This window comes from Nonomuraea sp. WAC 01424 (assembly GCF_003947315.1).
GTDB classification, from domain to species: Bacteria; Actinomycetota; Actinomycetes; order Streptosporangiales; family Streptosporangiaceae; genus Nonomuraea; species Nonomuraea spiralis.
This window is the reverse complement of the sequence record NZ_QHHZ01000020.1, coordinates 173,014-230,684: the sequence shown is the minus strand read 5'-3', so window position 1 is coordinate 230,684 and position 57,671 is coordinate 173,014. Positions and strand designations below refer to the sequence as shown.

Genomic DNA, 57,671 nt, shown 5'->3' with positions numbered 1-57,671 from the left:
TCGACAACCCGAGGCCGGTGCCGCCGGCGTCGCGGTTGCGGGAGTCGTCGAGGCGGGTGAAGCGCTGGAAGACGACCTCGCGCTGGTCCGGCTCGATGCCCCCGCCGTCGTCCAGCACCTCCAGTACGGCCTGCCCGTCCTCCTCCCGGACCGTCACGACCACCCGCGTCTCGGCGTGCCGCTCGGCGTTGTCCAGCAGGTTCGTCAGCAGGCGGGTGAGCTGCAGCCGGTCGCCCATGACGACCACGCCCTCCTGCGGGTCGGTGACCACGCGCTTGGTACGGGCCCTGGTGGTCTCGGCGACGACCACGCCGTCCAGGTCCACCCGCTCGTGGTCGCTCGGGGCGCCGGCGTCCAGCCTGGTCAGGGCGAGCAGGTCGGTGACGATGGCCTGCAACCGGTCGAGGCTGGCCAGCACGTGGGTGCTGGTCTCGGCCCAGTCGGTCTCCTCAGGGTGCAGCATCGCCTCCTCGACCTGCGCGCGCATGGCGGTGATCGGGCTGCGCAGGTCGTGCGACGCGTCGCCGGCGAATCTTCGTTGCTGCTCCATCGCGGCCTCCTGGCGGGCCCGCGCGGTCTCCAGCCGTTCCAGGGTCCGGTTGGCGGTCTCGGCCAGGGCCCTGATCTCGTCGTCGGTGTCCGGTACGGGCACGCGCAGCCCTCCGCCGTCGGCGGTGATCTCGGCGAGCCTCCTGGTGATGCTGCTGACCGGCGCGAGCGTCCTGGCCACGACCCGCGACACCCCGAACCACGTCAGCGCGACCAGCAGCGCCGACACCCCGGCCTGGAACAACATCACCTGCGGGCTGACGAACCAGGGAACCGCCGGGTCGAAGGCGTAGATGATCCAGGTGCCCTCCGGCTGGAACGCGCGCAGAGCGACCACGAGCTCGCACCGGCCGGGGAAGGCGGGCAGGTCGCAGCTCTTGCTGACGTAGTTGGCCTGGTCCTGCTGCGGCAGGCGGTCCGTCTGGCGGGGCGCGGCGGTCAGGTTCGGCGTCCAGGAGACGGCCCGCCCGAGGGGGTCGACCACCTGGATGCCGTCGAGCCCGCCGTCCTCCAGTACGCGGGGAAGCTGGTTGCGCTTGACCATGAGGAGCACGCGCAGGGCCTTCCCGGACACCTCGCCGGCGCGCACGTCGGTGATGTCGTCGTGGATGCCGAACAACACGAAGCCGCTGACGACGATGTTCAGCAGCAACATGGTGATGCCGGCGAGCAGTGCCAGCCGCGTGCGCAGCGATCGGCGCAACCGTGTTCTCACCCGTCTCCCCCCGGAATCAGAAGAACACGGTTGGGGCACCAGGCCCTAACTTAGGGAGATTCCTCGATAAATACGGTTACGCCGGGACGAGTCGCCCTGCTACTTCTCCACCGCCTTCAGCACGGCGTCCGCGATCGACCGCGGGTCGACCCCGAAGTGCCCGCGTACGGCCTCCCGCGTGTCGGAGAGCCCGAACCCGTCGGTGCCGAGAGAGGTCCACGGCCGGTCGATCCACGGGCTGATCTGGTCGGGCACCGCCCGCATCCAGTCGCTGACCGCGATCACCGGCCCATCCGTCCCGGCCAGCGCCTGCCGCAGGTACGGCACCCCGTCCGTGGACATGGCCTCGCGCCGCAGCTCGCTCCACGAGGTGACCGACCAGACGTCCACGCCGACCCCGTACTCGTCGGCGAGCAGCCGCTGGGCCTCCAGCGCCCAGTGGATGGCGGTGCCGCTGGCCAGCAGGTGCGCCGCGCCGCCGCCGGCGGAGTAGCGGTAGATGCCCTTGAGGATGCCCTCCTCGACACCCTCGGGCATCGCGGGCTGGGGCAGCGGCTCGTTGTAGAGGGTGAGGTAGTAGAACACGTCCTCGCCTACCTCGCCGTACATGCGCCTGAGCCCGTCGCGGACGATGACGCCGACCTCGTAGGCGAAGGCCGGGTCGTAGGCCAGGCAGGCGGGGTTGGCGGAGGCCAGGAGCTGGGAGTGGCCGTCGGCGTGCTGGAGGCCCTCACCGGTCATCGTGGTGCGGCCGGCCGTCTCGCCGATCAGGAATCCGCGGCCGAGCTGGTCGGCCAGGGCCCACATCTGGTCGCCGGTCCGCTGCCAGCCGAACATCGAGTAGAAGATGTAGAACGGGATCATCGGCTCGCCGTGGGTGGCGTAGCTGCTGGCCGCCGCGGTGAAGGAGGCCATCGACCCGGCCTCGGTGATGCCCTCGATGAGGATCTGCCCGTCCACCGCCTCCTTGTACGACAGCAGCAGCTCCCGGTCGACGGCCTCGTACCGCTGGCCGAGCGGCGAGTAGATCTTCGCCGTCGGGAACAGCGACTCCATGCCGAACGTCCTGGCCTCGTCGGGCACGATCGGCACCCAGCGCCGCCCGGTCTCCGGCTCCTTCATCAGGTCCTTGACCAGCCGGACGAACGCCATCGTGGTGGCCACCGGCTGCGTCGAGCCCTTCGCCAGGGCCGCGAACGGCCGCGCGCCGGCCACGGGCAGCGGCCGGCGGGCGACCGTGCGGCGGGGGATCGGGCCGCCCAGCTCCTCGCGGCGCTCGGCGACGTACCGGGCCTCGGGCGAGCCGGCCCCCGGGTGCGCGTACGGCGGCAGCTCCCCGGCCAGCGCCGAGTCGGGCACGGGCAGCCCGAGCCGGTCGCGCATGACGCGGAACTCGTCGAGGGTGAGCTTCTTCATCTGGTGGTTGGCGTTGCGCGCCTCGATGCCCGCCCCGAGCGTCCAGCCCTTGACCGTCTGGACGAGGACCACGGTGGGCCCGCCCCGATGCCGGAGCGCCCGCTGGTAGGCGGCGTAGACCTTGCGCGGCTCGTGCCCGGCCCGCGAGCCGCCGACGACGCGCCGCAGGTCCTCGTCGGAGTACGGCACGTCGAGCCCCTGGAACAGGTGCTCCCTGATGTAGGCCCCGCTGGATGCGGCGAACGTCTGGAACTGGCCGTCGGGCACCTCGCCGAGCCTGGCCACCAGCTCGTCGGAGCCGAGCAGCGGGTCCCACTCCGCGCCCCAGAGCGCCTTGACGACGTTCCAGCCCGCGCCCCGGAAGACGCTCTCCAGCTCCTGGACGATGCGGGTGTTGCCGCGTACCGGGCCGTCGAGGCGCTGCAGGTTACAGTTGATCACGAAGGTGAGGTTGTCCAGCCCCTCCCTGGCGGCCAGCGTCAGCGCCGCCGTCGACTCCGGCTCGTCCATCTCGCCGTCGCCGAGGAAGGCCCAGACATGGCTGTGCGAGGTGTCCTTGATGCCGCGGTTGTGCAGGTAGCGGTTGAAGCGCGCCTGGTAGACCGCGTTGAGCGGGCCGATGCCCATCGACACGGTCGGGAACTGCCAGAAGCCGGACATCGCCCTGGGGTGCGGGTAGGACGGCAGGCCGCCCAGGGTCTCGCGCCGGAACAGGTCGAGCTGCTCCTCGCTCAGGCGCCCTTCGAGGAACGCCCGCGCGTAGATGCCGGGGGAGGCGTGCCCCTGGAAGAAGACCTGGTCGTCGGCACCGTGGAAGAAGTGGTTGAAACCGACCTCGTACAGCCAGGCGGCGGAGGCGTAGGTGGCCAGGTGGCCGCCGAGGTTCAGCTTGCTGCCCCGGCTGACCATGACGGCGGCGTTCCACCGGTCGTAGGCCGCGATGCGTTCTTCGAGCTCCAGGTCGCCCGGGTAGGCGGGCTCCTCGGCGGTGGGGACCGTGTTGAGATAGCGCGTGCTCGTGGCGAGCCGTCTCAGCAGGTATTCGACCCGATCGGGACCGGCCGCCCGGCGGACGGCCTCAAGCGATTCGAGCCATTCGGCGGTCTCCTGAGGATCCAGATCTTTCTCCATGTTTCCATTAAACACCATATGATCGATCATCCGATGAAAGGATTATCTGTGGAGCCCGTGGTCCGGTCGCCGTTGCGCGAAGAGATCAGGAAAGTGCTGCTCGACGGCCTGATCAGCGGCCGCTGGGAGCCCGGCGAGCGCATCGTCGAACGCCGCCTGGCCGCCGAGCTCCAGGTGAGCCAGGCCCCCGTACGCGAGGCGCTGCGCGAGCTGGAAACCCTCAGGCTGGTCGAGTCCGCGCCCAACAAGGGCGCCCGCGTACGCGGCTTCACCCCCGACGACCTGCGCGAGGTCTACCAGGTACGCGCCGGTCTCGAGGAGACCGCCACCCGTCTCGGCCGTCCCTCCGCGGCGGCGCTGCGCGCCCACGTGGCCCGCCTGCACGCGGCCGCCGCCGCCGGGTCGCTGGAGGACCAGGTGCGCCACGGTGTCGCCTTCCACCGCGAGATCGTGGCGGCCTCCGGCAACGCGCTGCTGGTGTCGGTGTGGGAGTCGCTCGGCGTCGAGGTGTGGACGCACGTGTCGATCCGGCTGTTCAGGATGCGGCCCCACGAGAACGCGGCCGACCACGAACCCCTGGTCGAGGCGTTCGACCGGGACGACCCGGGCGTCGGCCGCCTGCTGCACGATCACGTCCTCGCCTACGCCCCCTGAGGGCGTGACGGCCTGGCGAGGAGCATTGCCTCCAAGGCCGATATGACGGTCATCGCGAGAAGGAAACCGATATCTCGGCAGGTGGGTTTGGTCGAGAAGCGCAGCGGAAACCATGAGTAGCGGTTCAGTAGCTGTCCGTGATTGGAGTTCTCATGCGTCGTCCCGTCCTTACTCTCCTCGCCGCGGCCGCTGCCGCCGCGCTGGTCGTGGTGCCGGGCGCCGCCGCCCAGGCCGCCGACCAGGAGTTCATCACCGTCGCCCAGTGTGTCCACACGGGTGGAGAGGCCATCCCCGACTGGCTGAGCCCGACCGCGCGCTCCTGCCTCGGCGGCCGCTACGACGGTTACCCGGTCTGGCCCCGCTAGACGGCCGCGCGGGCCCGTCCCCGGGAAGGGGACGGGCCCGCGCGCGTACGGTCCTCAGGCCCGCTGCGCGGCCGACTCGGCCCGCGGGGCGCGCAGGCCGGCGGCGGCGACGGCGACCAGGGCGCAGATGCCCACCATCGTCAGCCACACCCCCTGGTACGCCCCGACCACCCCGAGCCGGTCGCCCGACAACACCAGCACCAGCGCCGAGACGCCGATGACCGCCCCGCAGGCCCGGGAGGTGACCGACAGGGCGGTGCCGGTGGCCAGCCGCGCGGGCGGGATCTCGGCCACGGCCGCCCCGCTCAGCGACGTGATCAGCACCGCCACCCCGACCCCCGCCAGCACCACCGCGGGCAGCACCACCGTCAGGTACGCCCGCCCCCCACCCGCCGCGAACGCCAGGTACGACGTGGCGAAGGCCAGCAACGCCACCCCGCACAACGCCAGGGCACGATGACCGGTCCTGGCGGCCAGCCGTCCGGCGAGCGGCGCGGCCAGCACCTGGGCCAGCGCCCCCGGCGTGACGGCGAGCCCCGCCGCGGCCACCGAGTATCCCCAGATCCCGGTCAGGAACAGGATGTTGGCCAGCGGCAGCGCGAACATCACCAGCCCGACCAGGAACATCGCCAGGTTGGCCCGCTGGGTGCCGCGCGCCCGCAGCGCCCCGAGGTCCACGATCGGCGCGGGATGCGTACGCGCCCGCCGTACGAACAGCACGGCCACGACGACGCCGGCGGCCAGCGCCGCGATCGTGCCGGGGCCGACCGGCCCCCAGGCGTCGCTCTGCACGATCGCCAGCGAGGGCAGCCCGATGGCCCCGACCAGCAGGAACAGCCCGGCGATGTCCGGCAGCCTGGACGCCGCCGCCTCCGGCTCCCGCCGGGGCACGACCCGCCAGGCGCCCGCCAGCACGGCCAGCCCCACCGGCAGGTGCAGGAAGAACACCGTCCGCCAGTCCCATACGCCGACGAGCATGCCGCCCAGCGACGGCCCCGACGCCGTCGCCACCGACTGCGCCGCGCTCCACAACCCGATCGCCGTGCCCCGGCGCTCCGGCGGGTAGTACGGCAGGATCAGCGCGAGCGTCAGCGGCGTGATCACCCCGCCGCCCACGCCCTGCACGACCCGGGCCGCGATCAGCGTCCCCGCCGACGGCGCGACCGCGCACAGGGCGGCGCCGACCACGAACACCGCCAGCCCGGTCAGGAACACCCGCCGCGCGCCGAACCGGTCGGCCAGCCCGCCCGCCGGCGGCAGCGCCGCGGTGAACACGATCGCGTAGCCGTTGAACACCCACGACAGCTCGGGCAGGCTGCTGCCCGGGAAGCTGCGCAGGATGTCGGGGAAGGCGATGTTCGCCAGTTGCACGTCGATCGCCCCGAGGAAGGCGCTCCCGCACAGGACGGCCAGCGGGAGCGCCCGTGAACCGGCCACCTCAGCCCGACGCCGCGCCGAACCGCTCCCGCAGCTCGACCTTGCGGATCTTGCCGGTGACGGTCCGCGGCATCTCCTCGACCAGCTCCAGGCGCTCGGGCCAGAACCAGTCGTTCACGCCGGCGTCCTTGAGGTAGGTCCGCAGGTCCTCCAGCGTGGGGGGCTCGCCCGACGGCGTGACGACCGCGCACACCTGCTCGACCAGCGCCGGGTCCGGGATGCCGATGAGGGCGATGTCGCGGATCGCGGGATGGCGGCCGAGCAGCGCCTCGATGTCGCTGACCGGCAGCTTGAGGCACATGTTGGCGATGATGACGTCCTTGGTCCTGCCGGAGATGCGCACGCCGCCGTAGCCGTCGTCGCGGGCCAGGTCGCCGGTGTCGAACCAGCCGTCCGGGGTGATGGATTTGGCGTAGATCTCGTCGCGCAGGTAGTAGCCGAGACACTGGGCCGCGCCGCGGACCTGGAGTGCGCCGATCTCGCCGGTCTCGACCGGCTTGTTGTCCTCGTCGACGATGCGCACCTCCATGCCGGAGATGACGGTGCCGTCGCTCTCGCCGGCGCGCTCGGGCGGGTCCTGCGGGCGGGTCATGGTGACGCCGCCGTTCTCGGTCATGCCCCACAGCGCGTACACGCGTACGCCCAGCGTCTCGGTGACCCGCTCCACCAGGTGCGGCGGGACGGGGGCCGAGCCGGAGACGAAGATGCTCAGGGCCGGGAGCTCGCGCGGGCGGGCCGCCTGCTCCTCGCTGATCTCCCGGGCGAACGGCGGCGAGCCGTAGTACATGGTGACGTCGTGGTCGGACATCAGGTCGAGGTAGACGCCGGCGTCCCAGGCGTCGGCCGTGACCGCGGTGCCGCCCAGCGTCAGCGCCGTCAGGTACGCCATCACCAGGCCCACGTAGTGCATCGAGGTCTGGGCGGTCATGATGACCAGGTTGTCGTCCAGCCCGAACGCCTCGCCGTAGCCCCTGATGTCGGCGTACAGGGTGTTCTGGCTGTGCAGCGCGCCCTTGGGCTCGCCGGTCGTGCCCGAGGTGAACAGGATGAGGAACGGGTCGTCCGGGCCCAGCTCGCGGCCCTCGAGGTCGGCCGGGTCGCCCGGCTCCGGGACGAGCAGGTGCTCGTCGAAGTCGAGGGACCCGGGCGGGCCGTCACCGCCGACGACGATCACGTGCTCCAGGCTCGGGATCTCCCGCGCCAGGGTCATCCCGGTCTCGGCGGTGTCCACGTGGCCGATCCGGCTGGTGGTGACGAACAACTTCGCCTCGGTCAGCCGGATCATGAAGTCCAGCTCGCGGTGCCGGTAGATGGGCATCTGGGGGGCGATGCGCGCGCCGATCCGCATGCACGCCAGCGTGAGGGGCAGCGTCTCCCTGCGGTTGGGGAGCTGGATGGCGATGAAGTCGCCCGGCCGCACGCCCAGCCTGACCAGGCCGTGCGCGATGCGGTCGGTCATCCGGTCCAGCTCCGCGTACGTGACCACGTCGGTGACACCGTCGGCGACGCGCCGACTGATGAGTGCTGATTTGTCGGGAAACGCAACTATGTTGCGGCGTAAGTCGTCCAGAAAGGTTTCGCTGCGCCACCAACCATTGCGCCGGTATTCCTGGCTCGGGTCCGACATGGTCACCGCCTTTCGTCGTTCTCGTTCTACTCGATTGCTAGGAAGTGGAAAATGCCTTCTTTTCCCCTGAAGGGGTGACCAGGTAGAACAGACCCGGCAGATGCACCGCGACCCCCTCGTACACCTCCGCGCAGACGGCCACGCCGGGCCGGGCGAACGTGCCGGGCGGCGGCTCGGCCACCCGGATCACCGAGCGGCGCGCGTCCAGCAGCCTGGCCGCCACGGAGATGTCGCCGACCAGGGCGTCCCCCGGGGCCACCCACCGGTTGCGGCTGACCTTCATGCCGTTGCCCTCGGCCAGCTCGGCCAGCAGCCCGCCCCGGCCCACCAGCCGGTGGTAGTAGTCGCGCGGGTTCACGATCATCGCGTGCGGGGTCGCACCCGACTGCTCGACCTCGTCGCAGGCCGACAGGATGCCGTGGACATAGTCCTCGTACGGCAGGCGGGCGATCTCCGGGTGGCCGAGCAACGCCGTGGTCAGGGCCAGGTTCTCGGCCGTGGCCAGGCGTACCAGGAGGCGGTAGTCGAGGAAGGTGGCCAGCGCGTCCGGGTCGGTGGCCAGGCCGTCGGGGAGCTGCACCCACGCCTGGATCGGATGCACCTTGGCCTCCGACATGCCGAACCGGAAGGCCGCCTCGCGGCGCACGTCCGAGTCGCGCACCGTCCGGCGCTCCTCCTCGCCGGGGGGCGACTCGGTCCAGAACCGGGCCCTGTCACCCTCGACCGGGATGACCCTGAGCAGGTTGCGCACGGTCAGCCTGGGCCGGTCCTTGGTCGGCTCGTGCGCCTCGGTGATGGTGTAGTCGAAGGTCACTTCCGCGTGGTCGGGGTCGTCGGCGTAGGCCCGCGCGAACAGCCGGCCCGGTGACTCTGACATGGATGCTCCCTATTCGTACTGGACGAGCCGCTGGTAGAAGGGGAGATGGTGGTCGTAGAAGGCCCGCAGGGCCGCATGGTTGTCGACGGTCGCGGGATAGCTGTTGCGGCGCTCCTCGAACCCGGCGCTGCCGCTCGCGTCCAGGTGCCAGCGGCGGGTGCGCCGCCACTCCGGCCGGTCCCCGGCGGCCCAGGTGAGGGAGCCGGGCAGGAAGGGCAGCCCGGTGTAGGCGCAGAACTCCTCGACGACCGCCGCGGGCTCCCGTACCAGCCGCTCGGTACGGATCACCAGGGGCCGCCGGCCCGTCGCCTCCCGTACCAGCTCGAACAGCCGGAACAGCCGCTCGTAGCCGATCTCCGCGCAGGTCACCGCCGGTTTGATCGCGTAGTGCGAGGCGATGGTCGGCCTCGGGTCGCGCACGATGAACGTGTGGGCGAACCCCGCCAGGTCCTCCGGATGCTTGAACAGGTGCGGGTACTCGTAGTCGAGCACCTCCTTGACGAACACCGGCCGCGCCCGCGCCAGCTCCGCCAGCCGGACCAGCAGGTCCTTCTCCGACCGGGCCGTCACCTGGCCGCCGTCCGGCGACGGCAGCGTCAGCGAGCCCTCCTCGGTCAGCGCCAGGAACGGCTCGTGCAGGACGGCCACGTCGCCCCGCTCGATCATCATGCGCAGGAACGCCGTCGAGGCCGAGCGCGAGTGCGCCCACATGGCGACCAGCGGCTGGCTCACCCCGACCACCACGCGGGCACCCGGTCCCAGCGGTGCCGCCGCAGCTCGCGCAGCAGGTCCGGGTCGAGCGGCCGCCCGTCGGAGACGCCGAGGTTGGCCCGTACGTGCGCGGGCCTGCGCATCCCCGGGATCACCGTGCTGACCGCCGGGTGCTGCAACACGAACCGCAGCGCGACCTCCGGGAGCGAGAGCCCCTCCGGCAGGGCCGCCTTCAGCCGTTCGGCCCGCTCGACGCTCGGCGGCAGGTTCTCCGGCCCGAAGTACGTGCTGCGCCAGTCCTCGGCCGGCCACGTGCTGCCGGCGGTCAGGGTGCCGGTGAGCGTGCCCTCGTCGAACGGGACACGGGCGATGATGCCCACGCCCTCACGCAGCGCCCGGTCGAACAGCTCGTCCTCGGGCGCCTGGTCGAAGATGTTGTAGATGACCTGGATGACGTCGATCAGGCCGGTGTCGAGCGCGGCGAGGCAGTTGGCCGGCTCCCACCGGTTGACGCTGATGCCGACCGCGTCGATCACGCCCTCGCGCTTGAGGTCGGTGATCGCCTCCTGCCACCGCTCGTCGCGGGCCCAGCGGTCCTCCCAGGTGTGGAACTGCATGAGGTCGATGCGCGAGACGCCGAGATTGTCCAGGCTGCGGTGGGTGTACTCGCGGATGTGCTCTGCGGGGTAGGCGTCGTCGAGGGTGTCGTCCGGTCCCGGGGGCCATTCGCGGTTCTTCGGGGGGATCTTGGTGGCGACGTGGAGCCGCCGGCCGGGGTGGCGGCGCAGCAGCGCGCCGAGCAGCTGCTCGCTGACGCCCCGGCCGTAGACCCAGGCGGTGTCGAAGAAGGTGCAGCCCAGTTCGACGGCCTCGTCAAGGCATTGGGGCGCGACATCGTAGTCCCAGCCGGTGAAGCCGCCGGGGCCGCCGCCGATGCCCCACATGCCGTATCCGACCTCGCTGACCTCCCAGCCGAGGTTTCCCATCTTGCGGTAGCGCATTCCTGACCTTTCCTGATCAACCGGCGGGCACCCGCTGCCCGGCCGTGCCCGCCAGCCGGGCGTGGTAGGCGGCGATCGGGCCGTCGAGGGTGCCCTCGCCGAGCCGCCATCGCTGTTCGAGCCTGTGGCACTCGTCCTTGCGGAACAGGGCGGGGTTGTCGGTCAGCAGCCCGCCGAACGCCCGGCGCAGCTCCTCCTCGTCCCCCGCGGCGGGCAGCAGCGAGGCGAGCGTGATCAGCTCGCGGTCGCCGCCCGCCCGGCCGGTCTCCCGGACGAGCCGCGCGAAGTCGCCGCACGGGATCGGCGTGACCGGTACGCCCGCCCGCGCCGGCACGTCGTCGAAGCTGACGCTCTCGGCGCGGAAGACGTGCAGCGTACGGCCCCAGACCTCGGGATCGGACACGGCCGCCGCGACCCGCGAGGCGACGTAGTCGACCGGCGTGTAGTCCGTGCGCGTGGGGACGTCGGGACGCACGCCCAGCCGCAGGAACGCCGAGAGCAGCAGGTGGGTGAAGGCGACCGGGTTGGGGTAGCCGTTGTCGGCGCTCGGCATGACCTCGCCGAGCCGCAGCACGGTCACCAGCGCGCCCCGGCGCCGGGCCTCGGCCAGGTAGCGTTCGGCGATCCACTTGGACCGGCTGTAGCCGCCGCCCGGCGGCGTGGCCAGCGCCGGGTCGCAGTCCTCCGGCACGCGCTCGCCCCTGTGGAGCGCCTCCGCCTGCAGAGCGCCGAGCGTCGAGACGTAGTGCAGCGGCACGGGATGGTGGGCCATCGCCAGCCGCACCAGCTCGATCGTGCCGCGCACGTTGGCCTGGCGGTGGGCGCGGTAGTCGAACAGGAAGTTCACCATGGCGCCGTTGTGCAGCACCAGGTCGCAGGCTCGGGCCAGGTGCTCCCAGGTGGAGCCGTCCAGCCCGAGGCCGGGTAAGGCCAGGTCGCCCGCGTAGCCCTCCAGGCGGTCGGCGAAGCGCGGCTCCCACAACCCCCGCTCGGTGAGCGCGCCGACGACCCGGGCGGTGGCCGCCTCGTCGTCGGCCGCCCGTACCAGGCAGCACACCCGCAGCCCGCCGCGGTCCAGCAGCTCGTGCACCAGACGGCTGCCGACGAACCCGGTGGCCCCGGTGACCAGCACCGTACGCAGCCGTTCCGGCCTGGACGCCTGCCGGATGGGCTCCCCGTCGGGCACCGCGGAGTCGCGCGCCATCAGCACGGACTCCTCCTCGATGGCGTCGTGGTCGCGGCGGCGGCGCTCGATCAGCAGGGTCAGCGCGGCGGCGGTCGGATGGTCGTACAGGTCCTTGACGTCCACCCGTACGCCGGTCTCGGCGGTGATCATGTGGACGACGGACAGGGCCTGGATGGAGTCGCCGCCCGACTCGGCGAAGTGCGTCTCCGCCGTGAGCCCCGGCCAGCCCAGCGCCGAGCGCATCGCCCGGAGCACCTGGTCGGACAGGCAGGCGGTCGGCGCGCTCTCGGCCAGCAGCGCGGAGTCCTCGCTGAGCCTGCCGTCCAGGATCTCCTGGAGCCGCCCGCGGTCCACCTTGCCGTTGTCGTGCAGCGGCATCTCGGCCAGCGGGAAGAAGTAGCGGGGCACGCTGGTCCTGGGCAGGGTACGGCGCAGCTCCGCGGCCAGCGCGTCCGCGGTCAGTCCCCTGCCGGAGGCGAACAGCGCCAGCGCCTTCACGCCCGCCTGCTCGGCCACCAGCACCTCGGCCTGGAGCACGCCGGGGCAGCGCCGCGCCGCCGCGGCGATCTCGCCCAGCTCGATCCGCACGCCGTGGATCTTGACCTGGAAGTCCTTGCGGCCGGAGAAGAACAGGCGGCCCTCGTCGTCCAGGTGGCCGAGGTCGCCGGTGAGGTAGAGGCGCTCGCCGGGGATCTGATCCGGGAACGGGTTGCCGACGAACGCCCTGGCCGTGGCGGCGGGGTCGGCCAGGTAGCCGACCCCCAGGCAGACGCCGCCGATCGCGATCTCGCCGGTCGTGCCGGGCGGCACCGGACGCAGGTCGTCGTCCACCACGACCGCGTAGCAGTTGTCGATCGGGCGGCCCAGCGGGACGGCGTCGCCGTCGGCCGCGGACACCCGGTGGAAGACCATCCCGATGGACGCCTCGGTCGGGCCGTAGCCGTTGGTGATGCCGAGTCCGGGCAGCAGGGCCATCAGGCGGTGCACCGCCCGCGGGCTGACCGCCTCGCTGCCGACGACGAGCCGCCGCAGGGACGACAACCCGCGCAGGGCGGCGGGGTCGGCGGCCACGATGGCGACCAGGGCGTTGAAGACGCTGGAGACGAAGTCGGCGGTGGTGATGCCGTACCGGGCGATCAGGTCGATGGTGTGCCGCAGGTTGAGGAAGTCGCCCTGCACGGGCAGCACGGTGCGCCCGCCCGTGGTCAGCGGCCAGAAGAGCTGCCACAGCGCGGAGTCGGAGGTGTGCCTGCTGTTCTGCAGCACGACGTCGTCGCCGGTCGCGCCGAAGTAGCGGGTCATGAAGCGCAGCCGGTTGGCCAGGCCGCCGTGGCGGTTCATCGCGCACTTGGGGGTGCCGGTCGTGCCGGAGGTGAAGTAGCCGTACGCCAGGTCGTCCGGGCCGACGTCGACCGCCGGGCGGTGAGAGGTCGGGACGATCGCGTCGATCCCGACGGTGACGGCCCGGTGGGCCGCCTCCGGCGGCAGCCGCTCGCCGCCCGCGCACAGGACGGGCCCGTCCGGCAGCACGCCGAGCGTGTCACGTACGCGCTCGACCGGCCAGGACGGGTCGAGCGGCACGAACGCCGCGCCCAGCTTCATCAGCGCCAGGTACGCGACCGGCAGCTCCAGCGAGTTGACCAGCAGGGCCGCGACCACGTCGCCCTTGCCCACGCCGTGCCCGGCCAGTGTCGCCGCCAGGCCGTTGACCAGGTCGTCCAGTTGCCCGTACGTGAGTGTCCTGCCGTCATAGGTGACCGCCGGCCGCTCGGGGCTCCGGTCGGTCTGCTCCTCGATCATCGCCGGGACGCTGCGGAACGGACCGAAGTCGACCGCCCGGCCGGTGAAGCCGCGGGTGTTGCCGGTCATTTCCACCTCTCTGTCAGGAATGTACGAACGGCGACCGGTCCCCTTGCCTCACACGCCCCCGTCGCCTTCCTCATAGGCGTTCCAAGTCGTTCCAGAGCCGGCCCGGCGCGTACGCCGGGTCGGCGGCCCCGCTCACTGCCGCCGCGGCGGCGATCCGGCCGGCGGCGGGGGACGTCTGGACCCCGTGGCCGCCGAGCGCGGCCAGCCAGACGAACCCGGGAGCGCCGGGGTCGGGCCCGATCACCGGCGTCCCGTCGGCCACCACGCTGCGCAGCCCCGCCCAGGCGTGCCGGACGCTGCGGATGGTCAGCGTCGTGGCCTCCTCGACGCGCCGTACGCCGACGGCGACGTCCAGGTCGTCGGGGCGGGCGTCGCAGGGCGGGACGGGCGTCGCGTCGGCGGGGGAGACGAGCAGCCGGCCGGACTCGGGCTTGAAGTAGTAGGTGTCGGCCACGTCGGTGACCATCGGCCAGGACGCGGCGTCCGTACCGGCGGGCGGGTCCACCAGGAACGCGGTCCTGCGCAGCGGACGCAGCCCCACCGGGCCTGCCCCCGCCAGCCCGGCCACCTCGTCGGCCCACGCGCCGGCCGCGTTGACCACGGTCGGCGCGGCGTGCTCGCCCGCGTCGGTGACCGCCCGCCAGACGCCGCCGGTCCGTGACAGCGCGCGCACCCGCGCCGAGGTGACCACCTGGCCGCCCCGGGCCCGGATGCCGCGCAGGAAGCCCTGGTGGAGGGCGTCCACGTCGATGTCCATGGCGCCCGGTTTCAGCATCGCCCGGCCGATCCGGTCCGGGCGCAGGACCGGGCAGTGTGTCAGGGCCTCGGCGGCGTCGATCTCCACGGCCGGCGCCGGGGCCCGCCGCCCTTCGGCCAGCACCTCGTCGAACAGCCCCTCCCCGCCGGGCGGGCACAGCGCCAGCACCCCGCCCGGGGTCAGCAGCGGGGTGGAGGCGAAGCCCGGCGGGGGCGCGGCGAGGAAGGCCCTGCTCGCGGTCGTGAGAGCCCGGACGGGAGGGTTGCCGAAGTACTCCGAGAACAGGGCCGCCGACCGTCCGGTCGAGTGGTGGCCGGGGACCCGCTCGGCTTCGAGCAGGGTCACGGTGCCGGACTCGGCGAGGAAGAAGCCCGCGCAGGCGCCCGCGACACCGCCCCCGACAATGAGAAAATCTCTCACGTCCGTAAACTGATCACATTTCCCACTGTTTCGGCAAACAGTTTGTACGTCCTGACATAAATGACTTGCCCGAAATGCCCGGTAAGTCAGGACGTAAATGCTTTAATTCAAGCATTTATATAAATGATCTTGTGATTCCGGGCCTGTCACGGCCTCGGCGGCGGTGGGCGGGCGTCGCGGCGAGGTCAACCCCTATGTCAGAGGCGGCGCAGGCGTGCGCTCCGAGTGTCAGATGCGGTCGCTGAGCGCGCGCAGCAGGCGGGCGAAACCCAGCGTCGCCAGGCGGGGCGGGGCGGTGCCGTTCAGCCGCATCAGGGGCTCGCTCTGCATCGGCGATCTCGGGCCCGACACCGCGATCATGTTCGAGGCGACCGTCGAGGCCAGCGCCGCCCGCCGCCGGCGCCTGGCCGAGTACGCGTCCAGGCCCTGCCAGATCGCCGCGCCCGTCGTCGCCGCCGGGCCGTCGCCCAGCACGAGGGCGCGCACCCGCGAGCGGACGCCGTCCGCCCCGATCAGGAAGTCCGCCTCGTACTCCGTGCCCGCCCGGGTCCGTACGCGGACGCCGTCGCGGTCGGCCTCCAGGTCCTCCACCTGCGCGCCGAACCGTACGGCGCCCTCCGGGAGGCCGCCGGCCAGGAGGCTGATCAGCGAGCCGCGCGGGATCACCCGGGGCGCCGAGCCGAAGCGGGCGGTCAGGAGTTCCAGGTCGATCTCCGCCACCCGGCGGCCACGGGCCGTACGCAGGGATAGAGGTAGATGGCGGGTGTGAAGCGGCCGATCGGTGGTAGCCGAGCGTCGGGGAACGACGACTTTGGGGGGATCATGACCGAGCGGCTGACCGACGAGGAGATCGACACCGCCCTGGCCGCGCTGGAGGGCTGGCGCCGGGACGGCCACGTCCTGCTCAAGGACGTGCCGATCACGCCCGACAACTACGGCTGGCTGAGCGAGGCGGTGCACAACGAGGGCGCCTCGCTGGGTCACCAGGCCGGGATCGAGCGTACGGGGGAGGGCATCCGGTTCCGGCTCTCGACGCCGAGCGCGGGCGGGGTCACCGCGCGCGACGTCGAGCTCGCCGCCCACATCGACCAGGTCCTCGACGGCGGCGCCCTCGACCGCGGCTGACCCGCGCCCCCGGCACCCTGCGCCTCTCCGGACAAATGCCTCCTCGCGGGCGGGTTCGGTATGCATGATGCACAGGTTGTGCAGGTGCCACATCCTGTGTAGGGTGCATTCGGACAATAGGGGGATTAATGGTGCATTCCGCGCCCAGTGCACGTTCCGGTGGCGGGATCGTGAGCGTGCTCGCGGTGGCCGGCATCGTCGGCTCGCTCATGCAGACGCTGGTGGTGCCGCTGATCGGCGAGCTGCCGCGGATGTTGCACGCCAGCGCCGCCGACACGTCGTGGGTGATCACCGTGACGCTCCTGGTCGGCGCGGTCGCCACCCCCGTGGTCGGCAAGCTCGGCGACCTCTACGGCAAGCGCACCATGATGCTCGTCTGCGCCCTGCCGCTCATCGCCGGGTCCGTGGTGTGCGCGCTGTCCGGCTCCCTGATCCCGATGATCGCCGGACGCGGCCTCCAGGGCCTGGGCGTCGGCATGATCCCGCTCGGCGTCAGCGCGCTGCGCGACCTGCTGCCGCCCCAGCGCGTCGGCCCGGCCATCGCGCTGATGAGCTCGTCCATGGGGATCGGCGGCGCGCTCGGGTTGCCGATCTCGGCCGCGGTCGCCGAGTACGCCGACTGGCGGGTGCTGTTCTGGGGCTCGGCCGCGCTGAGCGTGCTGGTCGCGGTGCTGATCTGGCTGCTGGTCCCGGCCACGCCCGCCAACGCCGGGGGCCGCCTCGACCTCGTCGGCGCGATCGGCCTGGGCGCGGCGCTGGTCTGCCTGCTGCTGGGCGTGTCGAAGGGCGCCGACTGGGGCTGGTCGAGCGGCACCACGCTCGGGCTGCTCGGCGGCGCGGTGGTGCTCGCCCTGCTGTGGGCGCTGTGGGAGCTGCGCGTCCGCCACCCCCTGGTGGACCTGCGCACCACTGCCCGCCCGCAGGTGCTGCTCACCAACGTGGCCTCGATCCTCGTCGGCTTCGCCATGTACGCCCAGTCGCTGGTCCTCATGCAGATCCTCCAGCTCCCCGTGGCGCTCGGCTACGGCCTGGGCCAGTCGATGCTGGCCGCGGGACTCTGGATGGCGCCGTCCGGGCTGATGATGATGGCCGTCTCCTCGCTCGGCGCCCGCCTGTCGGCCGCCCGCGGACCCAAGACCAGCCTGTTCGTCGGCGCGCTGGTCATCGCGGCCGGCTACGGCGCCGCGCTCGGCTTGATGGACTGGAGCTGGGGCCTGATGATCGCGGGCTGCGTCGGCAGCGCCGGGGTCGGCCTGGCGTACGGGGCCATGCCCGCCCTGATCATGGGTGCGGTCCCGAGGACCGAGACCGCCTCCGCCAACAGCTTCAACACCCTGATGCGCTCCATCGGCACCTCGGTCTGCGCCGCGGTGATCGGCGTCGTCCTGGCCCAGCTCACCGTGACGGTCGGCGGCCACACGCTGCCGTCGGAGACGGGCTTCCGCACCGCCCTGCTGATCGGCTGCGGCGTCGCGCTGGCCGCCGCGCTGGTCACCCTGACGCTGCCCAAGCCCCGTCCCGCCACCGCCCCGTCCCCGACCCCCGCCCAAACCCCGGCCCAACCCCTCACTGAGACTCCCGCCCCCGCCCCGGTCACGGTCGCCCGCTCGGACGAGGCCGCCCGGCCGCCGCTCCAGGCGCTCGTCCAGGCGGACGCCCTCGGCCCCTGGGAGGACGCGTTCCGCTCCCATGAACCCGAGGGTCACCACCACCCGACCCCGGCCGAGGCCGGCGTGCTCTCCCTGGAGGAGCGGGCCGAACTGCTCTGGCTGCGCCGCGAGAACGCCGAGCTGCGCCGCGAACTGGACGTGCTCATGCGAGGCGCCGGCGTGTGGCTCAAGAACCTGGCCGACGACAGAACGCCCTGACCAGCCGAAACGCATTCCCGACAAATAATGATTTGAACGAGCGAGTGCTCACTCATTACGCTCGTCCGCATGACAAGAAGGCGACGGGTGCCCGCCATGGCACCCGAAGACCGCCGTGCCGCCCTCATCGCGGCCACCATCCCCCTCCTCCGAGCGCACGGCACCGCCATCAGCACCCGCCAGATCGCCGAGGCCGCGGGCGTGGCCGAGGGCACGATCTTCGGCGTCTTCCCCGACAAGGCCACGCTGCTGCGCGCCGCCCTGATGAGCGCGTTCGACCCGGAACCGGCCGAGAAGGCGCTGGCCGCCATCGGCGGCACCACGTCCGAGCTGCGCGCCCGGCTGCGTGAGGCGGTGGGGCTGCTGCGGTCCGGCATGACCGCCAACGCCAACCTGTTCACCGCGCCCCGCGAGCTGATGACCGACGACGTCGAGTTCCGCGAGCGCATGATGGACAGCCGCGGCCGCATCACCGCCGCGCTCGCCGCCCTCGTCGAGCCCGACCGCGACCACCTGCGCCGCTCGCCCATGGCCGCGGCGCAACTGCTGCTCATGCTCGTCTCGGTGAGCGTCCACCGCGGTTTCGGCCTGTCCGACGACTTCGGCGACATGGACGACGAGGAGATCGTCTCCGTCCTGCTCGATGGGCTGCTGGTGCCGTCCTCCCTCACCCCCTCCACAGAAAGCGTCCGTTGATGCTGCTCCGTCTTCTGCGGGTCCAGCTCAGGCCGTACGGGAAGGAGATCACGCTCGTGGTCCTCTTCCAGTTCGTGCAGACACTGGCCACGCTCTATCTCCCCACACTGAACGCCGACATCATCGACGGAGGCGTGGTCACCGGCGACACCGGTTACATCATGCGCGTCGGGCTGGTGATGCTCGGCGTGACCCTCGTCCAGATCGTCTGCTCGATCGTGGCCGTCTACTACGGCGCCAGGACCTCGATGGCTCTCGGCCGCGACCTGCGGGCCGCGATCTTCCACCGGGTGCAGGGCTTCTCCGCCCAGGAGGTCAACCGGTTCGGGGCGCCGTCCCTGATCACCCGGACCACCAACGACGTGCAGCAGGTGCAGCTGCTCGTGCTGATGACGTTCACGATGATGGTGGCCGCGCCGATCATGTGCGTCGGCGGCATCGTGCTGGCGCTGCGCCAGGACACGGCGCTGTCGTCGCTGCTGCTCGTCGTGCTGCCGGTGATGATCGTCATCGTCGGCCTGATCGTCTGGCGCATGCGCCCGCTGTTCCGCACCATGCAGGAGCGCATCGACCGGATCAACCAGGTGCTGCGCGAGCAGATCACCGGCATCCGGGTCATCAGGGCGTTCGTCCGCGACCGGCACGAGCGCGAGCGCTTCGGCGAGGTCAACGACCGGCTCACCGACGTGTCGCTGCGGGTCGGGCGGCTGATGGCGCTGATGTTCCCGTCGGTCATGCTGGTGGTGAACGTCTCCAGCGTCGCCGTCGTCTGGTTCGGCGGCCACCGCATCGTCGACGGCGCCATGCAGGTCGGCGCGCTGACGGCGGTCATCTCCTACCTCATGCAGATCCTGATGTCGGTGATGATGGCCATGTTCATGTTCATGATGATCCCGCGCGCCGAGGTCTGCGCCGAGCGCATCGAGGACGTGCTCGGCACCGACCCGTCCGTCCGCCCGCCGGCGGAGCCCGTCACCCCCGACGGTCACCGGGGCGAGCTGGAGCTGCGGTCGGTCGGCTTCCGCTACCCGGGGGCCGAGGACCCGGTGTTGTCCGGCGTGAGCTTCGCCGCGCGGCCCGGACGTACCACGGCGATCATCGGCAGCACCGGCAGCGGCAAGACGACGCTGCTCAACCTCGTCCCGAGACTGTTCGACGCGACCGCCGGCGAGGTGCTGGTGGACGGCGTCGACGTACGCGCCCTCGACCCCGCGGCGCTGGCCCGGGCGGTCGGCCTGGTCCCGCAGTCGCCCTACCTGTTCTCCGGCACCGTGGCCTCCAACCTGCGCTACGGCCGCCCCGACGCCACCGACGAGGAGCTGTGGCAGGCCCTGGAGATCGCCCAGGCCCGCGAGTTCGTCGAGGCGATGCCCGGCGGCCTGGAGGAGCCGATCTCCCAGGGCGGCACGAACGTCTCCGGCGGCCAGCGCCAGCGCCTGGCCATCGCCAGGACCCTCGTGCACCGGCCCGAGATCTACCTGTTCGACGACTCCTTCTCCGCCCTCGACTACGCCACCGACGCCCGCCTGCGCGCCGCCCTGGCCGAGGAGATCACCGACGCCACGATCGTCATCGTCGCCCAGCGGGTGAACACGATCCGCGACGCCGACCTCATCCTCGTGCTCGACGAGGGCCGGGTGGTCGGCAGCGGCGACCACGCCGAGCTCATGGAGACCTGCCCGACGTACCGGGAGATCGTGCTGTCCCAGCTCACCGAACAGGAGGCGGCGGCATGACCACCCAGGCTCCCGCACGGCGGCCACAACCCGGCTTCGGGCCGGCCCGGATGATGGGCGGGCCCGCCGAGAAGGCGCTCGACTTCGGCGGCACGCTGCGCAGGCTGCTGCGCCTGCTGCGGCCCGAGCGCGCGCTGCTCGGCGTCGTCCTGGCGCTCGGCACGGTCAGCGTCGCGCTCACCGTCACCGGCCCCAAGATTCTCGGCCACGCCACCGACCTGATCTTCTCCGGCATCATCGGCGCCCGGCTGCCCGCCGGGATCACCAAGGCGCAGGCCGTGGCGGGCCTGCGCGCCAAGGGCCAGGACACCTTCGCCGACATGGTGGGCTCGATGAACGTGGTGCCCGGCCAGGGCATCGACTTCACCGCCCTCGCCCAGGTGCTGGGCTGGGTGCTGGCGATCTACGTCGTGGCGGCGCTGCTCGGCATTGCGCAGTTCCGGCTCACGGCGACCGTGGTGCAGCGGGCCGCGTCCCGGCTGCGCGAGCGGATCGAGGCCAAGCTGGCGCGGCTGCCGCTCAGCTACTTCGACGGCCAGCCGCGCGGCGAGATCCTCAGCCGCGCCACCAACGACACCGACAACATCGCCCAGAGCCTCCAGCAGACCATGAGCCAGCTCATCTCCTCGGTGCTGACGGTCGTGGGCGTGCTGGTCGTGATGTTCTGGATCTCGCCGGTCCTGGCGCTCATCGCCCTGGTCACGGTGCCGGTCTCGGTCTACGTCACCGCCGTCGTCGGCAAACGCTCGCAACCCCAGTTCATCAAGCAGTGGTCCTCCACGGGCAAGCTCAACGGCCACATCGAGGAGATGTACGGCGGCCACACCCTGGTCAAGGTCTTCGGCCGGCAGCAGGAGGCCGCCGCCACCTTCGAGGAGCACAACCAGGCCCTGTACGCCTCCAGCTTCCGCGCCCAGTTCATCTCCGGCATCATCCAGCCGGCGATGATGTTCATCGGCAACGTCAACTACGTGCTGGTCGCCGTGGTGGGCGGGCTCAAGGTGGCCTCGGGCTCGATCTCGCTGGGCGACGTGCAGGCGTTCATCCAGTACTCGCGGCAGTTCAGCCAGCCGCTGACCCAGGTGGCCGGCATGGCGAACCTGGTGCAGTCGGGCATCGCCTCGGCCGCGCGGGTCTTCGAGCTGCTGGAGGCCCCCGAGCAGTCGGCCGAGCCGGCCGAGCCCGCCAGGCCCGCCGAGCTGCGTGGCCGCGTCGCGTTCGAGGACGTCTCCTTCCGCTACGCCCCCGACCGGCCGCTGATCGAGAACCTGTCGCTGACCGTGGAGCCCGGCCAGACCGTGGCCATCGTCGGCCCCACGGGAGCGGGCAAGACGACCCTGGTCAACCTCGTCATGCGCTTCTACGAGGTGACCGGCGGCCGCATCACGCTCGACGGCGTCGACATCGCCGACATGTCCAGGGAGGAGCTGCGCGCCAACATCGGCATGGTGCTCCAGGACACCTGGCTGTTCGGCGGCACGATCGCCGAGAACATCGGCTACGGGGCCGAGGGCGCCACCCGCGAGCGCATCGAGGCCGCCGCCCAGGCCGCCCACGTGGACCGCATCGCGCATACGCTGCCCGACGGCTACGACACGGTGATCGACGAGGAAGGGGCCTCGGTCAGCGCGGGTGAGAAGCAGCTCATCACGATCGCCCGCGCGTTCCTGTCCGAGCCGGCGATCCTGATCCTGGACGAGGCCACCAGCTCGGTCGACACCCGTACCGAGGTGCTCATCCAGCGGGCCATGAGCTCGCTGCGCGAGGGCCGTACGAGCTTCGTGATCGCCCACCGCCTGTCCACGATCCGCGACGCCAGCCTGATCCTGGTCATGGAGGACGGCCGCATCGTGGAACAGGGCACCCACGAGAGCCTGCTGGCGCAGGACGGCGCGTACGCCCGCCTCTACTCGGCCCAGTTCACCCAGGCCGCGGTCGAGGTGGAATGACCGAGACGTCCCCCGGTACGGCGCCCGTACGCACCGGGGGACGGCGGGTCAGGCGACGAGGTGGCGGTCGGCGGCCTGCTGGATCTGGTCCTTGTCGGTGATCGCCACCGCGTCCGGGATCGCGTCCGGCAGGTCGTCCTCCAGGTACCGGACCGGCCGGTACCGGAAGGCGGCCAGGCCGATCAGCACGGTCACCGCGCCCGCCACCAGCGTGAGCAGGCCGATCCCCCTTCCCTGCGCGGCTCCGGCGATCGGGTCGAAGACGTGCTCGACCAGCGGCCCGGCCAGCAGGAAGCCGATCGGGACCATCGCCCAGCTCAGCATCAGGTTGGTGGCGATGACCCGGCCCTGGAGGTCGAGGCCGACCTTCTGCTGCACGATCGAGAACCAGTGCGCGTTCAGCAGCGCGGTCAGCAGGCCGACGAGGAACAGGCCGGTCGCCGGCAGCGCCGGGTGGGGCGCCAGGCCGATGATCGCGAAGGCGACGCCGAGGGCGATGAAGCAGCCCAGGATGCCGTTCGTCCGGCGGGCCAGGCCGCCGGTCACCGTCATGATCACGCTGCCGATCACGAGGCCGATGCCGGTCATCGACAACGCGATGCCGAGCCCGCGGGTGTCGGTGAGGCTCAGCAGCAGCGGCGTGGACAACACCTCGACCATGGCGAACGGGAAGTTCAGGAACGAGGTGAACAGGATGATCGCCAGCAGGCCGTGCCTGCGGGTGATGTAGCGCCAGCCGCCCGTCACCTCCCGCCAGAACGGCTCCTCCTGCTTCTTGAACAGCGCGTTCGGGAAGCGGACCGCCAGCGTCACGGTGACCGCGAAGAGGAACGAGGACAGGTCGATCACGATGATGCCGCGCAGCCCGATGGCGGCTATGAGCGCCCCGCCGAGCAGCGGCGCCAGTACGGTGCCCGCGGCCTGCCCGAGCTGGGCCATGCCGTTGGCCTTGCCGTAATACCGTTTGGGCACGAGCTGGGCCACCGCCGCCATGTACGCGGGCTGGTGGAAGGCCGTCGAGATCGAGCCGACCGCGACGATGACGTAGACGTGCCAGAGCTGGAGCGAGCCGGTCCAGAGCAGCGCGGCCAGGCAGGCGGACGAGCAGCCGGCCGCCGAGTCGGCGGCGATCATGACCACCCGGCGGTTCCAGCGGTCGGCGACCGTCCCGGCGATGGGCGCCAGCACCACGGCGGGCAGCAGCGCCATGACCGAGACGATGGCGAACATCGAGATGGACTGCGTCTGCTGGTATGCCCACAGGCCGAGGCCGAACGTGGTCAGCCCGGTCCCGATCAGCGACACGAGCTGGCCGAAGGCCACCAGGAAGAACGTCTTCAGGCTGGCCTGCTGGAAGCGCGGGGGCAGCGGCGCGGGCGGCCGTTCGTCCCCGCCGAGGATCTCGGCCAGCTCGGGCGCCTGGTGCTTCGCGAAGTAGTGCCCGGCCTTCGGGATGACCTCCAGCGACACCGAGTCGGAGAACGCCTCCCACTCGCGGAAGCGCTCCTCGTACAGCTCGGTGGCGCGGTCGTTCTCGCCGACCACGCACACCAGCGGCGCGGACAGCTTCTTGATGGGCTCCCGGTACAGCTCGGTGTAGTAGTCCTCACCCTCCTGGGTGTCGCGCAGGAAGACGCCCATGATGAAGTCGCGCTCGCGCGGGTCCAGGTCCTCGGTGAAGAAGCCCATGGCCCGCAGGAACTCCAGCGCCTGCCGCTTGGACGTCCACCGTTCCATGGGGAAGACCCGGCGGAACCAGGCGAAGGTCTTCCCGGGCAGGCGCGGCGCCGGGAAGTGGCCGCCGACGACCACCTTCACCAGGTCGACGCCCTCCTCCTCCAGCCTGCGCGCCAGCTCGACGGTGAGCGCGCCGCCCATGCAGTGCCCGTAGAGCAGCAGCGGGCCGCTTACCCGTTCCTTGATCTCCTTGACGCAGCCCTCGACCAGCTCGGTGAAGGACAGCGCGGGCTCGTCCGGGTTGCCGGTGTCGTGGCCGGGCGGCTCCAGCGCGAGCATCGTGATGTGCTCGGGCACCGCCGCGGCCAGCGGCTGGTACGTGATCGCCCCCGCCCCCGCGAACGGCACGCAGACCAGCGTCAGCGCGGCCGCGGGACGCGGCGGCGTCAGCTCGTGCAGCAGCCCGGAGTGCTGGGCCGACCCGTCGAGCGTGGCGAACGCCCGGATCGTCGGGTTCTTGAACAGGTCCAGCACGGTCGCCGGGATCCCGGAGTCGCGTACGGCGCGCACGGCCTTGAAGGAGTCGCCGCCGAGCGCGAAGAAGTCGTCGTCGATGCCGACGCCGCCCACGCCCAGGATGGACGACCACAACTCGGCCAGCCGTACCTCGGCCGGGGTGCGCGGGGCCGTGCCCTCGGTGCGCGTCTGCCCCACCGGCTCGGGCAGGGCCTTGCGGTCCACCTTGCCGTTGGGGGTCAGCGGCAGCGCGTCCAGCGGGGTGAACGACGACGGGATCATGTAGTCGGGCAGTTTGCGCCGCAGGTGCTCGCGCCAGTCGTGCTCGCCGTCGGCGACCAGGTAGGCGGCGATGCTCTTGTCCTCCTCGGCGCCGCGTACCACCACGGCGGCCGAGCGGACCGCCGGATGCGCGAGCAGGAGCGTCTCGATCTCGCCCAGCTCGATGCGGTAGCCGCGGACCTTGACCTGCCCGTCGGCCCGGCCCAGGAACTCGATCGTGCCGTCGCCCCGGCGCCTGGCCAGGTCGCCGGTCCGGTAGAGGCGGCTCCCGTCCTGCCAGGTGACGAAACGCTCGGCCGTCAGCTCCGGCTGCCCGAGGTAGTCGCGGGCCAGGCCCGCCCCGCCGATGTACAGCTCGCCGACCACGCCGGTCGGCACGAGCTGCGACGCGGCGTCGAGCAGCAGGACGCGGGTGTTGGCGATCGGGTGCCCGATCGTGATCGGCCCGTCGCCGACCCTGGTGAGCGTGGACCAGATCGTGGTCTCGGTGGGCCCGTACATGTTCCACAACTCCGGCACCCGGCCGCGCAGGTCGGCGGCCAGGTCGGCGGGAAGCGCCTCGCCGCCGCACAGGGCCTTGAGGTCGGCCTTGCCCGCCCAGCCCGCCGACAGCAGCAGCCGCCAGGTCGCCGGGGTGGCCTGCATGACGGTGGCCTCCTCCAGCAGGGCCGCCAGCCGCAGCGGGTCGTAGGCGGACTCGCGGCCGGCGATCACCACGCGGGCGCCGACGGTGAGCGGCAGGAACAGCTCCAGCACCGAGATGTCGAAGGCGAACGTGGTGACGGCCACCAGCGTGTCCCGGCCGGTCAGGCCGGGTTCGCGGCTCATCGAGTCCAGGAAGTTGACCACCGAGGAGTGCTGGACGCGCACGCCCTTCGGCCGCCCGGTCGAGCCGGAGGTGTACAGGACGTAGCAGGGGTTGCCGCGCCGGGCGAGCGCGGGCGGCCGGGCCGAGCTCTCGCCCGGGAAGCCGTCGTCGGCCGTCAGGACCTGCCCCTGGTAGCCGGTGTAGCGCCCGGCCAGCTCACGTTCGGTGACCAGGACGCCGATGCCGGAGTGGTCGAGGATGTAGTCCTGGCGGTCCTGGGGGTACATCGGGTCGAGCGGCACGTACGCGCCGCCCGCCTTCAGCACGCCGAGCAGCGTGACCAGCATCGTGGCCGACCGCTCCATCGCCACGCCCACCAGCGTCTCGGGACCGACGCCGGCCGCCCGCAGCCGGTGCGCGACCCGGTTGGCCCGCTCCTCCAGCTCCCGGTACGTCAGCGACTCGCCCTCGAAGGTGACCGCCACCGCGCCGGGCGTCCGGTCGGCCTGGGCCTCCACCAGCTCGTGCACGCACCCGCCGGGCGCCGCGCCGTCCTGGCCGCCGAGCTGCTCGGCCAGCTCCTCGCCGGTGAGGAAGGCCAGGCCGGACAGCCGGGCCGCGGGGTCCTCGACGATCGCGCCGAGCAGCAGCTCGTAGTGCCGCAGCAGCCGCCGCGCGGTGTCCTCGTCGTAGAGCGCGGTGTTGTACTCCAGCCGGCACAGCAGCTCGTCGTCCTGGTCGTAGACCTGGAGCGCCAGGTCCACCTGGGCGGCGCCGGTCTCCACCGACCGCTCGGCCACGGTCAGGCCGTTCATGCCCAGGTCGCTCTTGGGCAGGTTGAGCAGGTTGAACAGCACCTGGAAGAGCGGGTTGCGGGACAGGTCCCTGGGCGGGTTCAGCTCCTCCACCAGCCGTTCGAACGGCACACCCTGGTGGGCGTACGCCCCGAGCGCGTACTCGCGGACCTGCGCCAGCAGGTCGGTGTACGCCAGGTCGCCGTCGAGCCGGGCCCGCATCACCAGCGTGTTGATGAAGCACCCGGCGACGCCCTCGAACTCCGGACGCGTGCGCCCGGCCACCGGCGAGCCGACGCAGACGTCCTCCTGGCCGCTGTAGCGGTACAGCAGCGTGTGGAGCGCGGCCAGCAGGGTCATGTAGAGCGTGGCGCCGCGTTCCTGGCTCAGCTTCCGCAGCCCCTTGGCCAGCTCCGCGGGCAGCACGTGCGCGGCGACCGCGCCCTCGAAGGTCTGCATCGGCGGACGCGGCCGGTCGGTCGGCAGGTCCAGGCTGTGCGGGGCGCCGCGCAGCCGTTCGGTCCAGAAGCGGAGGTCGATGGCCTGCTCGCGCTGCCAGCGGGCGTAGGCGCGGTAGCCGTACGGGGGTTCGGGCAGGCTCTCGCCGTTGTAGAGCGCGGCCAGCTCGCTCTGGAGCATGGTGATCGTCCAGCCGTCCACGACGATGTGGTGGAAGGCCAGCGACAACACGTGGCGATCGGGGGCCAGGCGCAGCAGCCGGGCCCGGAACAGCGGGCCGTGCTCCAGGTCGAACGGCCCGGTCGCGTCCTCGGTCAGGGCGCGTTCCAGGTCGTCGCAGTCCTCGACCGGCAGCGGCGGCTCGCCGGGGGGCAGCACGACCTGCACCGGCTCGCCGTCCAGGTCGCGGAAGACGGTCCGCAGGGCCTCGTGCCGCCGTACCAGCTCGCGCAGCGCGCCGTGCAGCTTCTCCACGTCCAGGTCGCCGCCCAGGTCGAGCGCGGTGGCCACGGCGTAGGCGGCCGAGCCGTGCACCTGGTCGATGAACCACATGCGCCGCTGGATGAACGACACCGGCGCCGGTCCCGGCTCCTCGGCGGCCAGGATCACCTCGGGCTCGTCCGCCGGGGCCACCAGCGTCCGCTGCCCGCCCAGGGTGGGGTGCTCGAAGATCGCCTCGATGGGCAGGCCGAGCCGGGAGGCGAGCTGGGTGGCCACGAGCGAGTCGCCGCCCAGCTCGAAGAAGTCGTCCCGCGGGCCGGTGGGCGTGATGCCGAGCACGTCGCGCCAGGCGGCGGCGACCGGGTCGAGCCCGTCGGCGGCCACCGCGACAGGCGTCGCGGTCAGCTCGTGGCGGCGGGCGCGCGGCCCGATCCAGTGACTGCGCCGCTCGAACGGGTACGCCGGCAGCGGCACCCGCCGGCCCGGCGGCGCGAACGCCGTCCAGTCGACGTCCGCGCCGGTCACCCAGAGGCGACCGACGCCCTCCAGCAGGGTGGCCGGGCCGCCCTCGGGCTCGGCGAGCATCGCGACCGCCTGCCCGCCCTGGCGGCGGACCAGCGTGCTCAGCGTGCGGCCGGGGCCGGCCTCCGCCACCGCCGCGCCGGCCGTCACCAGGGCGTGCGCGCAGTCGGCGAACCGGACGGTCTCCCGCAGGTGGCGCACCCAGTAGCCGGGGTCGGCGGTCTCGGCGCCGGTCACCCAGCCGCCGGTGACGTTCGACAGGTACGGCACCTCGGGCACGCCCAGCCGCACCGAGGCGACCTCGGCGGCGAACGCGTCGAGCACCGGGTCCAGCATCGCGGAGTGGAAGGCGTGCGAGGTGCGCAGCGGACGGCAGGCGACGCCCCGCTCGGCCAGCCGCCGTTCCAGACCGGCGACGGCCTCGTCCGGACCGGCCACGACGCACGTCTCGGGGGTGTTGACCGCGGCCAGCGACAGCTCGTCGCCGAGCAGGCCGAGCACCTCGGCCTCGGGCAGCGGCACGGCCAGCATCGAGCCGGGCGGCAGGCCCTGGACCAGGCGGCCGCGGGCGGCGACCAGACGCAGGGCGTCCTCCAGGGTGAGGACGCCGGACAGGCAGGCGGCGACGTACTCGCCGATGCTGTGCCCGGCCATCATCGACGGGCGCAGGCCGCGTCCGATGAGGGTGCGGGCGAGGGCGTACTCGGTGACGAACAGCGCGGGCTGGGTGAGCCAGGTCTGGTCGAGGTCGGCGGCCTCGCCGTACAGGGCGTCGCGCAGGTCGAGGCCGAGGAGCGGCTCCAGGACCGCGGCGCCGGTGTCCACGACGTCGCGGAAGACGTTCTCGGAACGGTACAGGCCCGCCCCCATGCCGCGGCGCTGCGCGCCCTGGCCGGGGAAGACGAAGGCGATCTCGCGCGGGCGGGCCTCACCGGTGATCAGCTCGGCGTCGAGGGCCGCGCGGTGGTCCTCGGCGACCAGCGCGCCGCGGTGCCGCAGCGCGCGGCGGCCGTGCCGCAGCGTGCCGGCGACGTCGCCCAGCTCCAGGTCCGGACGCGCGCGAAGGTGGTCGCGGAGCCGGGTGGCCGACTCGGCCAGCGCCGGCTCGGACGCGGCCGACAGGACGAGCAGGTGCGGCCCCTCCACCGCGGCCGGTACGGCGGCCGGTACGGGCGCCTCCTCCAGCACGACGTGGGCGTTCGTGCCGCCCATGCCGAAGGCGCTGACGCCCGCCCGGCGCGGCGTCTCGCCCACCGGCCACTCGGCGCTGCCGGTCGGCACGTAGAACGGGCTGAAGTCGATGCGCGGGTTGGGCGTGCCGAAGTTGACCGTGGGCGGCAGCGTGCGGTGCTTGAGCGCCATCACGGTCTTGATCAGCCCGGCCATGCCGGCGGCCGCGTCGGCGTGGCCGATGTTGGACTTGACCGAGCCCAGCGCGATCGGCCGGTCGCCGGTGAAGACCTGCGACAGCGCCGCGACCTCGATGGGGTCGCCGAGCGCGGTGCCCGTGCCGTGCGCCTCGACGTAGCCGATCGTGTCCGGCTCGACGCCGGCCGCGGCCAGCGCCGCGGTGATGACCTCGGCCTGACCGTCCACGGCCGGGGCGGTGTAGCCGACCTTCCTGGTGCCGTCGTTGTTGACCGCCGAGCCGCGGACGACGGCGTGGATCGTGTCGCCCGCCGCGATCGCGTCCTCCAGCCGCTTGAGCACGACGACGCCCACGCCGCTGGCCCCGATCGTGCCCTGGGCGTCGGCGTCGAAGGGCCGGCAGTGGCCGTCCGGCGAGCCGATGCCGCCGCTCTGGTACACGTAGCCGCGGCGGGTCCAGGCGTTGACCCGTACGCCGCCGGCCAGCGCCATGTCGCAGTCGCCGGCCAGCAGGCTCTGCCTGGCCAGGTGCAGCGCGACCAGCGAGGTGGAGCAGGCGCTGTTGACGCTGACGCTCGGCCCGCGCAGGTCCAGCTTGTACGAGGTCCGCGTGGGCAGCGAGTCCTTGTCGTTGGCCAGCATGACCTGGTACTCGCCCACGGCCTTGAGCACGTCGGGCGCGGCCAGCAGGTTCTCGATGAAGTAGCTGCTCATCGCCGAGCCGGCGAAGACGCCGATGTGGCCGGGATGGCGGGCGGGGTCGCAGCCCGCGTCCTCCAGCGCCTCCCAGGCGGTCTCCAGGAACAGGCGCTGCTGCGGGTCGAGGATCTCGGCCTCGCGCGGGGTGAACTCGAACAGCGTGGCGTCGAACAGGTCGATGCCGTCCAGCACCGTGCCCGACCTGACGTAGGCCGGGTCGGCCAGCCGTTCGGGGTCCTCGCCGTCGGCGAGCAGCTCCTCGTCGGTGAAGTCCCGTACGGCCTCGACGCCGTCGCGGATCGCCGCCCAGAATTCCTCGGGGCCGTTCGCGCCGGGGAAACGGCAGGCCATGCCGACGACGGCGAGCGCGCCCCCCGCGGTCGCCGTGGCGGCGGGAGCCGCCGGGGCCGCCGGGGCCGGGTCGCCGGGGGACAGGAAGGCCGCCAGCGAGGTGATCGTCGGGTACCTGAACAGGTCGGTGACCGTCAGGGCGAACCGCTTGCGCAGCCGTTCGTGCACCTGCAACACCAGCAGCGAGTGGCCGCCGACCTCGAAGAAGTTGTCGTCGGGGCCGAAGTCGCCGGTGCGCAGCGCCTCGCGCCAGGCCCGGGTGACGAGCTGGACGACCTGGTGGCGCGGCAGGGCGTCAGCGGTCTCGTCGCTTGCCGCCGCCGCGCCCATCGCCGTGGCCAGCACCTGACGCAGGTCGGCCACGAGGGCGCGGACCGTTCCCGGCCGGTACAGGTCGGTGTTGTACTCGACGAGCCCGTCCAGCGTCTCGCGGACGCCCACGGTCAGGTCGAACTTGGCCGTGCGCTCGGGGATCTCCACCGGCGTGACCGTCAGCCCGGCCAGCTCCAGCTCCGCCGTGGCCTCGGGCAACATGTTGAACATCGTCTGGAACACCGGGCTGCGGTCCAGGCGGCGTTCGGGGTTGAGCTCCTCCACCAGCTTCTCGAACGGCATCGCCTGGTGGTCGTGGGCGTCGAGCACCGCCTCCCTGACCCGCTCGACGACCTCGGCGAACGACGGCCCGCCCGACAGGTCGGCGCGTACGGCCAGAGTGTTGGTGAAGAACCCGATCAGGCCCTCGTACTCGACCTGGTCGCGGTTGGCGATGGGCGTGCCGACGACCAGGTCGTCCTGGCCGGAACGCCGGGCCAGCACCATCAGGTAGGCCGCGAACAGCACCATGTACGGCGTCGCCCCGAGGTCCCGGCAGTACGCCGCGAACTCCTCGCGCGGCAGGTCGAGCGAGAACGGCAGCTCGGCCCCCGCGTACGTCTGGACGTCCGGCCGCGGCAGGTCCGGCGGCAGCTCGGTGACCGGCGGCGCGCCCGCCAGCGTCCCCCGCCAGTACTCCAGGTCCTCGCCGTGGTCCCGGTCGCGCTGCTCGATCGCGTAGTCCGGGTACTGCCGGGGCAGCGGCGGCGGCTCGTGGCCCGCGTACAGGTCGCTCAGCTCGCGGCGCAGCACGTCGAGGGACCAGGCGTCGGCCACGATGTGGTGCAGGGTCAGGTGCAGGACGTGCCGGTCGTCGTCCTCGCGCTCCAGGTGGGCGCGCAGGAGCGGGCCGGCGGTCAGGTCCATCGGCGCGTCGTCGGGCGGGTCGGCCAGGGGGATCGTCAGCGTGTCCGCCACGACCTGGTACGGGCCGTCCTCGTCCATGGCGAACGTGGTGCGCAGGCTCTCGTGCCGGGCGACCAGGGCGTTCAGCGCCCGGTGCAGCGTCTCGCGGTCGAGCGGGCCCTCGACGCGGAAGGCGAGCGGGATCAGGTAGTGCGCGGCCCCGGGCGCCATCCTGTCCAGGTACCAGGCGCGGAGCTGGGTGAAGGACATCGGCAGCCGCGCCGGCCTGGGCCGCCCGGCCGCCTGCTGCTGCTTCTTCTTGCGTAACGCTTCCAGGAGCTGGCGCTGCTGGGCTGACAGGCTCATTGATCACCTTCCATCGAACGCAGCAGGGCCTCGGCCTCTTCGTCGGAGTACGCGGCCACCATCAGATAAAGCTCGGCGGCCGTCTCCACGTCGGGCGAGGCCAGCTCGGCGGCCAGCTCGGCGACGGTCGGGCGGGCGAAGAGCGTGCGCAGCGGCACCCGTACGTCCAGGGCCTCGCGCAGCCGGGAGGCGATCCGGGTGGCGTTGAGCGAGTTGCCGCCCAGGTCGAACAGGTTGTCGTGGCGTCCGACCTCTCCACCCAGCACCTCCTGCCAGACGGCGGCGACGGCCTGCTCCACCGGCGTGGCCGGGACCGCCGTGACGGCCCGCGCGACCCGGCCGGGCTCGGGCAGGGCCTGGCGGTCCACCTTGCCCGACGGGTTGACCGGCAGGGCGGCCAGCGGCACGTACGCGCTCGGCACCATGTACTCGGGCAGCCGCTCGGCCAGGTACGGCCGCAGCTCGGGCGTGCCGTCGGCGACCACGTACGCCACCAGGGCGCCGTCCCTGACCATGACGAACGCCTCGCGTACGGCCGGATGCCCGGTCAGCACCGCGGCGATCTCGCCCGGCTCGACCCGGTAGCCGCGGATCTTGACCTGGTCGTCGGCGCGGCCCAGGAACTCGATGTCCCCGGCGGCGTCGCGGCGGGCCAGGTCGCCGGTCCGGTAGAGCCGGCGGCCGTCCCGCCAGGTGATGAAACGTTCCCGCGTCAGGTCAGGCCGGCCGTGGTAGCCCCTGGCCAGGCAGGCGCCGCCGAGGTGCAGCTCGCCCGGCACGCCGTCGGGCACCTCGTGGCCCAGCCGGTTCAGGATCGGCGTCTGGACGCCCGGCACGGGCCGGCCGATCGGCGGCAGCCTGGGCCAGTCCCGCGGCGGGCCGGTGAGCGTGTGGGCGATGTCGATGATCGCGCCCTCGGTCGGGCCGTACTGGTTGTGCAGCCGCATCCACGGCTTGACGAACCGTTCGAGCTGCGGGGTGACCTGGAGCTGCTCGCCCGCGGTGATCACCTCGCGGAGCGTCTCGGGCGGCTCGATCCCGGCGCCGGCCAAGGACTGCAGCGCCACGAACGGGAGGAAGATGCGTTCCACCCGGTTCGTGGCGATGTGGTCGAGCAGGGCGGCCGGGTCGCGCCGGACCTCGTCGCTGACCATGACCAGCGTCCCGCCGTACGCCCAGGTGCTGAAGATCTCCTGCACCGAGACGTCGAAGCCGAGCGCGGTGAACTGCAGGCTCCGGTACGCGCCGCCGTGCCAGGCCATCAGGTTGGCGACCGGGCGGTGGGTCATCTCCACGCCCTTGGGCTGTCCGGTCGAGCCCGAGGTGAACAGGACGTAGGCCAGGTCGTCGGGGGTGACACCGCTGTCGGGCCGGTGGTCCGGACGGCCGTCGAGGTCGGTGTCGACGTGCACGGGGTTGGGGTGCGGCAGGCTGCCGGCCAGCGCCCGGTGGGTCACCAGGACCGGGGTCTCGACCCGGCCGAGCACCTGGGTGAGGCGGCCCTCGGGGTAGGAGGGATCGAGCGGGACGTACGCGCCGCCCGACTTCAGGATGCCCAGCAGCGCCACGGGCAGGTCGAGCGAGCGCCGTACGTGCAGGGCGACCGGCACCTCCGGGCCCACACCCTGCTCGCGCAGCAGGTGGGCGAGCTGGTTGGCCCGCCGGTCGAGCTCGGCGTAGGTGAGCGAGGCGCCCTCGAACTCGACGGCGACCGCGTCCGGCGTCCGGTCCGCCTGCTGCTCGAAGAGCCCGTGCAGGCACCGGTCGGGGCCGCGGCCCGGCGGCTCGTGCCCGCGGGCGAGCAGCGCGGAGACCGGCGCGGCCGGGTCGGCCGCCACCTGCTCCAGGACGCGTACGTAATGGCCCAGCAGGCGCTCGGCGGTGGGCCGCTCGAACAGGTCGGCGGCGAACTCCAGGCTCATCTCCCGGCCCTCGGCGTAGAGCACCAGGCCGGCCTTGGCGCCGCCGTTCTCCACCTCCTCCAGCAGGCGGAAGGTGACCCCGTCGCCGCGCCGGGCGTCCGGCGGGTCCTGCATCGCGAACATCACGTCGAACGGCGGCCGCCCGTCGGGGCACAGCTCCCTGACGATCTCCTCCAGCGGCACGTCCGTGGGCGTGGCCAGGACCGCCGCCCGCACCTGCGCGAGCAGGCTCTCGAACGACGGGTCGCCCGCCAGCCCGGTCCTGATCGGCAGCGTCTCGACGAAGAAGCCGATCAGGGCGTCGGCGCCGGGCGCCTCCCGGCCGGCGAACGGCACGCCGGTGACCAGGTCGTCCTGGCCGCTGTAGCGGTGCAGCAGCGCCTGGAAGGCCGCGAACAGCACCATGAACGGGCTGGCCTGGGCCCGCCGGCCCAGCGACTCCAGCTCGGCGAGCAGCCCGTCCGGCAGCGTCGCCCGCACCCGGGCACCGCGGCGCAGCGGCTGCGCCGATCCCGGGCCGTCGCCGGGCAGCGCCAGCCGCTCCGGCGGCGACTCCAGCATCTTGCGCCAGTACGGCAGCCCGTCGCCCGCCGGCCCCCGCCGGTACGGCCCGGCCGGCTCGGGCAGGCTCTCGCCCGCGTAGAGCCGCGCCAGCTCGTCCAGGAAGACGCCCGCCGACCAGCCGTCGAAGGCGATGTGGTGCACGGTCACCAGCAGCCGGTGCCGGTCGCCGCCCAGCCGCAGCAGCAGCGCCCGCACCATGGGACCGTTCCGGAGGTCGAACGGGTCGCGGGCGGCGTGCCGGGGCACCGCGCCCGCGCCGCGCGGGGTGGCGTCCATGACCTTCAGGGCGACCGGCGCGGCCGGCTCGACCACGGGCACCGGCTCGCCGTCGTGCTCCTCGTAGCGGGTGCGCAGCGGCGGGTGGCGGCGCACGATCTCGTTGATCGCCTGCTCCAGCCGTCCGGCGTCGAGGGGGCCGTCCAGGGCGAACAGGATGGGCACGTTGTACTGCGAGCCGCCGGGCGCCATCTGGTCGATGAACCACAGGCGGCGCTGGGCGGGCGTGACGCCGTCGGCGGCTCCCGCGGCGGCTCCCGCGGCGGCTGGCGCTGCCGTCGCCTGCGGCAGGGCGTCGATCGCGCGGGCCAGCGCGGCGAGCGTGGGGTGCTCGAACAACATCCGGGGCTCGACCGGCCGGCCGAAACGCTCACAGGCGCGGGCGGCGACGCGCATGGCCAGCAGCGACTGGCCGCCGAGCGCCAGGAAGTCGTCGTCGGCGCCGATCGGCCCGGCGCCGAGGACGTCCTGCCAGATCCCGGCCAGCGCCGACTCGGTGGGCGTGCCGGGCGGCGTGATCGCGCGGGGCCGCCGGACCGGGTCGGGCAGCGCGGCCCGGTCCACCTTGCCGTTGACGGTCAGCGGCAGCTCGTCCAGGAACACCCAGGCGGTGGGGATCATGTAGTCGGGCAGGAACCTGCGCAGGTGGGCGCGGACCTCCTGCTCGGCGGCCGGGCCCACGACGTAGGCGACCAGGTCGCCGCCGCGCACGGCGGTGGTGGCGGCCCGTACGCGGGGGTGGCCGCCGAGCACGGTCTCGATCTCGCCCAGTTCGACCCGGTTGCCGCGGATCTTGACCTGATCGTCGAGCCGTCCCAGGAACTCGTAGTCGCCGGCGGCGTCGCGGCGGGCCAGGTCGCCGGTCCGGTAGAGCAGCCGCCCCTCGCCGTCGCGGACGAAGCGCTCGGCCGTCAGGTCCGGCCGGTCGAGATAGCCCAGGCCGACGCACACGCCGCCGAGGTACATCTCGCCCTCCTCGACCGGCCGCAGCTCCTCGTCCAGCAGGTGGACGGTGACGCCGGGCAGCGGCCTGCCGAGCGCGGGCGGACGGGTCCGGCCGTCGTGGACGGGCACCTCGCCGGCGATCGTGTTGACCGCGCACTCGGCCGGGCCGTACAGGTTGACCAGCCGGAACGGCAGCTCGGGGCGCGGGTAGAGGGTCAGCCGGTCGCCGCCGGTGCTCAGCGTCGCAAGGCCGGTCCCCTCCGGCCAGGACAGGCCGAGCAGGCCCTCGGCGATGGGGGTGGGCGCGTAGCAGGTGGTCAGCTCCTGCTCCACGATCCAGTCGCGCAGCGCGGGCAGGGACAGCCGGGTGCGCTCGTCGGGGATCACCATCGTGGTGCCCCCGGTCAGGTACATCCAGGTCTCCCAGACCGACGGGTCGAAGTTCGGGCTGGTGAGCAGCGGGGCCCGGCCGTCCCGCCCGAAGGTCTCGTGCGACCAGGCGATCAGGTTGGACAGCGCGCGGTGGGGGACGAGCACGCCCTTGGGGGTCCCGGTCGAGCCGGAGGTGTGGATGACGTACGCCAGGTCGTCCGGGCCGGGCGCGGGCGTGGGCGGCGGCCCGTCGGCGGCGTCGAGTGTGTCGATCACCGGGACGCCGTCGGGCACCAGGTCGCGCCACTCCGGCGCGGTCACCACGGCGGCGGCTCCCGCCAGCATCGCGCGGACCCGCTCGGCGGGCGTGGCCGGATCGATCGGCGCGAACGCGAGACCCGCCTTCATGACGCCGAGCTGGCCCGCGACCTGTCTGATCGACCGGCCCGCCAGCACGGCCACCCAGCGCCGCCCGGCCAGGGCGGACGCGGCCAGCGGCCCGGCCACGCCGTTCGCCAGGCGGTCCAGCTCGCCGTACGTGAGGTGTTCTTGACCAGCCGAAACAGCGGCCCTTTCTGGGGTCGCGAGCAGCCGCTCTTGGTAAAGGTGCAGAACAGATGCCGAGGGGGTTGCATCTGACGTCATTGTCGCGCCTGCCGATTGTTGAGTTTTTTGGGACCTTTTGGGCACGCCGCCGAACAGGATGACCCCGTCGCCAGACGGGTGTCAACCCTCGGGTGAATCCCGTATTCGGCCGGCGTCCCGGGCCGCCGTACCGCGTCGGGGGTGCCTCGCGGGTCCGCCGACGGCCGCTCCCCGACGGGCCGCGGAGCGCGGGATCGCCCGTACCGCCGGGCGATCGGTCCGGCCGCCGCCCTCCCTCGGCGTGCTCCGGCGTACGCCGGTGGCCTTTCTTTCCCGTATCGCCATCACGCGGGTTGACCGGCTGGACTTTCTCCAGGTCAATGCCCTTCCGACCAAAAAACGCGCCACCCGTACGGCCATTCTCCGGCCGCTTCGGGAAGCGCGTTCTTCGTTCGCCCAGGGATTTACCGGCGGGCCCGTGAAGTCCGTCAGGAACGCTCCGGCTCGTAGTGCAGGCCCACCACACCGCAGTCGAACGGGCGCGCGGCGACCAGGCGCAGCCGCTGGTAACCCGGGCCGGTCGGGAACAGCGGCAGCCCGGCCCCGATCGCGACCGGGTTGACGAACAGGTGCAGCTCGTCGATCAGCCCGTGGGAGATCAGCTCGCGGCCGATCGAGGCGCCGCCGGCGACCATCACGTCGCCGCCGGGCTTCGCCTTCAGCTCGTCGATCGTCTCGGCCGGGTCGCCGCCGGCCACGACGGCGTTCTTCCAGGGCGACTCGGTGAGGCTGCGGGAGATGACGACCTTCGGAGTGTTGATCATCTTGTCGATGCCCTCCTCCGTCTCGCCCTCGGGGCGGGACTCCCACGCCGGGATGAAGCCCTCGGCCAGCCGGCGGCCCAGCACGATGCAGTCGACCGGCTCCCACAGGGCCGCGACGTGGGCGTTGATGTCGTCGGTCCAGGGGAACGTCACCCAGTCCATCTCGCCGGCGGGGCCGCCCACGAAGCCGTCCGCGGTGATCTGGAGCTGGAGCTTGACCTTGCGCATCGATCTTTTCCTTCCGGTTCCGGTCTGTGTGTTCCCACTGTGCCGGAGCAGACTTACGGTCTTCTTCCGCCGGGCTTAAGGTCCCTCGGCGGCCCTCGGCAGGAACGATAACCGGCGGGAAATGCCCGGCGAATGAGCCCCGGAATGGGCGGCGGGTTCGCGAATGACGGGCCGCCGCCCCCGGAAAACCGCGAAAGGCCGGGCGGGAATGCCCATTACCTTGATCAGCTGCGCCGCCTGGCCGACAACCAGGTCGGCACCCACAGGATCGCGCCGACCACCAGCAGGATCCCGGCGATCTCGTACTGGCCGGCCGGACGCCCGGAGGACCACGGCAGCACCAGGTAGAGGCAGGTGACCGTGCCCACCACGGGGAGCACGCGGCCCGCGTTGAAGTGCCGGTCGGTCGTCACGTCCCGGCGCAGGACGAGGACGGCGACGTTGACGGCCGCGAAGACGGCGAGCAGGAGCAGCGAGGTCGTACCGCCCAGCAGCGCCACGACCGGGCTGTCGGGCACCAGCGAGACGAACGTGATGAGCCCGACCGCGATCAGGGTGGTGAACAGGATCGCCGCGTGCGGGGTGCGCCGGGTGGCGTGCACGGCCGACAGGAACGGCGGCAACACGCCCTGCTTGCTCATGCCGTACAGCAGCCTGCTGGCCATCAGCATGTTGATCAGCGCCGAGTTCGCGACGGCGAACATCGAGATGAACGGCAGCAGCGAGGCGATCGGCACGCCCGGCGCGGCGGTCTGCACCACCGTCACCAGAGGCGTCTCGCTCTCCGCGAGCTGCCCGACCGGGACCACGGCGACCGCGCAGATGGACACGAGCACGTAGATCAGCCCGGTGATGCCGAGGCCGGTGAACATCATGCGCGGGAAGATCCGGGTCGGGTCCTTGGTCTCCTCCGCCATGTTGACGGAGTCCTCGAAGCCGACCATGGCGAAGAAGGCCAGCGAGGTCGCGGCGCTGGCGGCCAGGAACACGCTCTTGTCGGAGGGGGTCTCGAAAGCGACGACGCGGGAGAAGTCGGCGTCGCCGCCGGCGATGAAGTACAGGCTGAGCACGATGACGAGCAGCAGCCCCGACAGCTCGACCGCGGTGAGCACGACGTTGAGCTTGACGCTCTCGCCCACGCCCCGCAGGTTGACGGCCAGGACCAGCAGCATGAATCCCACGGCGATCAGGAGGATGACGCCGTTGCCGGCGTCGAAGCCGAACCCGGTGGCCAGGTTGGCGGCGAACGCGCGAGAGGCCGCCGACGCCGAGGTGATGCCCGAGCACATCACCGCGAAGCACACCAGGAACGTCAGCGCCTGCTTGCCGAACGCCTTGTGCACGTAGAGGGCGGCGCCCGCGGCCTCCGGATACTTCGTGACCAGCTCCAGGTAGGAGCAGGCGGTGATCAGCGCGACGAGGAAGGCGATGGAGAAGGGCAGCCAGGCCGCGCCGCCCACCTCGCCCGCGACCTGGCCCGTCAGTGCGTAGATGCCGGTGCCGAGGATGTCGCCGACGATGAACAGCAGCAACAGGCCGGGGCCCATCACCCGCTTCAGGCTGGGCTGGCCGCTACCGGCCTCCGGTGGGCTGGGGGGACTGATCTGAGCCATGGGGGTGGTCCTTCTCGTCCGTGAGGATGATGGGATGCGTCCCGCGTGGGGGTGACGGCGAGCGCCGGCCGGCCGCCGTACGCCGCCGCGACCACGTGATCTCGACCGTCATCCTGACACTGTACGATCCCGGCTTGTCATCCGTGAACACGTCGTCACGCTCAGCTTCCGTCCCGTCCGCGAGCAGCACGACGGCGCGGCGGCCGGGGAGGCCGCCGCGCCGCGGGTGTGCGGCGGGCGCGCGGGGGTCAGCTCGCGCTGCAGGAGACCGTGGGCCAGGTCGAACTGCCGTTGCGCTGGATGGTCACGCCCCAGTTGTTCCCGTTGCCGTTGGGCTTGGCGGTCAGCACCTGGGCGCTGGGGTAGGCGGCGGTGATGTTCCAGGTGGATATGATCTTCTCGGGGGCGGGCACGTTCATCGTCACGGTCCAGGTGTTCGAACCGCTGACCGCGACGTTGAGGTTGTAGCGGTCGCTCCACTGCTGGCCGGCGGACAGGGTCGCGGTGCAGCCGCCGGGGTTGCCGCCCGGGTCGCCGCCGCCGGGGGAGCCGCCGTTCGTGATGGCCGAGCTGCCGCTGCTCTGGTAGCCCTCCGTCGCCAGGATCATGTAGTCGTGGCCGCCCAGGCTCATGCCGTTGCGGGCCCAGGCGTCGAAGTGGTTGCCCGTGGTGACGGTCCCGCCGGTCCGCTTCGACTGCCGGACGCTCCAGTACTGGTTGAAGGTCTTGTTGCCCTCGATCGAGGGGGCGTTGTAGCGGGTCGTCTGGTAGATGTCGTACGTGCCGCCGTCGCTGGTCACCGTGCCCTTGTACGTCCCGGTGGGCCGGTAGGTGCCCCAGTTGTCGACGATGTAGTACTCGACGAGCGGGTTCCTGGTCCAGCCGTACACGGCGAGGTAGGCGTTGCCGGACGGGTTGAAGCTGCCCGAGTAGGTCACGGTCCTGCGTCCGCCGGGGTTCCAGCCCTTGCCGGCGACGAAGTTCCCGGTGTTGCGCCACGAGGTGCTGTACGCGCCGCCCGATCCCAGGTCCATGGAGACCGATCCGGGGCTGTCGGTCCAGAAGGAGTAGAAGTACCCGTTGTTGGTGCCGGTCTGGTTGGAGGTGACGGGGGCCGCGTTCGCGATGCCGGGCGGCATCGTCACGGCCACGACCAGCGCCGCGATCACGGCACAGGCCCGTACGGCGAGCATCCGGGCGCGGCCGCGCCTGCGGTTTCCGGGGTGAGCGGGGACGCCGTTCATGTGCGTGCTTCCTCCTTGGGGGGACGGAGGGTCGGCGAAACTATCGGTACGCTCACGAAAGTGTCGGCCTGATCTCGTGCATCTGTCAACGCCCTCTGTGTGAACACCGCCGATCAGCGGACACAACCCCTGGATGACAGCTCTCTTGGGTTGTGAAAGTTTCGTTCAAGTGCCGAAACTCGCGCCGATCACAGCTCGGGGTGCGGAACCCCGTACCGCTCGGCGATCTGGGCGACCGCACGCTCGCAGGCCAGCCACCGCCCGCCCGCCGCCCTGACCCCCGCCACCGGAGTGCCTGCGCAGAGCTCGCCGGGGTTCGCCTCGCCGTGCCACGTGCAACGGCGCGTACCGGAATGGCTGCAAGCCGGGAGCAATCGCTGCGCAAGGGACGGCCCCTAGCGTCGGTGCCGTGTCCAGACGACTGGTTCTCGGCGGCGGCGCCGCCCTCGCGGCGACCGCGACGCTGACCCTCGGCCTCACCACCGCCGCCCCCGCCTCCGCCCGCACGACCGCTCCCGCCGGTACCGACGCTTCCGCCTCCGCCAGGACGGCCGCGCAGGCGCCCGCCGGGACGGCCGGCAAGCTGTTCCGCGCCTGGCTGGCCGGCGACCGCGCCGCCGCCGCCCGGGTCGCCACCCCCGCCGCGGTGAACACGATCTTCTCCTACGCCTTCCGCGCGCCCGACCGCTTCGACGGCTGCTCGGGCAACGTGTGCCGGTACGTGCACACGAGCGTGCGCGTGCCCGGCGGCCTCAACGGCATCGCCATGACCGTGACCGGCTCCAAGGTCACCAAGGTCTACCTGTCACGGCACGTCGAGCGGCCCGCCGCCGCGGCCACGCACCTGTTCGCCGCCTGGAAGCGCGGCGACCGGTACGCCGGGCTGGAGGTCGGCGCCGAGGCCGCGGTGCGCACACTGTTCCGGGTCAGGTACGACCCGCGCGGCGTCACCCACCACTTCCAGGGCTGCTCGAAGGAGCCGAAGGGCTACGCGTGCGCCTGGTCCTACGACGGCGGCGCGATGATCATGCACGTACGCGGCTCCAAGGCGACCGGCTACGACGTCCGCTCGGTCACGTACCTGGCCGACTGACGACGGGGGTCAGCCGCCGGCGGCCAGGTCGTTCGCGGCCACGTAGCCGAAGGTCATGGCCGGTCCGATGGTCGAGCCCGAGCCCGCGTAGCTGTGGCCCATGACCGCGCCGCTGGCGTTGCCGGCCGCGTACAGGCCGGGGACGACCGAGCCGTCGGTGCGCAGGACGCGGGCGCGGGCGTCGGTGCGCAGTCCGCCCTTCGTGCCAAGGTCGCCGGGGACGATCTTGAACGCGTAGAAGGGCGGCAGCCAGAGCGGCGCCAGGCACGGGTTGGGCCGGACGTACGGGTCGGCGTAGTAGTGGTCGTAGGCGCTGTCGCCGCGGTGGAAGTCGGCGTCCCGTCCGGCCAGGGCGAACCCGTTGAAGCGGTTGACCGTGGCCCGCAGGGCCGCCTCCGGCACCCCGATCTTCCGCGCGAGCTGCTCGATCGTCGGGGCCCTGAACAGGGCGCCGCTGTCGTACCAGGAGTCGGGGAAGGGCAGCAGCGGGGCGACGTCCTTGAACAGGTACTTGTTCCGGTACTGCTGGTCGATGATCAGCCAGGCGGGGATGTGCGGGTCGGCCGGGGTGTTGCGGTCGTACATGACGTGCACGACGTCGCTGTAGGGCGCGGCCTCGTTGACGAAGCGCCGGCCGTTGCCGTTGATGATGACGCAGCCCGGCAACGTACGTTCGGCCAGGCAGAAGTACGGCTCGCCGGGCAGCGGGATCACCGGCCCCCACCAGGCGTCGTCCATCAGGTCCAGGGCGGCGCCGGTCCGCTCACCGGCTTCGATGCCGTCGCCGGTGTTCTCCTTGGCGCCGACGGTCCAGCTCGTACCGATGGGCTGGCGCTGGAACTCCGCCCGCATCGCCGCGCTGTGCTCGAACCCGCCCGACCCCACGATCACCCCGCGCCTGGCCCTGACCAGCCCCGGCGAGGTGACCACGCCGGCGACCCGGCCGCCCTCGACGTGCAGGTCGAGCAGCGGCGTGTTCAGCCACACGGGCACCCCGGCCGCCAGCAGCCCGGCCCGCAGCCCCGCGGCCAGCGCCTGGCCCATGGTGAGCGGCTTCTCGCCGCGCAGCGCCGCCTGGGTGCCGCGCAGCAGGCACGCGGCCGACACCGCGGCCCCCTGCGCGTTGACCGCGGCGAGCGTCAGCCACTTGTAGTCGGCGCTGAAGACGACCATGCCCGCCGGGGTCGGGATGTACGGCGGGTTGAGCCGGGCCAGCTCCGGCCCGAGCAGGTTGCCGTCGAACTGGTCGGGCTCGATGGAACGCCCGCCCGGCATCCCGCCGGGGAACTCCGGATAGTAGTCGGAGTAGCCGTCCATGAACCGGAAGCGCAGCGGGCTGTTGCGCGTCACGAACGAGATCATGTCCGGCCCCGCCGCGAGGAACGCCTGCTGCCGCGCGGCCGGTACGGTGTCGCCGACCACGCGGGCGAGGTAGGCGGCGGCCTTGGCCGGGGTGTCCGGCACCCCGGCGGCGAGGATCACCTCGTTGCACGGGATCCAGATGCCCGCCCCCGACCGTGCCGCCGACCCGCCGAACGTCGGCGCCTTCTCCAGCACGACGGTGCTCAGCCCACGCTTGGCGGCGGTGAGGGCGGCGGTCATACCGGCGGCCCCCGAGCCGACGACCACCACGTCGTAGTCGGCCTCGGCGTAGGCCGGGTCCTGGCCGAGCGCCGCGCCCTTGACCAGGATCCCGCCCGCGACGAGTAGGGTACGGCGGCTGCGTCCACGGGGGGTGAGGTCGTCGGAGGCCGGTGAGGCAGGTCGCATCGGTGATCCCTTCGGAAGGGGAGAGCCGGTCGGCCCCCTCGCCGAAAACGAGCATGCGCTTGGTTGGTAACCCTGTCAACGCTCCCGTACGGCCAGATCCCTGACCTTGCCCGAGGTGCCGGTGGCCGTCAGCGCGGTCGCGAACAGGACGAGCTGGTTGAGCACCTTCAGGAACAGCAGCATGCCGGCCGCGCCCGCGACCACCCGGTAGGCCGGATTGGCCGCGGTGAGGTTGACGTAGACCAGGCCGAGCGTCTTGAGGATCTCCAGCCCGGCGGTGATGACGAGCGCCGGGCCCATCACCCGCCGCAGTGGTACGCGTAACCGGGGCGGCGCGGTCAGCAGGGCCATGGCCAGCAGGGTGTTGACGCCGAGGCCGAGCACGAACCCGGCGGCGGTCAGCACCCACTGGGCCGGCAGGGCCTCCACGCCCACGGTGAGCACGGCGAACCAGGTCAGCAGCCGCTCGGCGGCGAAGGCGACGGCGAGCGACAGGGCCAGCAGCAGCCCGAGCCCGGCCAGTACGCCCAGGTCGATGAGCTGGCGCAGGAAGAAGTTGCCCGGGTACTCCTCCAGCCGCCACATCGCCCGGGTGGCCGAGCGCAGGGTGTCCATCCAGAACAGGCCGGTCAGCGGCAGCGCGACGAAGGCCACCGCGCCGGCCGTGCCCCCGGCCTCCCGGATCGCGTCCACGTCGAGGCGCGGGAAGTTCTCGCTCAGGTAGTGCTGGACCGTGGCCAGGACCGTCGGGTCGTCCATGACGTGGCCGAGGATGCCGAAGGCCAGCAGGGCCAGGGCGAAGGTGGCGAAGAAGGAGTAGTAGGTGAGGGCCGCCGACAACCGGCCGCCGTCGGCCTTGTCGTAGCGCACCACCGCGCGGGCCAGATGGTCGAGCCAGGCGTGCCGGTCGCGGGCCCGCAGCCAGGCCGCCGCCAGTCCCTTGAACGGTCTGGTGGCGTTCATGGAGCAGGATCCCCCTCGCGGACGCGTCCGGTGGCCGGACGCCGCCGGGTGCTCACCGTACCGCTTCGGGTGAATCATGAGGGGAACGCCCCTGTGACCGGAGGACGGCACTTTGACGGAACCGCAAGACATGTCCAGGAACGCGCGACTCAACAGGTACGCCGACGTGGCGAGCGCTCTGGCCCTGCACAGCGACCGGCGGCTGGCCTTCCTGCTGGAACGGGCCGGCGCCCTCGGCACGGGCATCGGCGGCGCCTCCGCGCTGCTGGACGTGGACGGCGTGCCCGTCTTCGCCAAGCGTGTGCCGCTGACCGACCTGGAACGCGAGCCGGCCAACGTCATGTCCACGGCGAACCTGTTCGAGCTGCCCCCGTTCTGCCAGTACGGCGTCGGCTCGCCCGGCTTCGGCTCCTGGCGCGAGCTGGCGGCCCACGTCATGACGACCAACTGGGTGCCGGCCGGGCACACCGACGCCTTCCCGCTGCTCTACCACTGGCGGGTGCTGCCGGGCGCGCCGCCGCCCGCGGAGGAGCACGCCGACGTCGAGGCCGCCGTGCGGTACTGGGGCGGGGCCCCGGCCGTGGGGGAGCGGCTGCGCGCGCTCGCGGGGGCCTCGGCCGGAATCGTGCTGTTCCAGGAGTACGTCCCGCACAACCTGGACGCCTGGACGGCCACGGGCTGACGCACTTCGACGGCCATTTCGGCGACCTGCTCACCGACGGCGACCGCCTGTACGTCGCCGATCTCGGACTGGCCACTTCGCCCCGGTTCGAGCTGTCCGGCGAGGAACGCGCGTTCCTCGGCCGCAACGCCGGGCACGACCTCGGATACGCGCTGATGCGGCTGGTCAACTGGCTCGTCTCCAACGTCTGCGGGGTGCCCGTGGCAGGCCCGCCGGCGCGGCGCGACGCCTTCGTCCGCGCCTGCGCGGAGGGGGACGCCGACCTCTCCGGCATCCCGCCCGTCGCCGCCGCGATCATCCGCCGCCACGCGCCCGTGGCGGCGGCCATGAACGGCTTCTACTGGGACCTGTTCGGCGCCGACCGCGCCACGCCGTTCCCCCGCGAGCAGGTCGAACACGCCCTCGCGCCGCTGCTCGCGGACCCGCCGCGAGAGGAACGCCCCGGAACGCCCGGATCGCCCGGACCGCCCGGACCGCCCGGCACGGTCGGCACGGTCGGCACGGTCGGCACGGTCGGGACGGTCGGCACGGTCGGCACGCCCGGCCGGTGATCGCGGGTGCCGCGAAGCCCGGTCGCCGGGGCCGCGGGCAGGCGGCGGGCCGGCGGCCGGGCGGTCGCGGTCAGGTCAGGTCAGGTCAGGTCAGGTCAGGTCGGGTCGGGTCGGGGCGGGTCAGCGGAGGTTGAAGGCGCGCAGGGTGGTCTGCTTGACGCGGTTGCCCGCCGCGTCCCACGCCTCCACCTTCAGGCTCACCGCACCCTTGGTGGCGCGGAGTGCCGGGTACTTCGCGGCGGCGGTGTAGACGCCGTCCCGGCCCTTCCTGAGGTCGGCCGGCTGCCAGGTGGCGCCGTCGTCCGTGCTGGTCCACAGCCGTACGCCGCTGATCGCCGGCATCCTGGCCGCCGACGGCCCGTGGTAGGCCTCCAGCTCGAACGTGTGCCGGCGCCCGGCCGCGACTGTGTTCTCGGCGGACAGGCTGTCACCGAGGTCGTAGCTGACGTAGACCGCCGGGGTCGTCCGGCACTGCTCGACCAGCCCGTCCACGAACCAGGCGTAACAGTTGGCGCCCGGCCTGAGCTGCTCCTTGGCCGGCGGGGCGGTGAACGTCCACTCGACGTCCTGAAGGGCGTTCTTGGCCGTCAGCCGGTAGGTGCCCGGCTCCTTGGGCAGCGGGTAACGCGGCAGCGTGTCGAAGCCCGGCAGCGGGGCGTTCGGGACCTCCTTGCCGTCGCGGTACAGGTGCAGCTCGTACTGCGGCGCGAGGTCGCCGAACGCGCTGCCGTCGTCGCGCCGCTCACCGACCCCGTTGACCAGGGACGGCGTCACCCACAGGTTGCCGTCGTGCACGCAGATCGCGCACGGCACCCCGATGACGAGCTGCTTGAGCGGGGGCGCGTCCGGGGCGCCGCCGAGCGCGTACAGCTTGTCGGAGGCCGTCGAGGCGCCCGGCGTGCTCGGAGTGGCGAACCACTTCTGGACGGTGGTGCCCGGCCGGTCGAACACCTCGTGCCGGTAGCGGGTCTCCTGGACCTCCTCCCCAGGGGTGGACGAGACGAGCGCGGACAGGCCCGCCTCGCTCACGATCTTGGGGTCGAGCGGCCAGATGTACTGCGACCTGCGCTCCGGCATCGGGGTGGACCAGTGCAGCATGTCGGTGTTGGTCGTCGTGTACGAGATGTCGTCGGTCCGCCACGACGCACGCCAGCTCATGTACTTCGTGTACGGCCCGCCGTGCACGTCGAGGTCGACCCGGTGGAGCTGACGCTCGCTCACCTCGTACCGCATCGAGTCCGGGACGCGCCCGTCGGCCGACGGCCGGAACACGTACGAGTACGGCGTGTTCGGCGTGCCCTCGACCTGGACGGTCACCTTGCCCCGGGCGGCCTCCGCGCGGATCTTCGTGCCCTCGGTGTTGGAGACGTAGGCGACGGGGATGCCGACCGGCTGGAACGGCCCGCTGAACGGCTTCTGCGAGATGGGCAGCGGGATCGGGCAACTGGCGGCCCTCTCGTTGAAGGCCAGGACGCCGGCCGCGCCCGCGTCCCTGATCGGGCCCACACGCTCGATCTGCAGGCCGCACACCGGCCCGAAGACCCCCTCGGCGGGCTCGGCGTCGATCAGCACGAGCGCGCCGCGCAGGTCCTTGCCCGCCAGCTCCTCCGGACGGCCCTTGCCCGCGTCGACCACCCGCAGGTTCTTGCTGCCCTCGAACGGGACGTACCCGGGGTGGATCTCACCCGCGTCGATCATGTGGACCCGGGAGACCGGGTGCAGGGTCGTGCGCTTGGAGGCGCGCATGGTCATGGTGACCTCGGGCACGCCCAGCTCCCACTGGCCGGTGAAGCGGAAGCCGCCCTTGGTGACCTTCTTGGTCGGCAGCACCCACGTCTTCTCCCACGCGCCGAGCGGACGGCCGGCCAGCAGCGTGCCGCCGAAGACCTTGCCGTTCGGCAGGGTGCGCTGGAAGAAGACGTCGTAGGTGTTGTTCAGCGGCTGCGCGGTCTTCGGGGCGCTGAAGCTGATCTCGGTGGCCTTGCGGGCGTCGAGGGTGATCTCGGTGTCGCCGGTGACGGTCAGCTCGGGCTCGAACAACCAGGCCCGGTTGGCGCGGTCGTCGCCGTCCATCCAGTCGAGCACCTGCAGCAGGCTGACGGTGCCGGCCGGGACGCGGGTGACGACCAGGCCCACGTCGTCGACGCGGTGGGGGCCGAGCTCGCCCTTGTTGCCGTCGACGTCCAGGACGTTCATGGCCGTCGGGGTGCGCGGCTTGCCGTCCCGGTCGAGGGTGCGGATGGTCAGGTCGTACTTGGGGACGTCCCGTACGGCGCCGAGCGGCGTGGTGAGCCGTACGCCGTCGGCCTCGGCCGTCACGGCCCCGCTGTAGGTCCCGACGCCGAGCTCGGCCGGGTCGAGGGTGATGGTGGTGGCGGCCGTGCCGCCCGCGGGGACGGTCAGCGTCGCGTCGGCGAGGGCCGGCTTCGCCCCGCCGCTCATCGTCGCCTTCAGCGTGAGCGTGACGGGCTGGTCGCCCAGGTTGCGGTAGGAGACCTCGCCGGTCTTCGGCGCGCTGCCGGTCTCCAGCAGGCCGAAGTCCACGCCGCCGCTGGTCGTGAAGACCTGCTGCCGGGTCGCGCGGTCCAGGTCCACCCGGCCGGCGCCCTGCTCGTACACGGTGAAGCCGTCGTCCTTGGAGGTGGACATCAGCGCGGTCTTGAGCTGCGGGCCCGTCCAGTCCGGGTGCTGCTGCGCCAGGATCGCTACGGCGCCGGCCACGTGCGGCGTGGCCATGGAGGTGCCGGACGCGCCGGTGTAGCGCTCGTCCACCGGGGAGCCCATGGTGGTGCCGGCCGCGCGCGCGGCCACGATGTCCACACCGGGCGCGGCGATGTCGGGCTTGAGCCCGCCGCCGGGGCGCGGCCCGCGGCTGGAGAACGCGGCGAGCTGGTCCTGCTTGTCCACGGCGGCCACGGTCAGGGCGGCGTCGGCCGCGCCGGGCATGCTGATCGTCTCGGTCTCGTACAGGTTGCCCGCGGCGACCACGAACAGCGTGCCGGTCTCGGCGGTCAGGTCGTTCACGGCCTGGCTGAGCGGGTCGGTGCCGTCGCTGGGCGGGCCGCCGAGGCTCATGCTGACGGCCTTGGCGCCGCTGCGCGCGGCCCACTCCATGCCCTCGATGATCCACGACTCCTGGCCGGAGCCGGTGTTGTCGAGCACCTTGCCGACGACGAGCTGCGCGCCGGGGGCGACGCCCTTGTACTTGCCGCCCGAGGCCGCACCGGTGCCGGCGATGGTGGAGGCGACGTGGGTGCCGTGCCCGTGCCCGTCCTGGACGGGCTCCTCCGGGACGAACGACTTGCTGTCGGCGATCTTCCCGGCCAGGTCGGGGTGGCCGGTGTCGGCGCCGGTGTCCAGCACGGCGATCTTCACGCCGGTGCCGTCCTGGCCGCGTTCCCACGCCTTGGGGGCGCCGATCTGCGGGACGCTCACGTCCAGGTCGGCCTTGACCTTGGCGTCCAGCCAGAGCTTGGCGATGCCGCCGCGCAGCGCGCCGGGCGCCTTGGCCAGCCCCTGCCCGCCGCCCTGTGCACTGTCCTGCCCGCCGCGTACGGCCTGCCAGAACGCGCCCGCCTCCGCCTTGGTGACGTCGAGGGCCGAGGCGTGGATGCTCTCCAGCGTACGGGTGGGGTCGCTGGCGGGTACGGCCGCGGCCGAGCGCTTCACGGCCGCCTCGGGCTGGTCGCCCGGGTACTGCACGATCACTGGCAGCCGCTTGGCGACGTCGTCGGCGTAGCCGTTCTCGGCCAGGTACTTGACGTCGAACAGCCGCCGGTCCACCAGCCCGGCCTGGACGGCGGCGACGGCGTCGTCCGGCAGCACGAAGACGCCGTCCGGGGTGAACTGGGTGAACAGGTTGATCCGGCGGCCGTCCTCGCGGGTGCCGGGAGCGGTCTCGATCCGGTACGTGCCTGCGGTGGACCGGTTGAGCTGGACCTTGTCACCCGTGATCAGCGTGACGACGACCTTCTTGGCCCGTACCCCGGTCAGGGCGACGTCCTTGACGGCGTCCGTGGTGGCTTCCGTGGCGACGGACGGCGCGGAGGGGGCGGGCGAGGTGGCCGGGGTGTCGGCCGAGGCCGGTACGGCGGTCAGTACGGCCGCGAGCGCGGTGACCGCGGTCAGCAGCACGCCTGTCCGGCGGACCAGCGGGGGGCGGGGCAATGCCATGGTGGCCTTTCTGGCGGGGGAGGGGGGTCAGACGGGTTCGAAGCCGTCCGGCGGCCGAGGGGGTTCCGGGGTCTCCTGATGTAGGGAGGGCCCATCCGGTAGGGGTTCGTCCGGATCCTGCTGGCCGGGGTCGTCGGTGGTGTCGGACATGCCGAAAGTGTCCAGGTATGCGTATGGGGTGGGGTATGGGGTGCCCTATGGGGAAAAATCCCCAATTTGGGGATTCAGTCGCCGGGGAGGAGGTGGCGGGCCAGCTCCGTCCGCGACCGCGCGCCGACCTTGCGCATGGCCGCGCTCACGTGCTTGTCCACCGTCTTCGGCGACAGGAACAGCTCCCTGGCGATCTCCTGGTTGGTCAGCCCCTCGGCCGCCAGCCGGGCCACCTGCTCCTGCCGGGCCGACAACGCGTGGTCGTTCCCCGCCTGCGCGGGCGTGCTCTGCGTCGCCGGCCGGACGCCCCACCTGCGGCCCAGCCCGGTCGCGCGGTCGAGGTCCCAGCGCGCCCCGAGGTCGACGTACGCGGTGACGGCCCGGCCGAGCCGGGTGGCGGCGGCCGGGTCGTCGAGGGCGAACAGGGCGGCGGCGGCGTGCTCGTCGGCCTGCGCGGCCTCGTACCTGGCCGGGACGCGTTCGAAGGCGTCGGCGGCGGCGGCGAACTCCGCCGCGGCCCGCTCCCACTGCCCGCCGGCCTCGGCCAGCAGGCCGCGGGCCTGCGCGAGCGCGGGCGCGGCCAGCGGCGCGTCGAGCCCGGCCAGCCGGGCGGCGTGCCGCGCGACGACGTCGGCGGCCTCGCCGGGGCGGCCCGCAGCCAGCAGCGCCTCGGTCAGTCCGGGCAGCGCCCGGACCGCCACCGGCCACAACTCGCTGGCCTCCCAGTGGACGCTCGCCTCGGCGACCGCCTCGATCGCCGGCTCCGGCTCGCCCCGCGCGGCGGCCAGCCTGAGCAGCATGGAGAGCGGCAGCACGAGGTCGTCGTACTGGCCGCGGGTGCGGGCCTCGGCGGCGACGTCGAGCAGCGGCGGCAGCGCGGCCTCCTGGCGGCCCTGCACCGCGCCCACGCAGGCGGTCACGATGTCGACGAGGATGCGTTCGTGCGGCTCGTCGCCGAAATGGTCGCGCAACTCCTGCATCTTCGCCGGCAGCCCCTGCCAGGAGCCCTCGAAGTAGTCGGCCGCGGCCAGGTTGACCAGGCAGCGCATTTCGAGCCGCCCGCGCAGGTCGGGCTCGGCGCCGTCCTCGACCGCCGCGGTCAGCAGGCGGCGGCCCTCACGATGGTGGCCGCCGAACAGGGCCGCGCCCCCGATGGAGCGGTACGCGTTCACCTCGCGGCGCAGCAGCCGCCGCCCGGCGGTCTCCCGCCGCAGGTCGTCGGTCAGCTCGGCCCAGCGCGGGTCGCCCATCACCACGAAGATCATCGCGATCTTGCCGAGCACCAGCATCCGCATGGCCGGGTCGGCGACGGCGGGCAGCGTCGCGAGCGCCCGCTCCAGCCAGGACCGGGTCTCCTCCAGCGGCAGGCCGCTCGGTGGCCGGCCGACCCAGGACATCGCCGCCGCCCCCAGCCCCGGCTCGCCGGACAGGTCCTCGGCCGCGCGGGCGAACGCCTCGCCGATGCGGGCGCCGTCGATGCGGGTGCGCTCCAGGTGCAGCGCGAGCAGCAGGCGCAGGTGGCCGCGCAGCGGAGGCGGCACGTCCTGCTCCAGCGCGCCGGTGACCAGGTCGGCGACCGGCGGTGGGCGCAGCAGTTCCAGGGCGGCCCAGCCGAGCCTCACCGTCAGCTCCGCCCGCCGGGCCGGGGGCAGGCCGGTGTCGTCGCGCAGCACGTCCTCCAGCAGGCGCGCGGCCTCGGCGTCGTCGCCCAGCCTGGACGCCTGCTCGGCGGCCTCGATGGCGGCCTCCACCCACTGCCCGGCCCGGCCCGCCTGGCGCAGGTGGTGGGCCAGGCGGCCCAGCGGGACCGGGCGCAGGCCGCGTACGGTGTCGGCGGCGGCGGCGTGCAGGGCCTGGCGGCGGCCGAGCGGGATCGCCTCGTAGACCGCCTGCGCCGCCAGCACGTGACGGAACCCGACCAGGCCGCCGGTGTCGGCGAACAGCCCGGAGCCGAGCACCTCGTCGATCGCGCCGACGTCGTTCCCGGCGAGCTCGGCGACCGGCATCGGAAGCCCCAGTACGGCGGCGCGTTCCGCCACCTCCTTGGCCCCGGCGGAGAGCCGCGCCACCCGTTCCTGCACCGAGGCGCGCACGCCGCTCGGCACGTCGAGCTCCTCCAGCGCCCGCCGCGCCCAGCCGCCCTCCCAGCGGATGAGCGTGCCGCGGGTGCGCAGCAGCGCCAGCAGCTCCTGAACGGCCAGCGGCAGGCCGGAGGCCCGCAGGCACAGGTGCTCGGCGAACTCGGCCGTCACCTCCTCGGCCTCCAGGATCGCCGAGGCCATCACCCGCGTCTGGGTGGTGTCGAGCGGCGGCAACACCAGATGCTCGGCCGCGATCGTGTCGGGGGCGCGCGCCGTGATCGCGCGCACCGCCCCGGACGCCTCCTCGCCCCGGTACGTCAGCACCACCCGCAACGTGCCCGGCAACACCGACATCAGGTACGTCAGGAACTCGACCGTCTGCCCGTCGGCCCAGTGGAGGTCCTCCACCGCCAGGACGGCGGGACCGAGCGCGGTCAGCACCTCGGCGAGCCCCCGGAAGACCCGGTGGCGTTCGGCCGCCCGGTCGTCGAGCGGCGGCGGCGTCTCGGGCAGCACCCCGGCCAGTTCCGGCAGCAGCTCGCGCAGCGCCCCCGCGACCGGCGACAGGGCCGCACCGGCCAGCTCGGACGCGCGCCCGCGCAGCGCCTCGACGACGGGCCCCAGCGGGAACGGCTCCCTGATCTGCACGCAGGCCCCGGCCAGCACCCGCAGGCCGGCCACCGCCGGACCGCCGAGCAGCTCGGACGTCAATCGCGACTTCCCGATGCCGGCCTCGCCCTCGACGACGGCGACGGCGGGCGCCCCGGCGACCAGCGCGACGAGCCGAGCGAGCTCCTTCTCCCGCCCCACCAGAACCGGGGAGACCACCCGCCCAGCACGCACCCGCTCATTCAACTGCACGGGAAGTCCGAGATCAACGTCACCCCCCTGCCGGACACCCCCGGGGGAGGTCAGGCGGGGGCGATGCCGTCGTAGTCGATCAGCAGGTGGCGGGGGCCGCGCAGGACGGCGCTCGGCCGGTACGGCGGCGGGTCGGCCACGAGCCGCGGATTGCGCAGCCTGCGTACCAGCTCGCCCAGCACGACCTGCGCCTCCAGCCGGGCCAGCGGCGCGCCGAAGCAGTAGTGGACGCCCCCGCCGAACCCCAGGTGCTCGTTGGGCCTGCGGCACGGGTCGAACCGGTCGGGCTCGCTGATGTGCGCCGGGTCGCGGCTGCCCGCCGCCACCGCGAGCACGACGGGCGACCCGGCCGGGATCGTGACGCCGCCGACGACGACGTCGTCGAGGGTGACCCGCGAGGACACGAGCTGCACCGGCGGCTCGTAGCGCAGCAGCTCCTCGACCGTCGTGATGACGAGATCGGGGTCGGCGCGCAGGCGTTCCAGCAGGGCGGGGTCGCGCAGCAGGGTGAGCATGCCGTTGGCGATGAGGTTGATCGTGGTCTCGTGCCCGGCGATGAGCAGCAGCAGGGAGGTGGCGACGACCTCCTCCGGCGTCATGCGGCCGTCGGGGCCCTCGTAGGTGACGAACCCGGACAACATGTCGTCGCCCGGCTCCTGCCGCCGGGCCTCGGCCAGCCCGGCGAGGTAGCGTTCCAGTTTCTCCGCCACCGCCTGGCGCTCGCGGGCCCGTTCGGCGCGCTGCTCCTCGCCCGGTCCGAGGGTCTCGACGATCGCGTCGGCCCAGGCGTGGAACTGCTGCTCGTCCTCGGCCGGTACGCCGAGCAGCCGGCAGATCACCGCGATCGGCAGCGGGTAGGCGACCTCGTCCACGACGTCGGCCCGGGTCTTGCCCGCGATGGCGTCGATCAGCTCGGTGGTGACGGTCAGCATCATGGGACGCAGCCCGTCCACGACGCCCGGCGAGTGCGGCGGCCCGAAGTGGCGCATGGTCAGGCGGCGCAGCCGGTCGTGCTCCGGCGGGTCGAGCCCGATGAAGGCGGGCGCGTGTTGCGGCGTCGGCGGCGCGGAGGCCAGGTTGCGCCGGTCGGAGCTGATCCGCGGGTCGTGCAGCAGCTCGACGATCTCCCGGTACGTGCTGACGACGTACGTGCCGTCCTCCAGCCGCGTCACCGGGTTGCGGCGCAGCTCCCCGAGGAACGGATACGGGTCGGCGCGGCCCGACGGGTCGAGGATGCGCTGGAAGGCGGCGTCCGATGTCATGTCCTGCACTCCTGTCTCCGGCGGTCGGCCCAATGCTCAGTACGGTGGTCAGCTCGGCGGCGTGTGCAGCAGCGAGGCGCGGCGTTCGGCCGGGTCGTGGCCGGTCACCACGACCGTCGCCCCCTCGGCCGCGATCAGCCGCTCGGGCACCCTGGCCGGTACGGGCCGCGCCTCCCCCCGCCGGTCGACGTGCCGGAAGTCGGGCGGGAACGGCGTGGCCCGCTCGATCAGCCGCTGGTAGAACTCCAGCCACATCCCCTGGTCGAAGGTGACCGCGGCGGTGATCCGGCCCTGGTAGCCGTAGACGGCGACGAAGCGGCGCTCGTCCGTCGAGCCCTGCGTGACGACGAGCTCGTCGGCGAACGTGGGCACGCCGACCGACTTGATGTTCACCCCGAACTGGCTGGACCAGAACACCGGCACCGACAGGTGCGGCCAGCGCTGGGTCTGGTCGCTGACCATGTTGTGCGCCGCGATCTCGGCCTGGGTGACCGCGTTCCCCCAGTGCTCAAGCGTCATGAACTGGTACTGGTACAGCGGGTGCGGGAAACGCGCGATGTCGCCGGCGACGAAGACGTCGTCGGTCACCAGGCCGTTGGTGTCCACGGCGCGGCAGCCCGCGTCGCAGGCCACGCCCCACACGCCGGCGGCCAGCCGCGCGGCCAGGAGCCACTCGACGTTGCGCACCGAGCCGAGCGCGACGACGGCGACCTCGGCCTCGACCGTGCTGCCGTCCGACAGGTGGGCGCCGCGCAGCCGTCCGTGCCCGTCGCCGTCCAGGGAGGTGACCGTCGTGTCGCACCGCAGGTCCACGCCGTGGTCGCGGTGAAGCTGGGCGGCCACGTCGCCGATCACGCCGCCGAGCGCGTTGACCAGCGGGGCCGGGCCGCGTTCGACCACCGTGACGGGCAGGTCCAGCTCGCGGCAGACCGAGGCGATCTCGCTGCCGGTGAACCCGGCTCCCAGGATGAGCACCCGGTTCGGGCGGGCGGCCAGCGCCTGGCGCAGGCGGGCGGCGTCCTCCATGGAACGCAGCGTGTGGACGCCCTCCAGCCGGCCCTCCTCCTCGTTCGGCCAGGGCCGGGCGCGGGTGCCGGTGGCCAGCAGGACCCGGTCGAAGCCGACCTCGCGGCCGTCGGCCAGCAGGACGCGTTTACCGGCCATGTCGAGACCCGTCGCCGGGGTGCCCCACAACCACTCGGCCTCGACCTCGCGCAGGTGGGGCAGCATGACGTGGTCGGGCGCCACCTGCCCCAGGAGCACCTGCTTGGACAGCGGCGGCCGGTCGTACGGTTCGCTGCGCTCGTCGCCGATCACCGTCAGCGACCCGGTGAAGCCCTCCCGCCTGAGCACGCCGGCGGCCCGCGCCCCGGCCAGGGACGCGCCGACGATGACGATGTGCCCGTCGGTCATCCCGCGCGCCGCCGTGGCGGGCGGCTCGGGCGTGAGCCGGGTCGCCGTCCAGTCGAGGTGGATGGCCTGGACCGGGCAGGCCGCCGCGGCGCGTAGCACGTGCTCGCGCTGCTCGTCGTCGGGGGCCAGGTCGTACAGGAGGGACTCCTCGCGCATGGTGAAGACGTCGGGCGCGAGGAAGGCACACTGCCCGTACCCCTGGCAACGCGTCAGATCGACGACGACTTTCACCGGCCATCCCCCCCGTCGAGCGAGCCACGCGCCCGCTCCCCGGCGGGGCGTGCCCGGCCCGGAATGGCCTACCCCTGCCGTCCGCGCCCGTAGCCTGCCCGCGGCGATCCTGCCCGTGTCTTTAGGCGGGCCGGAGGGAAACCACGCCATGCCCGTACGGCCGCGCCCGCCGGTGACGTTCCGGCACCGTAACCAGGCATTCGGACGCTCGGTAGGCATTTGTCAGTGATCGCCGATAACGTTCCGCGCATCGCGGCGGCGGAGAACCGCGCCTCGACTCATTCCCCATGGCTTCACGATGAAAGGCGGCGGCAATTGGGTTGGCTGGCTGCGGGCGACGCGTACGAGGTCGCCCTCATAGAAGGCCGGGTCACGGCCAGGGCCACGTCCGGCCGGTCGGCCGGGCGGCAGCTGAAGACGTTGCCGAAGGCGGTGCGCGAGCACCCCGAGGCGGACCGGCTGCGCCGCTTCGCCGAATGGCTCGACCGGCACGCCGCGTCGTGCGTGGCGCAGGTGGACACCTGGATGGTGTCCTCGTTGCCGGTGCCGACCGAGGTGATCGCCCGCGTGTGGCCGGACGAGGCGTGGCAGACGGCGCTGCGCGACGTGGCGGTGGTCGGCGACGACCCCGACGAGGTGGGCTTCCTGCGGGACGCGACCGCCACGGGCGAGCTGCGCGTGGTGAACCTCGACGGTGAGACCGTCCGGCTCTCCCCGCGCACCGTGACCCTGCCGCACCCGGTGTTGCTGCCCGACCTCGACGACCTGCGCGAGTTCGCCGCCGAGCTGGGCATCACGCAGAAGGTCGAGCAGATCCACCGGGCCATCTGGCGCAAGCCCGCCGACCAGGCCGAGGGGGTGCGCCAGGTGAAGGACTTCGCGGGCGGCACGTACGCCTCCAGGTTCGGCGTCGCGGCCCGTGCCACCCAGCTCGGCTACCGGGTCTCCGGCGGCTTCGCCACCTGCGGCGTACACGACGCCGGCCGGCTCACCGAGGCCGCCGTATGGATCGGCGAGCCGTACTGGGACAGCGAGACGTCCACGGGCGATCTGACGTGGCGCGACCAGGACGGCAGGACCCTCGCGCTGCGCGAGGTCGGCCCGGTCGCCTGGTCGGAGGGAATGCGGATGGCCGCGGCGCTGTACGCCGGGCGGCAGGTCGAAGAGGGGAAGAGCGCATGACCGGCAGGACGTCCGACACGACCGCCTCCGAGGCGGAGGAGATGCTCGACGCCGGCGCGGTGCTGCCGGCCGGCGCCGAGGGGGCGGGGGAGCGGGCCGTGCCGCTGGTGGCCCGCGCCTACCGGCACCCCGGTCTCGACGACCGGGTGATCGTGCGCCTGGTCACCGAGGAGCTGAGCACCGCCGAGGACGCGGCGGCCGGCTTCCTCGGCATGGTGCCCGAGGGCGAGGCCGCCGTGGTCGGCCTGGGCCTGCGGCGCTCGCTCGGCTTCCCCGAATGGGTGCTGGTCCACCACCCCCAGGACGGGCACCACGCCCTGGCCGTCGTGCCGGAGCTGGAGCGCGTCGCCCGGCAGGCCAGGTCCAAGCCCAAGATGGCCCTCGACGCCTACCAGCGCCTGGCCGGGCAGCTCGCCGCGTCCGTCCCGCACTTCCTGCCGACCTTCTACGAGCAGGCCGCGCGGGTCTTCGCCGCCGTCGACAACACCCAGTACGCCGGGCAGCTCTTCTCCGCCGCCCGCAGGGCCGAGGCCCAGCACGGCCTCGCCGTCGACGAGGACCGGCTGGACGCGGTGTTCCTGGAGTTCGCGCTGGCCGGGGCGCTGCCGGTCAAGGCGCTGTCCGGGTACGCCAAGGAGCTGACCGCCCGCCTGCCCGCCGCGGAGGCGCTGCTCAGGTACGCGCGGCTGTGCGTACGCAGGACCGCCGGCGGGCTGGCCCCCGCGGCGCAGATGGCCGCCGACATCCGCAGGCTCGCCAAGGCCGCCGGCGTGGACGCCGAGACGGCCGAGCAGGACTACCTGGCCGAGGTGCTGGCGCTGCCGGCCGTCATGCAGGCCCCGACCGGCTGGTGGAAGTCCCACGCCCCGGCCGTCGCGGCGCTGGCCCGGCAGCGGCCCGAGCTGCGGGGCACGCTGCTCGACGTCATCCCGGACAGCCACGACCGGGAGCTGCCGGGCATCTGGCTCGACATCCTGGAGAGCGCGGGCGCGACCGCCGGCCTCCACGCCGACGTACCGGAGCGGGAGCACGCGGCCGACGGCGCCGCGGGCTGGCTGCGCAGGTTCCTCGCCGCCCGGCAGCGGGCCTGGGGCGT

Annotated in this window: 33 protein-coding genes (2 of these 33 only partly in view); 12 read left to right on the top strand and 21 right to left on the bottom strand. The window is 72.8% G+C overall.

Annotated features, from left to right (window positions below; all coding sequences use genetic code 11):
* Nucleotides 1–1,264, bottom strand: the 5' portion of a protein-coding gene (locus DMB42_RS43310) for a cell wall metabolism sensor histidine kinase WalK (protein ID WP_260478288.1). 95 nt of this gene lie to the left of the window's left edge; only the first 1,264 of its 1,359 coding nucleotides appear in the window; the start codon lies at nucleotides 1,262–1,264; its stop codon lies off the left edge, out of view.
* A gap of 99 nt (nucleotides 1,265–1,363) precedes the next feature.
* Nucleotides 1,364–3,811, bottom strand: coding sequence for a pyruvate dehydrogenase (acetyl-transferring), homodimeric type (aceE, locus tag DMB42_RS43305; RefSeq protein WP_125645365.1), 2,448 nt, complete (start codon nucleotides 3,809–3,811; stop codon nucleotides 1,364–1,366).
* 18 nt (nucleotides 3,812–3,829) lie between these two features.
* Between aceE and DMB42_RS43300 the strand changes: the two genes are divergently transcribed.
* Nucleotides 3,830–4,465 carry a GntR family transcriptional regulator gene (locus DMB42_RS43300; protein ID WP_185845167.1) on the top strand — a complete coding sequence of 212 codons (636 nt, stop codon included), beginning with the start codon at nucleotides 3,830–3,832 and terminating at the stop codon, nucleotides 4,463–4,465.
* Between the two features lie 152 nt (nucleotides 4,466–4,617).
* The gene (locus DMB42_RS43295; RefSeq protein WP_125645361.1) at nucleotides 4,618–4,830 is read left to right on the top strand and encodes a hypothetical protein; all 213 of its coding nucleotides are present in this window, start codon (nucleotides 4,618–4,620) and stop codon (nucleotides 4,828–4,830) included.
* Nucleotides 4,831–4,884: 54 nt separating this feature from the next.
* Here the strand turns inward: DMB42_RS43295 and DMB42_RS43290 are convergent, their stop codons facing one another.
* The 8 genes from DMB42_RS43290 to DMB42_RS43255 form a co-directional block, all read right to left on the bottom strand.
* Nucleotides 4,885–6,267, bottom strand: coding sequence for a DHA2 family efflux MFS transporter permease subunit (locus DMB42_RS43290; RefSeq protein WP_125645359.1), 1,383 nt, complete (start codon nucleotides 6,265–6,267; stop codon nucleotides 4,885–4,887).
* A gap of 1 nt (nucleotide 6,268) precedes the next feature.
* Nucleotides 6,269–7,894: an AMP-binding protein gene (locus DMB42_RS43285; RefSeq protein WP_125645357.1), complete on the bottom strand. Its 1,626-nt coding sequence runs from the start codon at nucleotides 7,892–7,894 to the stop codon at nucleotides 6,269–6,271.
* A gap of 37 nt (nucleotides 7,895–7,931) precedes the next feature.
* Nucleotides 7,932–8,771, bottom strand: coding sequence for a family 3 encapsulin nanocompartment shell protein (locus tag DMB42_RS43280; RefSeq protein ID WP_125645355.1), 840 nt, complete (start codon nucleotides 8,769–8,771; stop codon nucleotides 7,932–7,934).
* Between the two features lie 9 nt (nucleotides 8,772–8,780).
* Nucleotides 8,781–9,503 carry a sulfotransferase family protein gene (locus DMB42_RS43275; protein ID WP_125645353.1) on the bottom strand — a complete coding sequence of 241 codons (723 nt, stop codon included), beginning with the start codon at nucleotides 9,501–9,503 and terminating at the stop codon, nucleotides 8,781–8,783.
* Nucleotides 9,500–10,483, bottom strand: coding sequence for an aldo/keto reductase (locus tag DMB42_RS43270; RefSeq protein WP_125645351.1), 984 nt, complete (start codon nucleotides 10,481–10,483; stop codon nucleotides 9,500–9,502). The genes DMB42_RS43275 and DMB42_RS43270 overlap by 4 nt, the downstream gene beginning before the upstream one ends.
* Nucleotides 10,484–10,499: 16 nt before the next feature.
* A complete protein-coding gene (locus tag DMB42_RS43265) occupies nucleotides 10,500–13,538 on the bottom strand; it encodes an amino acid adenylation domain-containing protein (protein WP_125645349.1) in 3,039 nt (1,012 codons plus the stop codon).
* Between the two features lie 70 nt (nucleotides 13,539–13,608).
* The gene (locus DMB42_RS43260; protein WP_185845166.1) at nucleotides 13,609–14,715 is read right to left on the bottom strand and encodes an FAD-binding oxidoreductase; all 1,107 of its coding nucleotides are present in this window, start codon (nucleotides 14,713–14,715) and stop codon (nucleotides 13,609–13,611) included.
* A gap of 228 nt (nucleotides 14,716–14,943) precedes the next feature.
* Entirely contained in the window at nucleotides 14,944–15,435 is a 492-nt protein-coding gene (locus DMB42_RS43255) for an FAD-dependent monooxygenase (protein WP_260478286.1), read from the bottom strand.
* Nucleotides 15,436–15,537: 102 nt separating this feature from the next.
* Between DMB42_RS43255 and DMB42_RS43250 the strand changes: the two genes are divergently transcribed.
* The 5 genes from DMB42_RS43250 to DMB42_RS43230 all read left to right on the top strand — a co-directional run bounded on the left by DMB42_RS43250 (nucleotide 15,538) and on the right by DMB42_RS43230 (nucleotide 22,089).
* Nucleotides 15,538–15,840: a 4a-hydroxytetrahydrobiopterin dehydratase gene (locus DMB42_RS43250; RefSeq protein WP_185845165.1), complete on the top strand. Its 303-nt coding sequence runs from the start codon at nucleotides 15,538–15,540 to the stop codon at nucleotides 15,838–15,840.
* A 170-nt stretch (nucleotides 15,841–16,010) separates the two neighbouring features.
* Entirely contained in the window at nucleotides 16,011–17,708 is a 1,698-nt protein-coding gene (locus tag DMB42_RS43245; RefSeq protein WP_312024802.1) for an MFS transporter, read from the top strand.
* Nucleotides 17,709–17,777: 69 nt separating this feature from the next.
* Nucleotides 17,778–18,404 (top strand): TetR/AcrR family transcriptional regulator, encoded by a 627-nt coding sequence (locus DMB42_RS43240; protein ID WP_125645339.1) that lies wholly within the window; start codon nucleotides 17,778–17,780, stop codon nucleotides 18,402–18,404.
* On the top strand, nucleotides 18,404–20,140 hold the full coding sequence (locus DMB42_RS43235; protein WP_125645337.1) for an ABC transporter ATP-binding protein: 1,737 nt from the start codon (nucleotides 18,404–18,406) through the stop codon (nucleotides 20,138–20,140). The genes DMB42_RS43240 and DMB42_RS43235 overlap by 1 nt, the downstream gene beginning before the upstream one ends.
* Entirely contained in the window at nucleotides 20,137–22,089 is a 1,953-nt protein-coding gene (locus DMB42_RS43230; protein ID WP_125645335.1) for an ABC transporter ATP-binding protein, read from the top strand. Before DMB42_RS43235 ends, DMB42_RS43230 begins: the two co-directional genes overlap by 4 nt.
* 48 nt (nucleotides 22,090–22,137) lie before the next feature.
* Here the strand turns inward: DMB42_RS43230 and DMB42_RS43225 are convergent, their stop codons facing one another.
* From DMB42_RS43225 to DMB42_RS43205, 5 genes are all read right to left on the bottom strand, one after another.
* Nucleotides 22,138–31,590 (bottom strand): non-ribosomal peptide synthetase/type I polyketide synthase, encoded by a 9,453-nt coding sequence (locus tag DMB42_RS43225; RefSeq protein WP_125645333.1) that lies wholly within the window; start codon nucleotides 31,588–31,590, stop codon nucleotides 22,138–22,140.
* Nucleotides 31,587–36,314, bottom strand: a complete 4,728-nt coding sequence (locus tag DMB42_RS43220; protein ID WP_125645331.1) for a non-ribosomal peptide synthetase — start codon at nucleotides 36,312–36,314, stop codon at nucleotides 31,587–31,589. Before DMB42_RS43220 ends, DMB42_RS43225 begins: the two co-directional genes overlap by 4 nt.
* A gap of 428 nt (nucleotides 36,315–36,742) precedes the next feature.
* Nucleotides 36,743–37,306: a dihydrofolate reductase family protein gene (locus tag DMB42_RS43215; RefSeq protein ID WP_125645329.1), complete on the bottom strand. Its 564-nt coding sequence runs from the start codon at nucleotides 37,304–37,306 to the stop codon at nucleotides 36,743–36,745.
* Nucleotides 37,307–37,530: 224 nt separating this feature from the next.
* A complete protein-coding gene (locus DMB42_RS43210; RefSeq protein WP_125645327.1) occupies nucleotides 37,531–38,919 on the bottom strand; it encodes an APC family permease in 1,389 nt (462 codons plus the stop codon).
* A 248-nt stretch (nucleotides 38,920–39,167) separates the two neighbouring features.
* Entirely contained in the window at nucleotides 39,168–40,163 is a 996-nt protein-coding gene (locus DMB42_RS43205; RefSeq protein ID WP_125645325.1) for a glycoside hydrolase family 11 protein, read from the bottom strand.
* Between the two features lie 409 nt (nucleotides 40,164–40,572).
* Between DMB42_RS43205 and DMB42_RS43200 the strand changes: the two genes are divergently transcribed.
* Nucleotides 40,573–41,256 (top strand): hypothetical protein, encoded by a 684-nt coding sequence (locus DMB42_RS43200; RefSeq protein ID WP_125645323.1) that lies wholly within the window; start codon nucleotides 40,573–40,575, stop codon nucleotides 41,254–41,256.
* Between the two features lie 9 nt (nucleotides 41,257–41,265).
* On the opposite strand, the gene kstD is transcribed toward DMB42_RS43200, so the two are convergent.
* Together kstD and DMB42_RS43190 are read right to left on the bottom strand one after the other, a co-directional pair.
* Nucleotides 41,266–43,026, bottom strand: a complete 1,761-nt coding sequence (kstD, locus tag DMB42_RS43195; RefSeq protein WP_125645321.1) for a 3-oxosteroid 1-dehydrogenase — start codon at nucleotides 43,024–43,026, stop codon at nucleotides 41,266–41,268.
* Nucleotides 43,027–43,101: 75 nt separating this feature from the next.
* Entirely contained in the window at nucleotides 43,102–43,989 is an 888-nt protein-coding gene (locus DMB42_RS43190) for a YihY/virulence factor BrkB family protein (RefSeq protein ID WP_125645319.1), read from the bottom strand.
* A gap of 112 nt (nucleotides 43,990–44,101) precedes the next feature.
* Here DMB42_RS43190 and DMB42_RS54510 point away from each other — a divergent pair, with 112 nt between their 5' ends.
* Complete coding sequence (locus tag DMB42_RS54510) at nucleotides 44,102–44,671, top strand: hypothetical protein (protein WP_221762613.1); 570 nt, start codon at nucleotides 44,102–44,104, stop codon at nucleotides 44,669–44,671.
* A 155-nt stretch (nucleotides 44,672–44,826) separates the two neighbouring features.
* Nucleotides 44,827–45,222, top strand: coding sequence for a hypothetical protein (locus DMB42_RS54505; protein WP_221762612.1), 396 nt, complete (start codon nucleotides 44,827–44,829; stop codon nucleotides 45,220–45,222).
* Nucleotides 45,223–45,342: 120 nt separating this feature from the next.
* Here DMB42_RS54505 and DMB42_RS43180 read toward each other — a convergent pair whose 3' ends face one another.
* From DMB42_RS43180 to DMB42_RS43165, 4 genes are all read right to left on the bottom strand, one after another.
* On the bottom strand, nucleotides 45,343–49,395 hold the full coding sequence (locus tag DMB42_RS43180) for a S8 family serine peptidase (protein WP_125645317.1): 4,053 nt from the start codon (nucleotides 49,393–49,395) through the stop codon (nucleotides 45,343–45,345).
* Nucleotides 49,396–49,619: 224 nt separating this feature from the next.
* Nucleotides 49,620–52,487 carry an AAA family ATPase gene (locus DMB42_RS43175; protein WP_260478285.1) on the bottom strand — a complete coding sequence of 956 codons (2,868 nt, stop codon included), beginning with the start codon at nucleotides 52,485–52,487 and terminating at the stop codon, nucleotides 49,620–49,622.
* Between the two features lie 50 nt (nucleotides 52,488–52,537).
* Entirely contained in the window at nucleotides 52,538–53,749 is a 1,212-nt protein-coding gene (locus DMB42_RS43170) for a cytochrome P450 (protein ID WP_125645315.1), read from the bottom strand.
* Between the two features lie 48 nt (nucleotides 53,750–53,797).
* Complete coding sequence (locus DMB42_RS43165; protein ID WP_125645313.1) at nucleotides 53,798–55,393, bottom strand: FAD-dependent oxidoreductase; 1,596 nt, start codon at nucleotides 55,391–55,393, stop codon at nucleotides 53,798–53,800.
* 315 nt (nucleotides 55,394–55,708) lie between these two features.
* Here DMB42_RS43165 and DMB42_RS43160 point away from each other — a divergent pair, with 315 nt between their 5' ends.
* Together DMB42_RS43160 and DMB42_RS43155 are read left to right on the top strand one after the other, a co-directional pair.
* Nucleotides 55,709–56,575 carry a DUF4132 domain-containing protein gene (locus tag DMB42_RS43160; RefSeq protein ID WP_125645311.1) on the top strand — a complete coding sequence of 289 codons (867 nt, stop codon included), beginning with the start codon at nucleotides 55,709–55,711 and terminating at the stop codon, nucleotides 56,573–56,575.
* Nucleotides 56,572–57,671 carry the start of a DNA-binding protein gene (locus DMB42_RS43155; protein ID WP_125645309.1) on the top strand. 3,754 nt of this gene lie beyond the right edge of the window, so only the first 1,100 of its 4,854 coding nucleotides appear in the window; it begins with the start codon at nucleotides 56,572–56,574; the stop codon falls past the right edge of the window. Before DMB42_RS43160 ends, DMB42_RS43155 begins: the two co-directional genes overlap by 4 nt.

Excerpts from the sequence above, each read along its gene's own strand:
- DMB42_RS43180 (WP_125645317.1), bottom strand. The coding sequence starts at position 49,395 with ATGGCATTGCCCCGCCCCCCGCTGGTCCGCCGGACAGGCGTGCTGCTG.
- DMB42_RS43225 (WP_125645333.1), bottom strand. The coding sequence starts at position 31,590 with ATGAGCCTGTCAGCCCAGCAGCGCCAGCTCCTGGAAGCGTTACGCAAG.
- DMB42_RS43240 (WP_125645339.1), top strand. The coding sequence starts at position 17,778 with ATGACAAGAAGGCGACGGGTGCCCGCCATGGCACCCGAAGACCGCCGT.
- aceE (WP_125645365.1), bottom strand. The coding sequence starts at position 3,811 with ATGGAGAAAGATCTGGATCCTCAGGAGACCGCCGAATGGCTCGAATCG.
- DMB42_RS43215 (WP_125645329.1), bottom strand. The coding sequence starts at position 37,306 with ATGCGCAAGGTCAAGCTCCAGCTCCAGATCACCGCGGACGGCTTCGTG.
- DMB42_RS43270 (WP_125645351.1), bottom strand. The coding sequence starts at position 10,483 with ATGCGCTACCGCAAGATGGGAAACCTCGGCTGGGAGGTCAGCGAGGTC.
- DMB42_RS43230 (WP_125645335.1), top strand. The coding sequence starts at position 20,137 with ATGACCACCCAGGCTCCCGCACGGCGGCCACAACCCGGCTTCGGGCCG.
- DMB42_RS43210 (WP_125645327.1), bottom strand. The coding sequence starts at position 38,919 with ATGGCTCAGATCAGTCCCCCCAGCCCACCGGAGGCCGGTAGCGGCCAG.
- DMB42_RS43170 (WP_125645315.1), bottom strand. The coding sequence starts at position 53,749 with ATGACATCGGACGCCGCCTTCCAGCGCATCCTCGACCCGTCGGGCCGC.
- DMB42_RS43265 (WP_125645349.1), bottom strand. The coding sequence starts at position 13,538 with ATGACCGGCAACACCCGCGGCTTCACCGGCCGGGCGGTCGACTTCGGT.
- DMB42_RS43220 (WP_125645331.1), bottom strand. The coding sequence starts at position 36,314 with ATGACGTCAGATGCAACCCCCTCGGCATCTGTTCTGCACCTTTACCAA.
- DMB42_RS43295 (WP_125645361.1), top strand. The coding sequence starts at position 4,618 with ATGCGTCGTCCCGTCCTTACTCTCCTCGCCGCGGCCGCTGCCGCCGCG.
- DMB42_RS43250 (WP_185845165.1), top strand. The coding sequence starts at position 15,538 with ATGACCGAGCGGCTGACCGACGAGGAGATCGACACCGCCCTGGCCGCG.
- DMB42_RS54505 (WP_221762612.1), top strand. The coding sequence starts at position 44,827 with ATGCGGCTGGTCAACTGGCTCGTCTCCAACGTCTGCGGGGTGCCCGTG.
- DMB42_RS43300 (WP_185845167.1), top strand. The coding sequence starts at position 3,830 with ATGATCGATCATCCGATGAAAGGATTATCTGTGGAGCCCGTGGTCCGG.
- kstD (WP_125645321.1), bottom strand. The coding sequence starts at position 43,026 with ATGCGACCTGCCTCACCGGCCTCCGACGACCTCACCCCCCGTGGACGC.
- DMB42_RS43280 (WP_125645355.1), bottom strand. The coding sequence starts at position 8,771 with ATGTCAGAGTCACCGGGCCGGCTGTTCGCGCGGGCCTACGCCGACGAC.
- DMB42_RS43205 (WP_125645325.1), bottom strand. The coding sequence starts at position 40,163 with ATGAACGGCGTCCCCGCTCACCCCGGAAACCGCAGGCGCGGCCGCGCC.
- DMB42_RS43285 (WP_125645357.1), bottom strand. The coding sequence starts at position 7,894 with ATGTCGGACCCGAGCCAGGAATACCGGCGCAATGGTTGGTGGCGCAGC.
- DMB42_RS43190 (WP_125645319.1), bottom strand. The coding sequence starts at position 43,989 with ATGAACGCCACCAGACCGTTCAAGGGACTGGCGGCGGCCTGGCTGCGG.
- DMB42_RS43235 (WP_125645337.1), top strand. The coding sequence starts at position 18,404 with ATGCTGCTCCGTCTTCTGCGGGTCCAGCTCAGGCCGTACGGGAAGGAG.